This window comes from Rhodovastum atsumiense, from assembly GCF_937425535.1.
GTDB classification, from domain to species: Bacteria; Pseudomonadota; Alphaproteobacteria; order Acetobacterales; family Acetobacteraceae; genus Rhodovastum; species Rhodovastum atsumiense.
The window spans coordinates 115001-172671 of record NZ_OW485601.1 but is presented as its reverse complement, the minus strand read 5'-3'; the positions used below and the strand labels follow the sequence as shown (position 1 = coordinate 172671).

Sequence of the window (57671 nt, the reverse complement as noted above, 5' to 3'; positions counted from 1 at the left end):
GGCGATGCGTCCTTCCAGGTAGTGGAGATCGGCCCGATGCTGATCTCGCAGCCGCGCCTGATCGGCTTCGCCGGATCGGTCCTGGTGGCGCTGGCGCTGTGGCTGCTGCTGGCAGCCACCGATACCGGCCGCGCCATCCGCGCCGTCGCCCGGGAAAAGCTCGGCGCCCGGCTGGTCGGGATCAATGTCGACCACATCTATGCCGTGACCTTCGGGCTCGGCTGCGCCTGTCTCGCGGTGGCGGCCTGCCTGCTGATGCCGACCTTCTATGTCAATCCGCGCGTCGGCAATGCCTTCGTGCTGGTCGCCTTCACCATCGTCGTGCTCGGCGGCATGGGCTCGGTGCCCGGCGCCTTGCTCGGGGGGTTGTTCGTGGGCGTGATCGAAAGCCTGTGCGGGCTGGTGCTGGGCGAAAGCCTCGGCCAGATCGGCATTTTCCTGATCTTCATCCTGGTCCTGCTGCTGCGCCCGGCCGGCCTGTTCGGGGCCCGGGCATGAAGCCACGCGACCTATTGCCGCTGCTGGCGCTGGTGGCGGCGCTGGCGATCGTGCCGGCCTTTGCCTCCAACAGCTTCCTCAATTTCCTGGTCACCGCCCTGATCGTGGCGATCGCCGCCCAGGGCTGGAACCTGCTGGGCGGCTTCGGCGGCCAGTTTTCCTTCGGCCACGCGGCCTTCTTCGGCACCGGCGCCTATGTCACCGCCGTGCTGCAGATCCGCCTGGGGGTGAATGCCTGGCTGGCCGCCGGGCTGGGCGTGCTCGCCGGGGCCGCCATCGGCGGAGTGATCGGCCTGCTGGTGTTCCGGGCCCGCCTGCGGGGCTCCTATTTCGCGCTGGTGACGCTGGCCTTCGCCGAGGTGCTGCGTATCCTCGCCAATGCCGCCGACATCACCGGCGGGGCCGCCGGGCTGCTGGTGCGGCTGGCGCCCGATCCGTGGAACTTCCAGTTCCAGGACCGTGCGTCCTTCGCCTGGATCGCTGTGGCCTGTGTCGGCGCGGCGCTGCTGCTGGGGCGCGTCCTCGAACGCGGCCGTTTCGGCGCGCAGCTGGTAGCGGTGCGCGAGAACGAGGACGCGGCGCGGGCGCTCGGCGTCGATGTGCTGGCGACCAAGCTGAAGGCGATCGTGCTCTCGGCCGGCATGACCGCCTGCGCCGGGTGCCTCTATGTCCAGTATTTCCTCTATCTCGATGCCAATATCGCCTACGGCGCCTGGATCTCCGTCGAGGCGCTGCTGGCCGCGATCGTCGGCGGGGTCGGCACCGTGACCGGGCCGGTGATCGGCGCGCTGGCGTTGCACGCGCTGGCCGAACTGACCAAGGGCATCGCCGTCTCGGTCAACGGCGCCGACCTGGTGCTGTTCGGCCTTCTGCTGGTGCTCACCATCGCCTTCGCGCCCGCCGGCATCGTCGGCTCGGTGCGGCGGCTGCGGTCATGGCGGCGGTCCGCGCAGGGCCGGCCCGCCGGGGAGGCGTGATGCTGGACGTCGTGCAGGTCTCCAAGTGGTATGGCGGATTGCAGGCCATCGCCGATGCCTCGCTGACCGTCGCCGAAGGGGCCATCGTCGGGCTGATCGGGCCGAACGGCGCCGGCAAGACGACGTTGTTCGGGGTGATTTCCGGCTTCGTGCCGCCCAGCGGCGGCGAAGTGCGCTTCGCCGGCACCGCCGTCACCGCCGAGCCGCCGCATCTGCGCGCGCGCCGCGGCATCGCCCGTACCTTCCAGATCGTGCAGCCCTTCGCCGGGCTGTCGGTGCACGAAAACATCGCCGTCGGCGCCTATCTGCGGCATGCCCATCGGGCCGATGCCATGGGCCATGCCGCCCGCGTCGCCGAACGGGTTGGGCTCGGGCCGATGCTGGACCAGCCGGCGGCGGCGCTGACGGTGGCCGGGCGCAAGCGCCTGGAACTGGCGCGGGCGCTGGCCACCGAACCGCGGCTGCTGCTGCTCGACGAGGTGCTGGCCGGGCTCAATCCCTCGGAGATCCGCGACATCCTGCCGGTGCTGCGCTCGATCCGCGAGGGCGGGGTGACCATCCTGATGATCGAGCACGTGATGCAGGCGGTGATGGCGCTGTGCGAGGATGTCTACGTGCTGGCGCAGGGGCGGATGATCGCGCATGGCCCGCCGCGCGAGGTGTGCGAGGACCCGGCGGTGATCGAGGCCTATCTCGGCCATGGCATGGCCGCGCGCATCCAGGCGGCCGCGCATGCTTGAGGTCAGCGGGCTGCGCGCCGGCTATGACGGCGTCGAGGTGCTGCGTGGCCTCGACCTGCGGGTCGAGGCGGGCGAGATCGTCGCCGTGCTGGGGGCCAACGGCGTCGGCAAGACCACGCTCAACAAGGCGCTGTCCGGCGTGCTGCGGCCCTTGGGCGGCGAGATCCGCTTCGATGGTGCCCGCATCGATCGCGCCGGGGCCGCTGCCATCGTCGCCGCCGGGCTGATCCATGTCCCGGAAGGACGCAGGATTTTTCCCGACCTTTCCGTGCGCGACAACCTGCTGCTTGGCAGCTACCGGCGCGGGCGGGCGCGGCGGGACGTCAATCTTGCCCATATCTACGAAATCTTTCCCCGGCTGCACGAGCGCGCCCGGCAGCGCGCGGGCACGCTGTCCGGGGGCGAGCAGCAGATGCTGGCGATTGGCCGCGGCATGATGGCCGAGCCGCGCCTGCTGATCCTCGACGAACCCTCGCTCGGGCTGTCGCCGCTGCTGGTCGAGGAGATGTTCGCGCTGATCCGCCGGCTCAACGCCGAAGGACTCGCGATCCTGCTGGTGGAGCAGAACGTGGTGCAGACGCTGGAGATCGCGGGCCGCGCCTATATCCTGGAGAACGGCAGTTGCGCGCTCTCCGGGCCGGCCGCCGTGCTGCGCAACGATCCCGAACTGAAGCGGACCTATCTCGGCCTGTAGCCGGGGCTTCTCGCGCAAGGAATGGTGAGTGTCGCGATGGGACTGAAGGACAGGCTGCAACAGCAAGCGGTGCTGCTGGCGCCGGGGGTGTACGACGCGCTGACCGCCTCGCTGGCGGCGGCGGCCGGGTTCGAGGCGCTTTATCTCTCCGGCGCGGCGATTGCCTATACGCGGCTCGGGCGCCCGGATATCGGGCTGGTGTCGATGAACGAGGTGGTGGAGACGATCGCGCTGGTGCGCGACCGCGTGCCGACCCCGCTGGTGGTGGACGCCGACAACGGCTACGGCAATGCGCTGAACGTGCAGCGCACGGTGCGGCTGTTCGAGCGGGCCGGCGCCAATGCCATCCAGCTTGAAGACCAGACCCTGCCGAAGCGCTGCGGCCATCTGCAGGACAAGACGCTGATCCCGGCGGCCGAGATGGCCGGCAAGATTCGTGCGGCGGTGGATGCCCGCACCAGTGAGGCGACGCTGATCATCGCGCGCACCGATGCGGTGGCGGTGGAAGGCTTCGGGCCGGCCATCGAACGGGCGCGGCTTTACGCGGACTGCGGTGCCGACGTGCTGTTCGTCGAGGCGCCGCGCAACCGGGCGCAACTGGCCGCCGTCACCGCCGAACTCGGCGGACTGCGCCCCTTGCTGGCCAACATGGTGGAAGGCGGCGACACGCCGCTCGCCTCGGCGAACGAGCTTGGGGAGATCGGCTTCCGGCTGGTGATCTTCCCGGGCGGCATCGTGCGGGCGCTGGCACGCACGGCGCAGGAATACTACGGCTCGCTGGCGCGGCACGGCACCAACGCCCCCTTCGCCGACCGCATGTTCGATTTCGGCGCGCTCAATGCGCTGATCGGCACGCCGGCGATGCTGGCGCTCGGCCAGGCCTACGCCAGTGGCAAGGGAACCGACGCATGAGCAACCCCACCCAGGTCGATCCGGTCACGCTGGCGATCCTCAAGGGCCGGCTGGAGCAGATCGCCGACGAGATGGACGCGACGCTGTACCGCTCGGCATTCAACCCGATCATCGCCGAGGCGCGGGATGCCTGCCACGGCCTTTATCACGCTGAGACCGGCGCGACGTTGGTGCAAGGATCCAACGGCCTGCCGATCTTCGTCGGCGCCATGGCCTTCGCGGTGAAGGCGGTCATCGACAAGGTGGCGCGCGAGGGCGGGCTGCAGCCGGGCGACACCTTCCTCTTCAACGACCCGTACGACGGCGGCACTCACCTGAATGATTTCCGGCTGGTGAGGCCGGTGTTCCGCAACGGGCGGCTGTTCTGCTGGATGGCCTCGGTCGGACACTGGCTCGACATCGGCGGCAACGTCCCGGGCGGCTACAACCCGAAGGCCACCGAGAGCTTCCAGGAAGGCGTGCGCATCCCGCCGGTGAAGCTGATCAGCGCCGGGCGAATGAACACCGACCTGCTCGACATCCTCGCGGCCAATGCGCGGGTGCCGACCAGCAACTGGGGCGACCTGAACGGGCAGCTCAACGCGCTCGATCTCGGCGAGAAGCGCTTCGCCGCGCTGCTCGACGAGTACGGCGACACCACGCTCGCCGCCGCCTTCGTGCAGTTCTCCGACCGTGCCGAGGCGCTGATGCGCGCGGCGATCCGGGCGCTGCCGGAAGGCCGCTATTCCTTCGAGGACACGCTCGACAATGACGGCATCACCGACGACCCGCTGACGGTGGCGCTCGACCTGACTATCCGCGACGGGACGATGACGCTGGATTTCTCGCGCTCCTCGCCGGCGGCGCAGGGGCCGATCAACATCTCCCGTGCCACCACCATCGCCGCCTGCTACGTGGCGCTGAAGCACGTCTTCACCGCGGTGCCGGCCAATGCCGGCTGCCTGCGCCCGATCGAGTTCGTCATCACCGACGGCTCGCTGCTCGGTGCGCGGGCGCCACGGCCGGTGGCGGGCTACACCGAAACCATCCTGCGGCTGATCGGCGTGGTGTTCGGCGCGCTGGCGCAGGCCGATCCGTCGCGGGCGATGGCCGGCCCCTTCGGTACCATCAACGCGCTGTCGCTGGCCGGTTACCGGGCGGATGGCTCGCGCTGGGTGATGTTCTCCTTCTTCGGCGGCGGGCTGGGCGGCAATCCCGAGGGCGACGGGCTCAGCCATGCCAACAACCCGATTTCCACTGCCACCATTCCGCCGGTGGAGATCCTGGAGGCGGCCTATCCGGTGATGTTCACGCAATGGGCGCTGCGCCCGGATTCGGCCGGGGCGGGCACGCATCGCGGCGGGCTCGGGGCGATCTACGAGATCGAGGCGCTGACCGATGCCTCGGTCTCGCTGCTGGGCGAGCGCGGCAAGGCAGCGCCGTTCGGGGTCGCCGGTGGCGGCGCCGCGGCGCTCAACCGTTTCATCTGGCAGGCCGACGACGGCGAGCGGTCGCCGCCCATGGTGTCCAAGGTCACCGATGTGTCGATCCGCGCCGGGCAGCGGGTGCGGCTGGAAACCCCCGGCGGCGGTGGCTGGGGCGATCCGGCGCGGCGCGATCCGCAGGCGGTCGCCCGCGATGTCGCGCTCGGCTATGTCAGCGCCGCGGCGGCCGCGCGGCAGGGAGAGACGGCATGAGCCAGTCCCGCAGCGCGGCGACCATCGTCGGCGTCGATGTCGGCGGTACCTTCACCGACCTGTTCTTCTACGACGAGGCCACCGGGCACTTCCGTACCGCCAAGGTGCCGTCGAACCGCGGCGACGAGGCGGTGGGTTTCCTCGAAGGACTGCGCCAGTTCGGCGCCGTGGCCGCGCTCGGCTCGATCGTGCATGGCACGACGGTCGGCACCAACGCGCTGCTCGAACGCAAAGGTGCGCGCGTCGGCCTGATCACCACGCGCGGCTTCCGCGACGTGCTGGAGATGCGCCGGCGCGACCGCCGCCGCACCTGGGGGCTGACCGGTGATTTCGTGCCGGTGGTGGACCGCGACATGCGCCTGGAGGTGGGCGAGCGTACCCTGGCCGACGGCACCATCCGCGAGGCCGTCGATCCGGCCGAAGTCGCCGCCGCCGCGCGGCACCTGCTGGCGGCGGGGGCCGAGGCGCTGGCCATCGTCTTCGTCAACAGCTACGCCAATCCCGCCAATGAACGCGCGGCGCTCGCCGCCGCCGAGGCGGTTTGGCCGAACGGCAACATCGCCTGCTCGACGCAGATCCTGCCGGAGATCCGCGAATTTGAGCGGACCTCGACGACGGCGCTGAACGCCTATCTGCAGCCGGTGGTGGGCAGCTATCTCGGCAAGCTGGACGCGGCGCTGCGCGAGGACGGGTTCGACGGCCGCTTCCACATCGTGCAGAGCAATGGCGGGGTGATGTCGACGGCGACGGCGCGGCGCCTGCCGGTGCGCACGGCGCTGTCCGGCCCCGCCGCCGGGGTGATCGCCGCCGCCGCCATCGCGCGCGCCGCTGGCTTCCCGGACGTGATCACCGGCGATCTCGGCGGAACTTCCTTCGACGTGTCGCTGGTGGTGGGCGGCGGCACCTCGCTGGCGGCGCAGACCACCATCGATTTCGGCCTGGTGATCCGCACGCCGATGATCGAGATCACCACGATCGGCGCCGGCGGCGGCTCGATCGCGCAGGTCGATGCCGGCGGGCTGCTGCAGGTGGGGCCGGAGAGCGCCGGCTCCCGCCCCGGTCCGGTCTGCTACGGCGGTGGCAACACCAGGCCCACGCTGACCGACGCCAATGTGGTGCTGGGCCGCATCAATGCCGAGCGCCCGATCGGCGGCAAGCTGGCGCGGCTGGATGTCGAGGCGGCGCGCGCGGCGATCGCCGCGACGGTGGCCGGGCCGCTCGGCCTGTCGGTGATGGAGGCGGCCGAGGCGATCGTACGCGTGGCCAATGGCCACATGGCCGGCGCCATCCGCCTCGTCTCGATCGAGCGCGGCCACGATCCGGCGCGCTTCGCCGCGGTGCCGTTCGGGGGAGGGGGCGCGCTGCATGCCGGTGCCCTGCTGCGCGATGTCGGGCTGAAGGCGGCGCTGATCCCGCGCTATCCCGGCGTTACCTCGGCGCTGGGCTGCGTCATTGCCGATATCCGGCATGACCAGGTGCAGACGGTGAACCTTGCCCTCGACGGGCTCGATGCCGGGGCGCTGGACCGGCGCATGGTCGAGGAGGCACGCGCCGCCCGCGCGGTGGTGGACGCCGCCGGCCTCGCCATGGAGCGCGTCGATCTCAGTTTTGCCTTCGACATGCACTATGTCGGCCAGACCCACACCGTGACGGTGCCCTTGCCGCTCACGGTGACGGGCGGGACCACCGGCCTGACCGAAGACGTTGCGCGCGCGGCCTTCGAGGCGGCCTACCAGGAATCGTTCAGCCGGCTGTTGCCCGGCGTGCCGGCACGGATCGTCAACCTGCGCACCACCGCGATCGGCCGGCGCCCGCATTTCGATCTCGCGGCATTGGCGCCGGGACCCGAGGCCTCGCTGGAGCAGGCGCGGCTCGGCACCCGGCCGGTCTGGTTCGACGGGGCTTGGCACGAGGCGGAGATCTTCGCGCGCCTGTTGCTGCCGGTGGGCAGCGTGCTCGCCGGCCCCGCCATCCTGGAGCAGCCCGACGCGACCATCGTCGTCGATCCCGGCCTGACGGCGCGGGTCGATGCGTGGGGCAACGTCATTCTCGAGCCCGCGCCATGACCGAAGCCATTCCCCCGGCCGAGACCGCGCTGCTGCTGGTCGACCTGCAGAACGATTTTCTCGATCCCGCCGGGGCCTATGGCCGGGCCGGGCAGGTCGCGGCGGCGAGCGCGGCCTTGCCGGGCCGTCTGGTACCGCTGACGCAGGCGCTGCGCCGGGCCGGCGGCTGCGTGGTCGCCACGCAGTTCACGCTGGTGCCCGGGCGCGGCGGCGAGCCGATCATCTCGCCGCACCTGAAGGCGCTGCGGCCGTTTCTCGGGCGCGGCGACTTCGCGCCGGGGGCCTGGGGGCACCGGCTGGTGGACGCGCTGCAGCCGGCGGATTTCACAGTGGAGAAGATCGCCTATTCGGCCTTCTACATGACGCGGCTGGAATGGGTGCTGCGCAAGGCCGGGATCCGGCGCCTGCTGGTGGGCGGCATCGTCACCAATGGCGGCGTCGCCTCGACCGTGCGCGACGCGCATGTGCGCGATTTCGACGTGACGGTGCTGGAGGACGGGTGCGCCGCCTTCGATCCGGCGACGCACAAGACGGCGATCGCGGCGCTGCGGCCGGTCTGCCGCATCGCCCGCATCGCCGAGGCCCTCGCCGAAGTGATGCAGGCGGACACGGCACAATGACCATCCTGGCGCCGGATCCGGCCGGGTTTGACCTGAGCTTTCCGGTGGTGGTGGTGGGCGGCGGCGCGGCCGGGCTGGTCGCCGCGCTGGCGGCGCGCGAGGCCGGCGCCGAGGTGCTGCTGCTGGAGCGCGACCCGGTGCCGAGCGGCTCCACCGCGCTCTCGGCCGGGCTGATCCCCGCCGCCGGTACGCGCTGGCAGCGCGCCGCCGGCATCGCCGACAGCCCGGAGCGCTTCGCCGGCGACATCATGGCGAAGGCACAGGACACGCCTGATCCGGCACTGGTGCGGCTGGTCACCCACGCGGCCGGTTCGGCGCTGGAATGGCTGCATACGGGCTACGGGCTGGACTTTTCCGTCATCACCGATTTCCGCTATCCCGGCCATGGCGCCTGCCGGATGCATGGCCTGCCATCCCGCTCCGGGCGGGAACTGGTGGATGCGCTGCGGGCCGCCGTCGAGGGCTCCGGCGCCGAGTTGCTGTGCCATGCGCAGGTGACCGCGGTGGTGGCCGATGCCGGCGGGGTGCGTGGCGTCGTCTATCGCCGTCCCGACGGCGCCGAGGAACGGGTCGGCTGCGATGCCCTGGTCCTGGCCTGCAACGGCTATGGCGGCAGCAAGGCGCTGGTGGCCCGCCACGTGCCGGAGATGGCCGGGGCGCTCTATTTCGGCCACGAGGGCAACCAGGGCGACGCGCTGCTGTGGGGTGAGGCGCTGGGGGCGGCGACGCGGCATCTGTCGGGCTACCAGGGCCACGGCTCGGTCGCCCATCCCGCCGGCATCCTGATCAGTTGGGCCACCATCACCGAGGGTGGTGTCCAGGTGAACGCCGCCGGGACGCGATTTTCCAACGAGGCGCTGGGCTATTCCGAACAGGCCGCCGCGGTGCTGCGCCAGCCCGGTGGCATCGCCTGGACGATCTTCGATGCCCGGATCGCCGGAATCGCGCGCCAGTTCGAGGATTTCCGGCAGGCCGAGGCGATCGGCGCGATCCTGGAGGCCCCGGATGCCACTTCGCTCGCGGCGCGCATGGCGGTGCCCGCGCCGGCGCTGCTGGCGACGCTCGCCGAGGTCGATCGCCTGAAGGCGGGGCAGGGCCGTGACCGGTTCGGGCGTGACTTCGCGCAGGCGCCCGTGCTCGTCCCGCCGTTGCGGGCGGTGCGGGTGACCGGGGCGTTGTTCCATACCCAGGGCGGCCTGGTGGTGGACACGGCGGCCCGTGTGATGCGGCAGGACGGCACGGCGATCCCCGGACTTTATGCCGCGGGCGGCGCTGCCTGTGGCGTGTCCGGCCCGGCGGCCAGTGGCTATCTTTCCGGGAACGGGCTGCTGACGGCGGTCGGGCTCGGCCGGGTTGCCGGCCGCGAGGCGGCCCTGGCTGCGCGGCGGAGCGCGAAACCAAGAGCATAGCGCCTGACCGACCGGTCCGGCATCGCTGCTTTCTCGAAACACTTGTATTTTCGCACGGAGATCGGCGGCCCATAACGGGGCCTCCATCCTGCCGGTGACCTGGCGCCGTGCATGGGGCAAAGAAAATTTATCTTTTAATATCAATTAATTAATCGAATATCTGGCTGGAATTGCGGGGCTTGGCCGCCTCGCCAGGCAGTTCATTGCCGGATTCTGGATGCGGTATGCGAAAATTTTTGCATTGCCTTTCGCATGCAATTCCGCCACCAATTTGGCATCGAAACCAATGGTTTCTGGCGCGTCTGCGGCACAAACATGCCGGATACAAAAGGGGGAGCGCGCTAACGGCCATAGAAGGACTTTTCGCATGCGCGCCTTCCGGAACCTGACCATTCGCGGCAAGATTGCCTCGGCTTTTCTTCTGATGCTGTGCTGCACCCTGGGGATCGGCCTGTTCTCGATCGGCCGGTTGGGCGCGGTCAGGGATGCCGGCGCGGTGGTCGCCGGAAAATGGATGCCGATGGGCCAGGTGCTCGGGCAGCTTTCCACGGAATTCGAGAAGCTGCGCGCGCGTGAATCGCAGACCCTGCTGCGGAGCGGGCCGGAACTGGTCAAGCAGATCGGGGATGTCACCGAGAGCCTGGCCGCCATGGACCGCCTCCAGGCGCGCTTCGCCGCCATGGTCGCGACCGCCGAGGAACGCCGCCTCGCCGAGGCGATCCAGGCGGCATGGCTGACCTACCGGGCGGCATCGGAGCGGTTGGCGATCGCGGTCCGGGCCGGCCAGAAGGACGTCGCCTACGACATCCTGTTCATGCAGATGCAGCAGCCATTGCTGCAGGTGCGCAAAACCGTCAGGACGGGGCTGGACTTCGCCCTGGACCATGGCGGGGCGGCGACCCGGCACAGTGCCGAGATCGGCGCCGCGGCCACCACGATGATCTCTGTCGTGCTGGGCCTGCTGGTCCTGGCCGGTGGCGCGATCGCGGTGGGCACCGCCCGCGGCATCGCCGGCCCGGTCAAGGCAATGACGGAAACCATGCGCCGCCTCGCCGCCCGCGACCTGTCCACGCCGGTGGAGGGGCTTGGCCGGCGTGACGAGATCGGCGCGATGGCGAGTGCGGTCCAGGTCTTCAAGGACAACATCATCGCCGCCGACCGGATGGTGGAGGAACAGGCACGGGCGCAGCAGGCCAGGGTGGAACGGGCGGCCCGGCTGGAGGCGCTGACCAGCGGCTTCGAAAATTCGGTCGGGCAGCTCGTCGGCGTGCTCGCCTCTGCCGCCACCGAGTTGCAGGCCACCGCCCGGACGATGTCGCAGGGCGCCGGGCAGAGCCGCGAGCAGGCCGGCGCCGTGCTGCGCGCGGCGGAGCAGGCCAGCGGCAATGTCCAGACCGTGGCCGCGGCGGCGGAGCAGCTCTCCAGCTCCGTCGCCGAGATTTCCCGTCAGGTGGCGCAGTCCAGCCGGGTGGCGGGCCGCGCCGCGGCGGATGCGAAGCGCACCAACGCCACCGTCCGCGCCCTGTCCGACGGCGCGCAGCGGATCGGCGAGGTGGTGCGGCTGATCAGCGACATCGCCGGCCAGACCAACCTGCTGGCGCTGAACGCGACGATCGAGGCGGCGCGGGCCGGCGAAGCCGGGCGCGGCTTTGCCGTGGTGGCCAGCGAGGTGAAGGCCCTCGCCAGCCAGACTGCCCGCGCGACCGACGAGATCGCCACGCAGATCGGGCAGATCCAGGCGGCGACCCAGGATGCGGTGGTGGCGATCCAGGGCATCGCCACCACGATCGACGAGGTGAACGAGATCGCCGGCACCATTGCCGCCGCCGTGGAGGAACAGGGCGCGGCGACGCAGGAAATCGCCCGCAACGTGCAGCAGGCCGCCGCCGGCACGCAGGAGGTCACGCGCAACATCGCCGGGGTCAGCCGTGCGGTGGCGGAGACCGGGGATGCGGCGGCCGATGTGCTGAAAGCCGCCGAGGACGTGTCGCGCCAGTCGGAGATGCTGGGCGGCGAGGTCGGCGACTTCATCCGCGGCGTCAAGGCCGCCTGAGGCCGGGCGTCGCAGCATGCCGGCCTGCGATGTCCTCGCGCGGGCCGGGTCCAGGCTGAGGCAACCTCTTGCGTCAACAGGAGCCGTGCTGAGAAGCAACGGCTCCTTCGCCCGTTTCAGTTGGCCGACCGCCTAGCTGGTCGGCTCGCTCAGCTTGCGTGACAGGCGTTCGAATTCCTGGCGCAGCATGTCGCTGTCGAGCGGCAGCGTGCCGGGCGGCACCAGGTTGATCACCGCGCCGACATCGCGGTTGGCGGCATTCACCATGTCCAGCACCTCCGCCGTGTTCTCCATGGTGCTGGCGGTGTTGGCGGCGAGGTCGAGCAGGGTCTGGGTGCGCCGGATGGCCTCGTCGAGCTGCGCGCCCTGCTGTGCCAGGTAGCGCCGATAGGTCGGCATGATCTCCGCCGTGCCCTGCAGCGCGCGCAGGTTGCCGGCGTAGCCGTCCCGCTCGGGCCCGCTCGCCTCGCGCAGCTTTTCCTCGGCCTTGCGTTGCAGGGCGAGGTTCTCCTGCTCGATCCCGGCCAGCCGTGGCAGATAGCGGTCCCGGATGCGGTCACGCACGTCGGTCTGCAGCGTTTCCACCATCTCGCAGAGCACGACGTTCAGGCCGTAGTAGCGCCGCAGCAGGTCGGTGTTGCCGCGGTTCTGCTCCACCGTCTCGCGCAGTTGTGTGACGAAGTGGGCGACATTGGCCTGCATGCCCAGCAGCGCCACCATGTCGTCGCCGTTCGGCGCGATCGCGATCATCTCCGCCTGGGCGGGGGTCATCGGCACGCCCAGTTCGGTGAGCCGCCGCGCGAAGTCGTCGGTGGCGCGGGTGAGGTCGACGGCGGCCTTGCCGCGCGCCTGCTGCAATTCCTTCACGTCATGTCCGGCCAGCAGGCCGTCGGCGATGCGGGCGTCGAGGTCACGCAGCCGGCCACGCGCCTCCTGCATGTCGCGCAGCGATCCCATTGCCTCGCTGCCGGCCATCATCGCGGCGGCGCGGCGCAGCAATTCGTGCATGCGCGCACGGGTGGCGTCGGTGGGCTTGAGGCTTTGCCGCTGCTCGGCGACCCGGCTGAGTTCGGAAATGATGGCCGCGCGCTCCGGCGGCGCCCCCTCGGCCTGCTCGGCGATGCGGGCGGGCGGGCTCCAGGGAAGATGCGCGGCAACACCGTGATAGGCCGCCTCCACACCCGTGCCGAGCGGGCGCCGGACGGCGGGGATGGCGAGTGCAGCGACCAGAAGCAGCAGGAAGGCCACGCCAAGAATAAGACGACGCATGCCCGGCTCCCATCTGATGCCGTGGATGGTCAATAGCTTGGTCCTCCTGTGCTGCATTGGCAAGCACGGCCGCCTCATTCTTCGGGGCGTGTGATGCAGGCCAGCAGGGACCGGGTCGGTTTATCGCCCCTGAGTTGTATTGGTGAACCGGCGCCCGGGGGGTGGCCATGCCTGGCAAAAGCGGGCATACGGCACGCCATGACCCCCCGCTACCGTCTCGTCATCTTCGATTCCGACGGCACGCTGACCGATTCCTTCCCCTGGTTCCAGGACGTGATCAACGACGTCGCCGAGCACTTCGGTTTCGCGCGCCTGGACGACGCCCGGTTGGAAGCCCTCCGCTCATTGGGCGCGCGCGAGACGCTGCAGGAACTCGGCGTCCCACGCTGGCAACTGCCGTTCATCGTGCGGCACATGCGCCGGTTGAAGGCCCGCGACCACCATCGCATGCGCCTTTTTCCCGGCGTGCCGGCGACCTTGCGTCGCCTGAAGGAATGCGGCGTGACGCTGGCGGTGGTCAGTTCCGATGTCGAAAGCAACGTGCGCCGGACGCTGGGGCCCACGAATGCCTGGTTGATCGATCACTATGCCTGCGGGGCTTCGGTCTTCGGCAAGTCCGCCCGCATGCGGCACCTGCTGCGGCAGGCCGGTTTCCGCCCCGGCGAGGCGATCGCGATCGGCGACGAAATCCGCGACGTCGAGGCCGCGCATTCCCTCGGCATTGCCTTCGGGGCCGTGTCCTGGGGTTATACGCAGCCAGAGGCATTGGCGGCGCAGGCACCCTCCGTCCTGTTCTCGACTCTCGACGAGATCCTCGTCCACGTCACCGGCACCCACGGGACGGGCGGCCGGCCTTCGATCTGAACGGTATTCCTCTCCGCACGTTGGTGTCCTGGACCGCAACGACGGAGAGACATCATGACCCGGATCCTGGCCAGCACCGCTCTCGCGCTGCTGCTGCTGGCAGGCTGCGCGGAAACGCAGAAGGCCACGGACACCACCGTCGCCGCGGCGAAGGCGCAGGTCAATCCGACCTTGTCCACCAGCGATGCCGCCTTCATCACCGCGGCTGCGCGCGGTGGCATGGCCGAGGTGCAGCTCGGCCAGCTTGCCCAGACGAACGGGCGCTCCACGGCGGTGAAGCGCTTCGGCCAGCGTATGGTCACCGACCACGGGCGCGCCAACCAGGACCTCGCGGCGCTGGCGCAGCAGAAGCAGATCTCGCTGCCGGACGGGATCGGCGCCGAGCACCAGCAGACCTATGACGCCCTGGCGAAGCTGCATGGCCGCGCCTTCGACCGGGCCTATGCCAAGGCCATGGTGCAGGACCACCGATCCGATCTGCAGGCGTACCAGACCGAGGCGCAGAGCGGCACCGATGCCGACGTGAAGGCCTTTGCCGCGCGCAACGTACCGGTGCTGCAGGAGCATCTGCGCCTGGCGCAGCGATTGCCGCAGCATTAGGCGCGGGGCGGGACGGTCACGCCGCCCTGCCGAGCCGTCCGGCATGCCAGCGCAGATGGTCCTCGATGAAGCTGGCGATGAAGAAGTAGGAATGATCGTAGCCTTCCTGCAGGCGCAGGGTCAGGGGGATGCCCGCATCGGCACAGGCCGCCCGCAGCAGGTCCGGCTTCAACTGGCTTTCGAGGAACGTGTCCGCCATGCCCTGGTCGACCAGCAGCTCCGGCAGGCGGGCGCCATCCTCGATCAGGGCGCAACTGTCGTAGCGTCGCCAGGCGGACCGGTCCGGGCCCAGATACCCGCCCAGCGCCTTTTCCCCCCACGGGCAGCGCATCGGCGCGCTGATCGGGGCGAAGGCCGAGACACTGGCGAAGCGGCCCGGGGTCTTCAGCGCCAGGGTGATCGCCCCATGTCCCCCCATCGAGTGACCCATGATCGCCTGCCGGGTCAGGTCGGCCGGAAGCTCGGCCGCGACCTGGGCGGGCAGTTCGTGCAGCAGGTAGCTCTCCATCCGGTAATTCCGCGCCCAGGGCGCCTGCGTGGCATCCAGGTAGAAGCCGGCGCCGAGGCCGAAATCGTAGGCTCCGTCGGGGTCATCCGGCACGCCCTCGCCGCGCGGGCTGGTATCGGGGACCAGCAGCAGCAGGCCCAGCTCCGCCGCCACGCGCTGTGCCCCGGCCTTCATGGTGAAGTTTTCCTCGGTGCAGGTCAGGCCGGAGAGGAACCAGACCACAGGGAGCCTGCCTGCCCCGGCCTGCGGCGGGACGAAGGCGGCGAACCGCATTTCGGTGCCGGTCTCGGCCGAGCGGTGGCGGAAGACGTGCTGGGTGCCGCCGAAACAGCGGGCGCGGGAGACGGACTCCAAGGCCATGCGGGACGTTCCTTCCTGGTGTCACAGTTGCGGATCCGATGGCCGCCACGTTCCACCAGTTTGCGCCCGCCGTCGATGCCGGGCTCTCGCGCAACGGGGCGGAGGTCCCTGGAATCCATGGCGAACGCAAGAATTCTGGCAGGTCCCCGGAACGTCGGGGGGGGCTCGCGGTTTCGTCTGGTCCGAACCAACTCGGGTGGTGCGCCGTGTCGTCATCCTCACGCTCTTCAACCGACAAGAATGCCACTCCCGCCGAATCCTGGCCGTCCGGGCTGGAGGCGGTGGCCGAGGCCGCATTGCCGGATTTCCTGCTGCGGCAACGCTGGTACCCCGCCAAGGACGCCGGCCGGCCGGCGGTGACGCTCGCGACCCTGGTTGCCTTTCCGAGCCCCCGCCAGCCTGCCGCGCTCGCCATCTGGCGAGTGACCCCGCCGGGGCAGGCGCCGTTGCTGCTCTTCGTGCCGCTCGCGCTGGTTCCGGCCGGGGGGGGGACGGATCCGGCCCAGGTGATTGCTCCCGCTCCCGCCTCGGCGCCGGGCGGGGCCGCCCCGGCCGGGGTGCTGGTGGAAGCCTTTTCCACCGATGACTTCGTGCGCGCCTGGATCGGCGCGCTGGTGCGGGGGAAGGGCACGGCGCGGGACCGGCTGCGTACGGGCCACACCGATCGCCTGGCGCAGGCCGGGCTCGAGCCGGGCGGCAATTGGGCGGTGCGCCGCAGCCATGCCGAGCAGTCCAACACCTCGATCCGGATCGGCGAGGGGGCGATCCTGAAGGTGATCCGCAAGCTGGAGCAGGGCATCCATCCCGAGCTGGAGGTTGGTCGCTTCCTCACCGGCGAGGCCGGCTTCACGGCGACGCCGGCTTTGCTCGGCTGGGCCGAACTGGACCTTCCGGGCGCCACCGGGTCCATCACGCTGTCGGTGCTGCAGGCTTTCGTGCCGAACCAGGGCGATGGCTGGAACTGGGTGCTGGGGCGACTGGGGCGCGCCGTCGCGGCCGACGAACCTGCCTCGGAGCAGATGCTGGCGGAAACGACCGCCTGGCTGCGCCGCCTGGGTCAGCGCACCGCCGAGATGCATCGCGCCTTCGGCATCGACAGCCAGGATCCGGCCTTCCGGCCGCATGCGGTCGGGCCGGCGGAACGGCAGGGCTGGACCGAGGCGGCGCAGGCGCTGGCCCGACGCGTCCTCGACGGGCTCGCGGCCGATGCCCGGCAACTGGCGCCGCCGGCGCGGGACCTGGCCGCCGCCCTGCTGGGGCGCCGGGACGAACTGGCCGCGCAACTCGAGACGGTGCTGCGCGATGCCCCTGCCTTCGCCCGCACGCGCCACCATGGCGACTACCATCTGGGTCAGGTGCTGGTCGCCGGGGAGGACGCGATCATCATCGATTTCGAGGGCGAGCCCATGCGCCCGCTTGCCGAGCGCCGCGCCCATCACGCGCCGTTGCGCGACGTGGCGGGGCTGCTGCGCTCTGTCGCCTATGCCGCCGCGGCCGCCGGCCGCGCCTTGCCCGCCGACCTGCCGGAGGCGCAACGCACGGCGGCGCTGCGCCGCCTGGACGCCTGGGAGGCGGAGGCATCGCGCGCCTTCTTCGATGCTTATCTTGCGGCCGCGCAGGGAACGCCGGGCTGCCCGGCTGACCTACCGGCGGCCGCACGGCTGGTGCATTTCTTCATGCTGGAGAGGGCGCTCTACGAGATCGCCTACGAGCGCGCCAACCGACCGGACTGGGTCGCCATCCCGTTGCGCGGCGTGCTGGCGCTGCTGGATGCCGCGCCGGTGACGCGCCGGCATGCCATGCCCTTCGGTGCCGAGCTGCAGGCCGATGGGCGGGTGCGCTTCCGCCTCTGGGCCCCCGCCCACAAACAGATCCGGCTTGCCCTCGACGGCGCGGCGGAGACGTTGGCCTTGCAGGCACAGGACGGTGGCTGGCACGAGCTGGTCACCGACCGGGCGCGTGCCGGCACGCGCTACCGCTACGTGCTGCCGGACGGGCTGCACGTGCCCGACCCGGCCTCGCGCCACCAGCCCAACGATGTGCACGGGCCGAGCGAGGTGATCGATCCGGCCGCCCATGTCTGGGGCGACGCCGCCTGGAAGGGCCGTCCCTGGGAAGAGGCGGTGGTCTACGAGCTGCATGTCGGCGCCTTCACGCCGGGCGGCACCTTCCGCGCCGCCATCGACCGGCTGGATCATCTGGTGGCGCTGGGCGTCACCGCGATCGAGATCATGCCGGTCGGCGATTTCCCCGGCCTGCGCAACTGGGGCTATGACGGCGTGCTGCCCTATGCGCCCGACGGCAGCTATGGCCGCCCCGAGGACCTGAAGGCCCTGGTAGAGGCCGCCCATGCGCGCGGGCTGATGGTGCTGCTCGACGTGGTCTATAACCATTTCGGACCGGAGGGCGCCTATCTCCACGCTATCGCGCCGCAGGCCTTCACCGACCGCCACAAGACGCCCTGGGGTGCCGCCATCAACACCGACGGTGCCGAGGCCAGCCCGGTCCGCGACTTCTTCATCCACAACGCCCTGTACTGGATCGAGGAGTTTCACCTCGACGGCCTGCGGCTGGATGCGGTGCACGCCATCCTCGACGACAGCCCGCTTCATCTGCTGGAGGATCTGGCCAGGCGCGTGCGCGAAGCCGTGCCGGACCGGCCCGTCCATCTCGTGCTGGAGAACGAGGAGAACCAGGCTTCCCGCCTGGTCCGCGACGCGGACGGCAGGCCGCGCTGGTATACCGCGCAGTGGAACGACGATGCCCACCACGTGCTGCACGTGGCGGCGAGCGGCGAGGCCAAGGGCTACTACGCCGACTACAAAGGCCATACCGACAGGCTCGGTCGTGCCCTGGCCGAGGGCTTCGCCTTCCAGGGCGAGGTCATGCCCTATCGCGGCCATGCCCGCGGCGAGCCGAGCGCGGCGCTGCCGCCCGGCGCCTTCATCGCCTTCATCCAGAACCACGACCAGGTCGGCAACCGCGCCTTCGGCGACCGCCTGACCGCCTTCGCCCCGGAAGCTGCGGTGCGGGCGGTGGCATCGGTCTATCTGCTGCTGCCGCAGGTGCCGATGCTGTTCATGGGCGAGGAATGGGCCGCCGCGCAGCCTTTCCCGTTTTTCTGTGATTTCAGCGGCGATCTGGCCGAGGCGGTGCGCCGGGGCCGGCGCGAGGAATTCGCCCGCTTCCCCGAATTCCAGGACCCGGCGACGCGCGAGCGCATCCCCGATCCCACGGCGGAGGCCACCTTCGCCGCGGCGAAGCTGCGCTGGGAGGATCTGGCGCGCGCGCCGCATGCGGGATGGCTCGATTGGTACCGGCGTGTCCTGGCCCTTCGCCATGCCGAGATCGTGCCGCTTCTGACCGGCATCCGCGCCGGTGGGCGTTACGAGATCATCGGCGACGGCGCGGTGGTGGTGCGCTGGAACCTTGGTGAGTCCGGGACGGGGGCAGGCGGCGCGCTGGTGCTGGCGGCCAATCTCTCCCCAACGCCGGTCGAGGGATTTCCCGTCGCTGCCGGAAAGGTGCTGTGGCAGGAAGGCGAGACCGGCGCGGAGGCGGACGGGCGTTTCGGCCCGTGGGCGGTCCGGTGGGCGATCGAGGCGGCGGCGGAATCCGGCAGCGCCACCCTGGACGAGCTGGCCGGGCGGATGGGCATCGAACCCGTCTTCCGTGACGCCCGGGGGAAAACGGTGCGGGCCAGCGCCCAAACCAAGCGCAGCCTGCTCGCCGCGATGGGGGTTGCGGCCGACGACGAGGCACAGGTCCGCGCGACCCTTGAGGCCTTGGAGCGGGCCGACTGGCAGCGCCCGTTGCCCCCCGTGGTGGTTCTGGACGTCACTGCCGGGCCGCTGGTGGTGGAGATCGTCCTGCCCCCCGATACCGGCCAGATCATCTGGCACCTGGCCCTGGAAGACGGCAGCGAGATCGTGGCGCAGGTGGCGTTCGACCGGCTCGACCTGGTGGCGTCCTGCCATGTCGACGGCCAGGCGCTGCAGCGCCGCCGGCTGGTGCTGCCCGACGATCTGCCATGGGGCTATCACCGGTTTTCCTTCCAGCCAGGGCAGGCGGCCACGACACTGGTGGTGACCCCCGGACGTTGCTGGCTGCCGCCGGGGCTGGCCGAGGGGCGCCGGCTCTGGGGCATCGCCGCGCAGCTTTATCTGCTGCGCTCCGCCACCGACTGGGGCATCGGTGATTTCGGCGATCTGCGCAGTTTGGTGGAACTGACCGCCGCGCGCGGGGCCGACGTGATCGGCCTCAACCCGCTGCACGCCCTGTTCCACGACGACCCCGAGCATGCCAGCCCCTATTCGCCGGCCAGCCGCCTGCTGCTGAACGTGCTCAACATCGACGTGCTAGCGGTGCCCGAACTGCTGGACTGCCCGCAGACCCGGGAGCTGATCACCTCGGAGGCGTTCCGCGCCCGCGTGGCGGCGTGCAGCGCGCGGCCCCTCGTGGATTATGCCGAGGTCACTGCCCTCAAGTTCTCGGTGCTGGAGCAGTTGTTCCATGCCTGCAGAACGGCCGCCGACCCCGCCCGCTGGGAGGGCTTCACGGCGTTCCGGCGCGAGCGTGGCACGGTGCTGGAGCGCAACTGCCTGTTCCTGGCCCTGCGCGAGTATTTCGCCGCCCGCGATCCCGCCCTGGCCGACTGGCATTGCTGGCCGGAGGAGTACCGTGACCCGGATTCCCCCACGGTGGCACGCTTTGCCGAAGCGAACCGTGAGCGGCTGGATTTTCTTGCGTGGCTGCAATGGCTGGCCGACACGCAGCTTGCCGCCGCCGCGGCGACGGCGTCCGCGCGCGGCATGGCGGTGGGGCTCTACCGCGACCTCGCGGTGGGGGCCGATCGTGCCGGTGCCGAGACCTGGGTCAATGCCGCGGCCGTGGTCTCCGGCGCCCAGGTCGGCGCGCCGCCCGACATCCTCAACCCGGCCGGCCAGGACTGGGGGGTGCCGCCCTTCAATCCCCGGGCATTGCGGGAAGAAGGCTATCGCAGCTTCATCGAACTGATCCGCGCCAATATGCGCCACGCCGGTGGGTTGCGCATCGATCACGTCATGGGGCTGCAGCACCTCTATTGGGTGCCACGGGGCCGCAAGCCACCGGACGGCGCCTATGTGCAGTATCCGCTGCAGGATCTGGTCGGCATCCTGGCGCTGGAGAGCCATCGCCAGCGTTGCCTCGTCGTCGGCGAGGACCTCGGCACGGTGCCTGAGGGGTTCCGCGAGCACATGGCGGCGGCGAATATCCTTTCCTACCGGGTGCTGTATTTCGAGCAGGACTTCACGACCGGTGCCTTCTTCCCGCCCGCGGCCTATCCGGGGCTGGCCCTGGCGGTGATCGGCAGCCATGACCTGCCGACCCTGCGCGGCTGGTGGACGGAGCGCGACATCGAGATCAGGGAGCAGCTCGGCCTGTTCCCCGATCCGGCGGACGCATCGCGCCAGCGCGAGGCCCGCGCGCGTGACCGGACGCAGTTGCTGCAGGCACTGCGCACCGAGGGCCTGTTGCCGGACGAGGGCGAACCCGACATCCCGAAGCTGGCGCGGGCGGTGCATGCTTTCCTCGCCCGCAGCCCCGCCGTGCTGGCGATGGCGCAGATCGACGACCTGACCGACGAGGCTGATCCGGTGAATGTCCCGACCACCTCGGAGGAACATCCGAACTGGCGGCGCCGCCTGTCGATGACGCTGGAGGAGCTCGCGGTGCGGCCACGCTTCATCGACATCGCCGAGATCTTCCGCGCCGAGCGCGGCACCCCGCAGCCCGAGGACAGCAGCGACCATGAGTGAAACCCGTGTGCCGGTGCCGCGTGCGACCTACCGCCTGCAGTTCCACGCGAAGTTCGGCTTCGCCGAGGCGGCGGCGCTCGCGCCCTACCTGGCACGGCTCGGCGTCAGCCATGTCTATGCCTCGCCCTATCTGAAGGCGCGGCCGGGCAGCAGCCACGGCTACGACATCGTCGATCACGGCCGGTTCAACCCGGAACTGGGCGACGAGGCGGCGTTCCGCGACATGGTCGCGGCGTTCCGGGCGAACGGGCTGGGGCAGGTGCTGGACTTCGTGCCGAACCACATGGGCGTCGGCGGTTCCGACAGCCTGTGGTGGCTCGACGTACTGGAATGGGGACCGGATTCCGACTACGCGGGCTGGTTCGACATCGACTGGGAGCCGGACCGGCGCTATCTGCTGGGCAAGCTGCTGGTGCCTTTCCTGGGTGACCAGTACGGGGCCGTTCTGGAATCCGGCCAGCTCAGCCTGCGCTTCGAGCCGGAGACCGGCAGCTTCGCGGTATGGGCCTATGACACGCACAAGCTGCCGATCTGTCCGCTGCAGTACCAGCACGTGCTCGGTGATGCACACCCGGAGCTGGAACGGTTGGGCGACGCGTTTTCCGGCCTGCCGAACTGGCGGCCGCGCGTGGTGCAGCGTGCCAGGGACCTGCAGGCCGTGCTGGCCGCGCTGGCGCGGGAGCGGGCGGATGTGCGGGAGGCGGTGGGAGCGGCGGTCGCGCGGCTCAACGGCGAGCCCGGCCGGCTGGAGACCTGGCGCGGGCTGGATGCGCTGATCCAGGAGCAGCACTGGCGCGCCGCGCATTTCCGCGTCGCCGCGGATGACATCAACTACCGGCGCTTCTTCAACATCAACGAGCTCGCCGGGCTGCGCATGGAACTGCCGGAGCTGTTCGACCATGCGCATGCCCTGGTTTTCTCGCTGCTGCGCGAGGGCGTGCTGGACGGGCTGCGCATCGACCACGTGGACGGGCTGTTCGATCCCAAGGGCTACCTGCTGCGGCTGCGCGAGCAGGCGCCCCGGCCGTTCTATCTGGTCGTTGAGAAAATCCTGGCCCGGCACGAGGCGCTGCGCGAGGAGTGGCCGGTCGAGGGCACCACCGGCTACGAATTCGCCAACCTCGTGCTCGGGGTGCTGGTGGATCCGGCGGGCGAAGCGGGGCTTTCCAAGGTCTACGCCGGCTTTGCCGAGGATGCGCGTCCCTTTGGCGAGATCGTGCGCGACTGCAAGATCCGCATCATGCTGAACGAGATGGCGAGCGAGCTGAACGTGCTGGCCCGTGACGCGGCGCGCATCGCCCGGCAGAATCCGCGTACCGCCGATTTCACGCGCAACATCCTGCAGCGGGCGCTGAAGGAGATCGTCGCCTGTTTTCCGGTCTACCGCACCTATGTGGACGGCGCCGTGCCGGTCGAGGAGGATCGCCGCTACATCGATTGGGCGGTGGCGCAGGCGCGGCGCAACGAGACGGATGTCGATCCGAGTGTCTTCGATTTCCTGCACCGTTTGTTGACGACGGATCTGGTGGCAGAGCCGCGCAGCGGCTTCAGCCGGCACACGGTGGTGCGCTTCGCCATGCGGGTGCAGCAATACAGCGGCCCGGTGATGGCGAAGGGTCTCGAGGACACGGCCTTCTATCGCTACAACCGGTTCGTGGCGCTGAACGAGGTGGGCGGGCATCCCGACCATTTCGGCGTCTCGCTGGCATCCTTCCACAAGTCGAATGCGCAACGTGCCGCGCGTTGGCCGCACGCGATGCTGAACACGTCGACGCATGACACCAAGCGTGGCGAGGACACCAGGGCGCGGCTGGCGGTGTTGTCGGAGTTGCCGGAGGAATGGGCGCGGCAGGTGCAGGCCTGGAGCCGCATCCTGCGGGCCCGTCGCGGCGACGTGGAGGGCACCGCGCCGCCCGACCGCAACGACGAATACCTGTTCTACCAGTTGCTGCTTGGTGCCTGGCCGGCCGAACTCACCGGCGTCGGTGGCCTGGATGCCGGGCAGGTCGGTGCCTTTGTCGGGCGCATGGAAGGGGCGATCATCAAGTCCCTGCGCGAGGCGAAGCTGCATTCCACCTGGGCGGCGCCGGATGCCGCTTACGAGGAAGCGATGCTCGGTTTCGTGCGCGATGCCCTGGATGTTTCCGCGTCCGATGCGTTCCTGGGGGCTTTCCTGCCGTTCCAGGAGCGGGTGGCGCGGCTTGGCGTGCACAACAGTCTGGTGCAGACCGTCCTGAAGCTGACGGTTCCTGGCATGCCGGACATCTACCAGGGGGCCGAGGTGTGGGATCTCAGCCTGGTGGATCCGGACAACCGGCGTCCGGTGGACTATGAGCGCCGGATGTGGCTGCTCGATGAGGTGACGGTGGCGCTGGAGCGTGACCGGCGGGCGGCGTTGCGGGAGATGCTGGCGGAGTGGCGGGACGGCCGCATCAAGCTGGGGGTGACCAGCCTGTTGCTGGCGTATCGCCGCGCGCATCCGGGCTTGTTCGCCGAAGGGGCGTATGAGCCGCTGGTGGCGGTGGGGGCGAGGGCTGAGCAGGTCTGTGCCTTTGCGCGGCGTCATGGGGAAGATGCGGCGGTGGTGGTGGCGGCGCGTTTCCCGGTGCGGCTGGCAGCCGACCCGGACTGGGCCGGCACGGTGCTTCCCTGGCCCCGGATCGAGGGGCAGCGCTGGTGTGACCTGTTCAGTGGCCGTGAGATCGTGCCCAGCGACAATGGGGTGGGCATCGAGGTGGTTTTGGGCGATTTGCCGGTTGCCGTTCTGGTGCTTGAGGGCACCTGACCCCAAATGGGATCCAAGGGCCTGTGGCCCTTGGTGGAGGTCCAGGAGGCAAAGCCTCCTGGTGGGTTCGGGGCAACGCCCCGGGCTGGCGTGATCCGGGAGATGTATATGACCTGGTCGTTTCCCATCGTCACTTTGAAGGGCACGGTGATTCGCCTGCATGTGACGTTTCTGTTGTTTCTCGCCTGGATTGCTGCCGCGCACTATGCGCAGGGTGGAATGTCCGCCTTGGTGCAGGGCGTCGCCTTTACCTTGCTGCTGTTCCTGAGTGTGGTGCTGCACGAATTCGGTCACGTGCTGGCCGCAAGGCGCTATGGTGTGCAGACCCCTGACATCACGTTGCTGCCGATCGGCGGCGTTGCCCGGTTGGAGCGCATTCCCGAACGCCCGGTTGAGGAACTGGTGGTGGCGCTGGCGGGGCCGGCGGTGAATCTGGTGATCGCTGTTGTCCTGTTCCTGGTGCTGGGCGGGACCTTGCCCGAGCAAAGCCTGCAGATGCATGCGCAGGATGCCGGGTTGCTGGCCCGGCTTGCGGTAGCCAATCTGTTTTTGGTGCTGTTCAATCTGGTTCCGGCGTTCCCGATGGATGGCGGGCGGGTGTTGCGGGCCTTGCTGGCGTGGCGCCTCGGCTATGGGCGGGCGACCCAGATCGCCGCCTCGATCGGCCAGGGGCTTGCCTTCGCGCTGGGGGTGCTTGGGTTGTTCGGCAATCCGATCCTGTTGTTCATCGGCTTGTTCGTCTGGCTCGGGGCAGCGTCGGAGGCGCATGCGGTGCAGATCCGCGAGGCGTCGCGGGGGATCATTGCCGCTGATGCCGCGGTGACGCAGTTCGAGAGTCTTTCGCCGATGAGCCGGGTCGAGGATGCGGTGCAATGTCTGATCCGCACCACGCAGCACGAATTCCCGGTGGTGGACGGGGGCGGGCGGTTGCGTGGGGTGCTGACGCGCGACGCCATGATCCGCGCGTTGCGTGAGGGTGGCCCGGACACGCCGGTGATCGAGGTGATGGTGCGTGACATCCCGATGGTGAATCACCGCACCAGCCTGGCCGATGCGTTGCGGTTGCTGCAGGAGCGGCAATTGCCGGCGGTGGGGGTGGAGGATGGCGGTGGGCGGCTGGTCGGCCTGATCACGCCGGAGAATGTCGGCGAGATGATGATGGTGCAGGCGGCGCGCAATGCCGGTCCGGGGGGTGGGCCGGGGGGCACCCCGCCGGGGCTGCGCAACCCGTGGCGGGCGCCGGATGCCGGGCCGACCTCGCCGGCGTGATCAGCGGCAGATCCGCCAGGGGCCCATGTCGAGATGGAAATGGTCGTGATGGGCGGCGTTGTACTCGGGGCCGAGCACGCCGCGGAACCAGCGGCAGGCGCCGTCGCGCAGGGCGTGCAGGAAGGCTGATTCGGGACCGCTGCCGCCCCAGTTGCCGGCCAGTTTCACCTCCCGCCCGTCGCGCAGCACGAAGCCGGCGATGTCGATCGCGTTCGCGGTGGCGTGCTGGCTGCGGCGTCCGGCCTGGGCGTGGTTGACGTTGCGGCAGGCATAGGTGCCGTAGTGGCGGATGGCGGTAACTTCCGTGCCGAGAAGCTGCCTCGCCTCGGGCTGCAGGGTGTTGCGCTCGAACAGGGTCCAGGCGGCGGCGAGCGGGCAGGTGACGACCGGGTTGGCCGGCATGGCGCGGACCGGGCCTGTCAGCCGCACGGCATGCTCGATCGCGCAGCCGTTATCGGCAGGGCGGTCGGGCACCGGCAGGAACGGAAGCCCTGAGCCGGTAAAGGCGGCGGGGCAGAGATCGGGCTGCAATTGCAGGGCCCGCAGCTTCAGCCCGGTGAGTGCATTGGGGGCGGCGGTGAGGTCGAGCGGCCGCCGCGGATCCCATTCCGGCGGCAGGTGACGCAGCCCCAGGGCAACCAGTCCGAACAGGAGTGCGAGGCCGAGCAGCCATCGCATGATCGGGGCTGCTGACTGGAATGCCATGACGGAGATGAACGCCTGGGGTGAGGTCTCCGTTCGCGTGGGGGCGGGGATGCTCTTTTAGGGGGCCGGGGGTCTGGAACAAAACATGAACAAATCCTATATCGGGGGCATCTCCTTCTGGAAAGGACCCCCATGGCCACCGGATCCGACCCTGCGACCGATGCCCTCTGGAATGCCCGGCGCGCGGAAATCATGCGGCTGCTGCTGCAGGCCGGCGCGAAGCTGGCCGGGCGCGGCGCCGAGGTCAGCCAGTCGAACGGATGGATCTTCCGTGCAGCGCTCGGCGAGTTCTGCGTCGACGCCACGCTGAACGAGCCGCAGTTCCGCTGGCAGGCGCCCGATACGCTGACCGTCATGCCGCGTGCGTTCCGCGGCGGCTTTCATCCGCTCGACCGGCCGGCTGCCCTCAGGCCGGCGGGGGTGGCCTTCGAGCCGGGAACGGCGAGGCTGAGTGAGGCGGGGCGCGCGACCCTGGGCCGGGTGGCCGCCTGGCTGATCGATGCCATGCTCGAGGGGCCACCGGCCGCTTCCGCCGGCACGAGAGATGGGGCGTCGCGGCCGCCGCGCAAGCCGCGCGGGCCGAACCGGACGGCGTGGGCTGCCCGCGCGGCGTTCCGGCAGGGCGATGCCCGCCGGGGTCCGGATCGCCGCCCAGGCTGAAAGGGCGTTGATGCGGCTGGTCAGGTGCGACATGAGGGGCGCATGGCCAGTCCTCGCCCCGATGCCGAGCAGGCACGCCGCCCGAGCCGGGGGGTACCGGAGGTCCAGGCGCGACCCAGGCGTTCCTGGCGTCCGCGCTTGCGCCGGCTGGTCGGCCGGGCCCTGCTGCTGGCGTTGCTGGGGCCGCTGCTGCTGATCGTGCTGTTCCGCTTCGTGCCGCCGGTGCTGACCCCGTTGATGGTGATCCGCCTGATCCAGGGGTATGGCCTGCACCGGGAATGGATTGCCTACGAGGATATCGCCCCGGCGCTCGCCCAGGCGGTGATTTCCGCCGAGGACAACCTGTTCTGCGAGGAAACCCTGGGCTTCGATTTCGCCGCCATGCGCGGGCAGATCGAGACCTGGTCGAACGGCGAGCGCCCCCGCGGGGCGAGCACCATCACCATGCAGACCGCCAAGAACCTGCTGCTCTGGCCGGGGCGCGACCCGGTCCGCAAGGTCGTGGAGGCGTGGCTGACGCCCCAGATCGCGGTATTGTGGCCCAAGCGCAGGGTGCTTGAAGTCTACCTGAACATCGTGGAATTCGGCCCGGGCGTCTATGGCGCGGGGACGGCGGCGCGGCGTTTCTTCGGCAAGGTGCCGTCGCAGCTCTCGCCGCGGGAAGCGGCGCTGCTGGCGGCGGTGTTGCCGCGCCCGCTGGAATGGTCGGCGGCATCCCCGGCCCCGCATGTGCGGCAGCGGGCGGCCATCATCGAGCGCCGCGTCGGGCAGATCCGGCCGCTGCTGGCCTGTGCGCGGTGAGCGGGCTTGCCATGCCTTGCATGAAAAGTTTCCGTTCCGCCTGATCATCGCGCTGGCGATTCGACCGCTAGTTCTATGAGCATGCGACGAGATCGACGCAGCATGAGATCGATCGGCCTCTCATGGCATGACCATGTGGCGGGTCGCGTCCCGCAGAAGCGCGCCGATGAGCCGATCCGGCTTTTGCCGACGGCGCACGGTGCGGGACATGTCGAGGGGGCCCGGGCGCTCTTGGACAGAGGAGCAACATGACGGCGAATCCCGCTCTGACAGGCCCCGCACCGGATCCCGTCCACACGCTTGAGCCGATCGGCGTGCCGCTGCGGCGGCTTGGCACCATTTTGCGCCGGCGCTTCCTGCTCGTGCTGCTGGTCATGACGCTCGGCCTGGGCGGCATGGGGCTCTATCTTGCCAAGGCGCCGCGGACCTACCGGGCGGAAGCCGCCGTGCTGGTCGAGCCGCGGCAGACCCAGGTGAGCGACCTGCAGGCGATCGCCGCCGATCCCGGCAATGCCAACCTGATCCGGACACAGATCGACCTGCTGCGCTCGCCCGCCCTGGCCCGGCGCGTGGTCGAGCGGCTTGCCCTGGTCGACCACCCGGCCTTCGCGCCGCATGACGGTGTCGTCACCAGGGTGCTGCACATGGCCGGCACCCTGCTGGGCGTTCCCTTGCTGGACTCGCGCCCGCTGACGCCGCAGGAGCGCATCGACAACGCGACCACCGCGCTGCTCGCCATGGTGGGGCAGCAGAACGAGCCACGCTCCAACGTCATCACCATCTGGGCGGAGACCGTCTCGCCGGACCTGAGTGCTGACATCGCCAACCAGTTCGCCCAGCAATACCTCGAATTCAAGCGCTACCAGAAATTCGCCGCGGTGGAACGGGCGCATACCTGGTTCAGCGAACGTCTCGGCGAACTCGGGGCCAAGACACGCGCGGCCGAGCAGGCGGTGGAGAATTACCGGCTGCAGAACGGGCTGGCCGAGGTGCTGAACACCCGCAATGCGCCGACCTCGCCCACCATCAACCGCCAGCAGCTCGACGAGGCAGCACGCCAGCTCGTGATCGTCTCGGGCGAAAAGGCGCGCAAGGAAGCCCAGCTATCGCAGGCCAGGTCCGCCCTGCGCGCGCAACGCGGCTATGACGCCCTGCCGGAAGTGCTGAACTCCCCCCTCGTACAGAGATTGCGCGAGCAGGAAGCCAATCTGGCGCGGCGTGACGCGGAGCTGTCGGTCTCGCTTGGCGAGCGCGCGCCCGAGCTGATGGCGTTGCGCTCGCAGCGCCGCGGCCTGCAGCAGAAGTTGCAGGAAGAGATGACCAATGCCACCAGTGGCCTCGCCAACGAGGTTGCCGCGGCAGCCGTGCAGGAATCCGCCTTGCGGGCCCGGCTCGAAAGCCTGCGCTCGGCCGTCACCACCGAGAACAAGGCCGAGGTGCGCCTGCAGAGCCTGATCTCGGAGGCCAATACCAACCGCGCCATCTACGAGAGTTTCCTCACCCGCGCGACGCAACTCGCCAATGTGGCCGGGATCCAGGAACCGGACGCGGAACTCGTCTCGGCGGCGACGATTCCCTCGGAGCCGTATTCCCCGCGCGCCGGCAGGTTGCTTGCGGTCAGCTTCGGCTTTTCCCTGGTCCTGGGGATTGGCCTGGCCTGTATGTTCGATCGCATGGGAGAGGGTGTGTCCACGCCCGAGGCCCTGGAGGCGGAGCTTGGCCTGGCCTCGCTCGGGCTGGTGCCGTCGGTGGGCGCGAAGGCGCGCGGCGATGCCCCGTACGGCCGGGGGGCCGCGGATTTCGCGGCGGCGCTCAGCCGCCTGCGCGGCACGTTGCAGGTGATCGACGCGCAGGCCCGGCCGCGTGTCGTCATGATCACCTCCGCCTTGCCGCAGGAAGGCAAGACGGTCCTGGCCACCAGCCTCGCGCGCAATGCCGCGCAGGCCGGCTGGCGTGTCTGCGTGATCGACTGCGACCTGCGCAATCCCAGCGTGGCCGCCGCGTTCGGCATCGACCCGGAGCCGGGGCTGGCGCAGGTGCTCGGCACCAACAGCCTGAGCGACGGCAACCCTGTCGTGCGTCGCATGACCAAGGGCCTGGATGTCATCCCGACCGGTGTTCCCGAGCATGATCCCCAGGAATTGCTGACCTCCCGTCGCCTGGCCGGCATCCTGGATATGGCACGCACGCGCTATGATCTGGTCATCGTCGATGCCCCGCCGGTGCTGGCGGCCGCCGACGCGCAACTTCTCGCGCGCATCGTCGATGCCACCCTTTTCGTCGTGCGCTGGGAGCGGACACCGCGGGCGGCGGCGCGGGATGCGCTGCGGCTGCTGCGGGGGGCGGATATACGCCTGCTCGGCACGGTGCTGACGCAGGTGCATCTCTCCCGCTTCACCCGGCTCAGCACCGGTGGCCTGGCCCACATGTACCGGTATTATCCCGGCTACTATCGCCCGGCACGGATGCCGAGAGCCTGACAAGCCCTGCGTGATCATCGAAACGGGAGTTGCAGCCTTGCAACTCCCGTTTCGCATTGGGCCGGGGGAAAGACGATCTCCGAATGCAACCGGTCGATCCGTGGGCGGAGTTGCGGATATCTTCCGGCGCAAGGCAGGTCTTCGGGAACAAATCCGGGAACGGGACGCTGATGAACCCATGAGCCCCTTGCTTCGGGGCAGAGTGAATTCCATCACGATCCAGGAAGCCGCATGCTGATCCGTATCGGATACGAGCTAGAGTACCATCATACCGCCCCGACCCCCATGGTCCTCATGCTGACGGTGCATCCCTCGCGCGGCGCGGATCTGGTCGTTCCGCCTCTCCTTGTGAGTGATCCGGTGGTGCCGGTGGAAACCTACCGCGACCAGTTCGGCAATCTTTGCAGTCGCCTGCTGGCGCCGTCCGGATCCATCCGGTTTCATGCCGATGGTCTTGTCGCGGACAGCGGCCTGCCTGATCCGGTCGTTGCCGACGCGATCCAGCATCCCGTGCAGGACCTGCCGCCGGAAACCCTGGTCTTCCTGCTCGGCAGCCGCTACTGCGAGACCGACCTGCTGTCCGAATTCGCCTGGAAGACCTTCGGCAACACCCGGCCTGGATGGTCGCGCGTGCAGGCGATCTGCGATTTCGTGCACGGCCACCTGACCTTCGGATACCCCTTCGCGAATCCACGGCGCACGGCCTGGAGTTCCCTGAAGGAGCGACGCGGCGTCTGCCGGGACTTCGCCCATCTGGCGATCGCGCTGTGCCGCTGCATGAACATCCCGGCGCGCTACTGCACGGGGTACCTGGGCGATATCGGTGTGCCGGCCGTGCCGGAACCGATGGATTTCTCCGGATGGTTCGAAGCCTTCCTCGGCGGCCGGTGGCACAGCTTCGATGCACGCCACAATGTCCCGCGCATTGGCAGGATCCCGATCGCCTACGGGCGGGACGCGGCCGACGTCGCCATCAGCACCACCTTCGGCCCGGGCACGCTGAAAACTTTCAAGGTCTGGACGGATGAGATCGTCGATACGCGGCAGCTTCCGGCCTATCTGCAACGCCGCCGCACCGCCTGATCATCGTTGCCTTTCCTCCCGGACGCAGACTGACACATCCATGCCGAGAAAGGCCGAGCCGAAGCCGAAATAGCTTCCCCACAAAGGCAGGGCCTGCGCTGGATCCCAGGCAACCGCCACGCGAATCAGGTTGCGGTTGCCGACGATGCTGTTGGTGGGGTCGAAATCCACCCAGCCGGCGCCAGGCAGGTAGACCTGCAGCCAGGCATGCGTGGCGCCCCCCCCCAGGATGGGGTCAGGCTCGAAGCCGGGGACGAAGATGTAGCCGCTGACGAATCTCGCCGCGAGGCCGATGGTGCGCACGGCTTCCATCATCAGCAGCGCGAAATCGCGGCAGGTGCCGCTTCTGCGGGACAATGTTTCCGTGGGGGCCTGTACGCCGCGCTCCAGCCGCCGCGAATAGCGGAACGTCTCGCGAATCTCCGCCGTGATGGTCCGCAACAGGGCCATGGTGCCGGTCCTGCCGGAACGGGGCAGGAAAGCTTTCACCCAGAGGTCGAGGTCGGGCTCCGGATGGCGCCTGTGGAGGGCACGTAACAGGTCCGGCATGTCATCGCACGGGTAGGTGAAGGGGAAGTGCTGCGCCGCGGCGTCCAGGGTGTATTCGGGAAGCGGCACCTCGGTGTGTTCCAGCCTCACCTCGCTGTCGAACGCCAGCTCGGTGGCTTGGTCATTGAAGGTGGCGACCGCCACGGAGTTGTCGAAGACATCGTGCACCCAGCGCAACTGCGCCGGCTGCGGCGATATGGTCAGCCGCGCCCGGATCAACCTCAGGTCATGGCTCTCGCGGGGGCGGAGCATCATCCTGTGCTCGCCGGGCCTGACCGGGCTGGCATAGCGGTAGGTCGTGACGTGACGCACCGTCAGCACGGAGGGCAAGGCATCTGCCTGGGAAGGGACCGGGAGCATGCGAGAACCTGAACCGGCGATCATTGCTGCGCCTTGAAGGGGCAAGCGACAGAATGCCGGTGCAGGGAAGGAGTTTACCCTGGGGGCCGAATCATCTGCTCAGGAGCCGTTCAAGGGAGTCAGGCGGTCCAGGTATCGGGACGTTCCCCGGAGACGACCACCCGCCCTTTGTGGTCGATCGCCTCGAACCAGGGCGGGGTGCCGCTGCTGATGCTGCCACGCAACTGGGTGACGCGGTCCTCGCCGAGCCGCCGGGCCAGTTCCGCCCGCAGATCCCGCAGCAAATGCGCCACGGCCGGAATCTGCCGGGTGAGCGCGCAGGAGCGCACCGCCATGGACAGGGACATGCCCACGGTTTCCTGCGTCACCAGCAGCATCGCCCGGCCCGGCCTGTCCTCGAAGAAGCCAGCGGGGGCCAATCCGGCGAGCGCCGCGCGCGCCGCTTCAGCCTTGACGGCGATTGGATCCGCCTCTGCCTCGTTTTGCGTCATCTCTCCAGCTGCCAGTGGCAATCGGTGGGCAAAATGCCAAAATCGGAGACACCCGATTCGCCTTTTGCGCGGTTCCGTAGCAGCTATGGCGGGGGAGGCAAACCCAGGTGACAGGGTTGTGAAGGTAGGATGACCAAAGGCAAGGCCAGGGCTTCGCCCTGGACCGACCAAGGGCCACAAGGCCCTTGGATCCCATTCGCGCTGCGCGGCACAGATTTTACGTCGGGTGGTCGGCCAGGATCGGGGGTTCGGTTCCGGCGAGCAGGGCCGAACGGGCCGCGGCCAGGATCGCGCCGCCACCCCGCTCCGGGCGCAGCACGAACAGCAGCAGGGAACGGCCGGTCACCATGTAGGGATGGCCGAACTCGAACGGTTCGGGTTCGTCGATATCCGGCCGGTTGGTGTCCACCAGCAGCAGCCAGCGCTGCCCGGCCGGCGGCTCCGGCAGGGAGAACGCGACCACGTCGTGATGCGCGTTCAGCACCTGCAGCAGCGTCGCGTCCGCGGCCGGGCGGCGGATCCCCGTGGCCTGGGCCCGCCCATCCAGCACCATGCCGAAGCAGCGCGCATTCGGGTCGGTCCAGTGGTCCGCCTGCATTTCGGTTCCCGCGGGCGTCAGCCAGGTGATGTCCTTGACGCCGACCGCGTCGTTGTAGGTGCCGGTCAGGAAACGGCCGCGGCGCAGGGTCGGGAAAGCCTGGCGCAGGGCGATCAGCTTGCGCACGAAGGCGGCGAGGTCGCGGTCCTTCGCGTCGATGCCGGTCCAATTTACCCAGTTCAGCTCGTTGTCCTGGCAATAGGTGTTGTTGTTACCCTGCTGGGTGCGGCCGAACTCATCGCCGGCGAGCAGCATCGGCGTTCCCTGGGCAAGCAGCAGCGTTGCCAGCATGTTGCGCTTCTGCCGCTCCCGCAGCGCCTGGATCTCCGGATCCTCGGTCGGCCCTTCCGCGCCGTGGTTCCAGGACAGGTTGTCGGAATGGCCGTCGCGGTTGTCCTCGCCGTTCGCCTCGTTGTGCTTGTCGTTGTAGGAGACGAGGTCGGTGAGGGTGAAGCCGTCATGGGCGGTGACGAAGTTCACGCTCGCCCAGGGCTTGCGGCCGCGCCGGTTGAACTTGTCCCCCGATGCGGTCAGGCGGGATGCGAGTTCCGCCGCCTGGCCGGCGTCGCCCTTCCAGAAGGCGCGCACGGTGTCGCGGAAGCGGTCGTTCCATTCCGCCCAGCCCGGGGGGAAGCCACCCACCTGGTACCCGCCCGGGCCGATGTCCCAGGGCTCGGCGATCAGCTTGACCGAGGACAGCACCGGATCCTGCCGGCAGGAATCGAGGAATCCGCCGCCCTCGTCGAAACCATAGGGCTCGCGGCCGAGAATGGTGGCGAGGTCGAAGCGGAACCCGTCCACGTGCATCTCGGTGGCCCAGTAGCGCAGGCTGTCGGTCACCAGCTGCAGCACGCGCGGGTGCGAGAGATTGAAGGTGTTCCCGGTGCCGGTTTCGTTGATGTAGTAGCGCTTCTGGTCGGGCAGCAGCCGGTAGTAGCTGGCGTTGTCGATCCCCTTGAAGCTCAGCGTCGGGCCGCGCTCGTTGCCTTCGGCGGTGTGGTTGTAGACGACGTCCAGGATCACCTCGAGCCCGGCGTCGTGCAGCCGCGCCACCATTTCCTTGAACTCGGCGGCCACCGTGACCGGGCTGCGCGCATAGCGTCGGACCGGGGCGAAGAAGCCGATCGTGTTGTAACCCCAGTAATTCGTCAGGCCCTTGTCGATCAGCAGCGCGTCGTTGACGAAGGTATGGATGGGCAGCAACTCGACAGATGTGACGCCAAGCTCGCGCAGATAGGCCAGCACCTCCGGCGCGGCCAGGCCGGCATAGGTGCCGTGCATGTCCTCGGGCAGCGCGGGATGCAACTGGGTGAAGCCCTTGACGTGCGTTTCGTAGATGATGGTCCGTTCCCACGGCACGGTGGGGCGGCGTTCACGGCCCCAGGTGAAGGCCGGGTCGACAACCTGGCATTTCGGCATCAGCGGCGCGCTGTCGCGTTCGTCGAAGGTCAGGTCATCGCCGGTTTCAAGCTGATAGCCGAAGACTTCCGGCCCCCAGCTCAGGTCGCCGACGATGGCGCGGGCATAAGGATCGAGCAGGAGCTTGTTGGGATTGAACCGATGCCCCTGGTCCGGTTCGTACGGGCCATGCACGCGGTAGCCGTAGACCGTGCCCGGACGGGCATCGGGCAGGTAGCCGTGCCAGACCTCGTCGGTGAACTCCGGCAGCTCGATGCGCTCGATTTCCGTCTCGCCGGCATCATCGAACAGGCAGAGCTCGACCTTGGTGGCATGGGCCGAGAACAGGGCGAAGTTCACCCCGAGCCCGTCCCAGGTGACGCCACGCGGGTTCGGCAGCCCCTCGCGGATCCGCGAGCGCCGCATCACCTGGGGCGCCTCTGGCAGTTTCACGCTGTCCACCCGGTTCATTCCCCCGCTCCGTCACGCATGCTTTGGCCCCGTTTCGATCAGCGGTGAGACAACGGATGCATCGCATCTTCGTTGCGTCGCAACTCGGGAGGGGGGTGTACGGTGCCCTGCTTCAGCGCCCATCCCCGGGGGGGGCCGGATAGAGGGGCGGGGAAAGCGGGTTCGATGCCCCGTCCGGTCCCCGCAGCCCGAACCGCCCGAGGCCTGGAAGCTTGAGGGCGGGACGGCGGATATCGACCCCCGCGACCGCGCCGAGGATGTTCACCTCGATCCCTTCCACCCAGCCCAGGGTCAGGCCGGCATAACCGCCGAGGGTCAGGCGGAGACCCGTGCCCGATGGCGTCAGGCGCAGCCAGCGCCCGTCATAGGGGTAGTCCTTGCCGATGGCCGTTGGCGGCAAGGTGATCGGGATCTCCGCCACGGCATCCATCACCGCGGCGACGAAGGTGTTGGAGTTCGGGCCCGGCCAGGCCCGGTAATCCCCCTGGTTGCGCCAGGCATAGCCCGCGATGGCGGCCTGCATCCGCGGAATCAGGGCGGACGCCGCCGGGCCGTCGGCGGCGAAGACGGTTTCGGGGACGCGCCCGAACCAGCGCCCATCCGGGGCGAAGCCGTTCACCCGGATCGGATCGCCCCAGGCGGTGTAGTCGTAGCGCGTATAGGCGCTTGCCCCCTCGGGCTTGAGAACGATCCAGCAATGCACCGCGAAGATGCCGCGCCAGCGCACCGTGGGGGCGGCGAAGATCCGTACCACGGCGTCCCGATGCTGCGCGGCCGGCGGCAACAGGCCGGCGCTGGATCGGTCGGCGGTCCACCAATCCGCGCCGACACCCCTGAAGCGATGCAGTGCCGCCGAGATGCCGAGCGGCAGGACGAAGAACAGGGCGAAGAGCAGGAGGCCGGCTTTGAGAATGGACATCGGTGGACGTCATATCTGGTGTCGCATCCGGCTGTGCAACCGCATTGCGTTGTTTCCCCTCCCGGGTTCGCCCGTGTGGCGCCGCCACGAGGCGCTGCGCCAATGAAATTGTGCCTTATAACAAATGGCTAAACCGCACTGCCCGTTGTCGGTCGGCCTGGAACCGCTCTAGCCTGCCGGCTGACGCCATGGGGGCCCTCGGAATGGGCAAGGAACGACAGGAGGCGCGGACCGATCCGGCGTGGCTGGTGGAAGACACGGCGCGGACCTTGCTTTACTGGATGGATGTCGAGGCGCTGACGCCGCCACAGGCCGAGGAGGACGGCGAGACGGATACCGCTGCCAGCTTCGTCGCGCGGCATGTGCCGGATCGGGATTTTCCCTGGCGCGACGAGGCGTTCGGCCATCCGGACCGGCGCTACCGGCACTTCGTCCGCTTCGGCGTGTTCGGCAAGGAGCTCTATCAGGCCGAGATCGTGCGCGCCCTGGCGACCGATCCCGAGGAGGACCACGACACCCGGCCGGTGATCAAGGGCAAGCGGTTCGGTTTCGCCGGCCTGTTCGAAGTGGGCCATGACGGCATGGCGATCGCCGGCAGCCTGCGCCTGCCTGCCTTCGGGCTGGCCTTCGAGCGGCTCTGGGAAGGATCCCCGCTGGATTTCGATGACGAACTGGAGACCTTCCGCCGCGGCGCCCGGGCGATCTTCGACGAGATCGTGGATGCCTATGCCGGCGCCGATCGCCAGGTCGACGAACGTTTCGTCAGGGCCGTGCACGACGTGACCGCCGAAACCCTGACCTGGCTGCGCGACCTCTCGCCCGGCCTGCCGCAGGCGATCGTGCGCTCGGTGGTCTCGAGCGTGTTCGTCGAGGTGGAATCGCGCGGTGGCACGGATGCGGAAGGCGGGCTGGCGCGGCTGCGCCGGGAGAAGCCCCGCAAGGCGGAGATCCCGCCTGTCGACAGCTTCTATTTCGATGACCTGCGGCTGGTGCTGCGGGCCGTGCGCAACGGCAATGGCGGCCTGGTCGCGCGCTACCTGGCCGGCACGCCCGAGCGCAGCGACTGCACCGGGCGCGGCTTCGTCGCCACTGCCTGCACTGCCCGGACGCATCCCCGCGCGCGCTGGCCCGCCGCGCACAGCATGGCGTTGATGCAGCAGCTCGCCGTCGATCTCGCGGTGGCCGACCTTGCCGATGGGGGATTGCTCGCCGTCAACGGGCCGCCCGGCACCGGCAAGACGACGCTGCTGATGGATCTGGTCGCCGCGGTGGTGGCGCGCCGGGCCGTGTTGCTCTGTGGCTTCGCCGATCCGGCCGACGCCTTCGCGCGTGACATGTGGAACACGCCGCTGGGCTGGGTGCATGGACTGCACGAGAGCCTGCTCGATCATCTCATCGTGGTGGCGAGCAGCAACAATGGTGCGGTCGAGAACATCACGCGCGAACTGCCAAGTGCGGCGAAGGTGGAGGAACGCCTGCTGGACGGCTTCCGTTTCCTCGGCGAGACCGCCGACGCGCTGTTGCAGCTTCGGCCCGGCGAGGGCGGAGATGCCGAGGAGGAGGACTCGGAGGAGGCGGCGCCGGTGGAGCGCCGGGCCTGGGGATTGATGTCGGCGCCGCTCGGCCGTGTCGCCAACAAGGCCCGCTTCGTGCGCATCATGGACGCGCATGAACAGAAAGGGCCGCGCAAGGGGCAGCGCGCCGCCTGCAATGTTTTCCGGCAACTGGAGGAGGCGCGGCGCCAGGGGGTGGACTGGCGCGCGGCCCGGGAAGACTTCCTGCGCTGTCTGGCGGCGGTGGAGGCGCTGCGCGCCGAGGTGGCCGCCGCGGAAGGGCCGGTCGATCCGGACCTGCCCGCCCGCCTTGTCGCCGTCGAGGCGGTGGCGGCGCAGGCGGCGGCGACATTGCGGCGGGCCGTGGCCGACGATGACGCCGCGGAGGTGGCCTGGGCTGATGCGAAGGCGGCGTTCGACCGCGCCGACAGAAGTGTCGACCTGGCGCGCGAGGCCAGGCCCACCGGCCTCGGCTCGTTGCTGGGGTGGCGCACCGCACGCTGGAAGGACCTGCTCGCCGAGGCGGTCACGCTGCGGGCGGGTGCCGAGCGCGGCCTGAGCGACGCCGAGCAGGCACGGCGCGTGGCGCGAACGGCGCATGAGCGGGCCCGGCAGGGCGCCGAAGCAGCCGAAACGGCGCTCGCGGAGCTGCGGCTGCAGGCGGATGCGGCGCAGGAAGCCGCGGCGCGGCTGGCGGAGCGCCATCCGGAACTGGTGACCGTCGCGGCGGTGGCGGGCGAACCGGACGAGGCGGTCCGGCAGGCGATGCTGCCCGGATCCAGCCGGACGCTGGCGGAGGCGCGGGCCCGGCTGTTCGTCTCGGCGATGCGCGTGCATTTCGCCTTCGTCTGCGCCGCCGGGCCGGAGCTGTTCGATCGCAACCTGCGGGTGGCGCTGGACATGCTGATGGGCCGTCCGGAGGTGCAGCCGGTCGTGCAGAAGGCGGCGGCGCATCTGTGGGCCACGCTGGCGCTGGTCACGCCGGTGGTCTCCACCACCTTCGCTTCCTTGTCGCGGACCTTCCCGCACATGGGGGCGGGGAGCATTCCCTGGCTGTTGCTGGACGAGGCCGGCCAGGCGGTGCCGCACCAGGCCGTGGGTGCGGTATGGCGGGCGCGCCGGGCCGTGGTGGTCGGCGACCCGTTCCAGGTGGAGCCGGTGGTGGCGATGGACCGCAACGCCGATGCAAAGCTGGCGCAGCGGCGCGGGGTGCCGGATCGCCATCGCGCGACCCTGGCCTCGGCGCAGACCCTGGCCGATACGGCCAGCCGGTACGGGGCCTGGGTGCGCTCGCATCGCGGGGCCCCGGTCTGGGTTGGCTGTCCGCTCCGGGTACACCGGCGCTGCGTGGAGCCGATGTTCGGGATCTCCAACCGGCTCGCCTATGCCGGCGGCATGGTGCTGGCCCGCGACAAGGCGGCGGCCGAGGCGGCGCTGACGGTGTCCCGGCCCTTGCTCGGCCCGAGCCGTTGGATCGATGTCGGGACCAAAAGTGGTGGCCCGAAGCATTTCATTCCCGAACAGGGCGCGGTGGTGCGGGATCTGGTCGCGGCCTGCCTCGCCGCCGGGCTGGTGGACACTGACGGGCTGCCGCCGCTGTTCGTGATCTCGCCGTTCCGCTCCGTCGCCGAGGAGTTGCGGCGGCTGCTCTGCCAGGACCTCGCGGCGCAGGCCCCGAAAGAGCGCGTGCTTGCCTGGGGACGGAAGGCGGTGGGAACGGTGCATGCCTTCCAGGGCCGGGAGAGGGAGACCGTCATCCTGGCGCTGGGCGGCACTTCGGACGGTGCCATCCGCTGGGCCAGCTTCACTCCCAACATCCTCAACGTCGCCGTGACCCGGGCGCAGCGGCGCCTTTATGTGGTAGGCGACCGCGCCCGCTGGACGGCCGCCAGCGAGCTCGTGGCCGAACTGGCGATGCTGCCGGTGGAGGTGGTGCCGGTCACGGCCATCCGACAAACGGAACCGTGTCGCTCCGCCCGTGTTGAGCAGTCCGCCGGGCCGTGACCTTGTCGGCCGACCGGGGCCAGCGCGACCGGGAAATCCGCATGTCCGATGACAGCGCCTCGCGATTTCGTGCCCCCGCCCGGGTACCGCCGGCCGAGACGCCGGGGCTTGGCCGCCTGCTCGCGCTGGCGGTGGGCGTGGTGGTGGTGGCGGCGCTCTATCTGGGCCGCGAGGTGCTGATCCCGGTCACCCTGGCCATCCTGCTGTCCTTCGTGCTGGCGCCCCTGGTCGGGCTGCTCCGCCGCCTGCGGCTGGGCCGCGTGCCTGCCGTGCTGCTCGCGGTGGTGGTCGCGCTGTGCGTGATCCTTTCGCTCGGCACGCTGATCGGGATGCAGGTCGCCGACCTGGCGCGGGAGATGCCGCGGTACCAGGTGACGATCGAGCAGAAGGTCGGCGCGGTGCGCGATGTCACCATCGGCCGCCTGACGGAGATCATCCGCGGCGTGGGACGGCAGGTGGAACGCGCCAGCGGCGGGCCGACGGAAACCACGCCCGCGTCCCCCTCGGCGCGGACACCGTTCCAGCAGGGCCGCGCCCCACTGCCCGTGGAAGTGCACGAACCCGCCTCTTCGCCGCTGCAGGTGGCCGAGCGGGTCCTTTCGCCGGTGCTGGGGCCGTTGTCGACCACGGCCATCGTCTTCATCTTCGCCGTGTTCATCCTGCTGCAGCGCGAGGATCTGCGCGACCGCCTGATCCGGCTGTTCGGATCACGGGATCTGCATCGCACCACGGCGGCGATGGACGAGGCGGCCGGGCGCCTCAGCCGCTACTTCCTGTTCCAGCTTGCCATCAATGCCAGCTTCGGCGTCATCGTCGGCTTCGGGCTGTTCCTGATCGGCGTGCCGTCGCCGGCGCTGTGGGGCATTCTCGGCGCGCTGCTGCGCTTCGTTCCCTATGTCGGCTCGCTGCTGTCCGCCGCGCTGCCGCTGGCCATCGCGGCGGCGGTCGATCCGGGATGGTCGATGATGCTGTGGACGGCGGCGCTCTACCTGGTGGTCGAGCCGCTGATCGGCCATGTGATCGAACCCGTCGTCTATGGCCGTTCCACCGGCCTCTCGCCCTTCGCGGTGGTGGTCGCCGCCACCTTCTGGACCTGGCTCTGGGGGCCGATCGGCCTGCTGCTGGCCACGCCATTGACCCTGCTGCTGGTCGTGCTGGGCCGCTATGTGGAGCACATGGAATTCCTCGACGTGCTGCTCGGCGACCGCCCGGCGCTGACACCGGTCGAGAATTTCTACCAACGCATGCTGGCGGACGATCCCGACGAGGCGTTGGACCAGGCGGAGCTGCTGCTGCGGGAACGTTCCCTGGCCTCCTATTATGACGAGGTGGCGCTGAAGGGGCTGCATCTGGCCGTGGGCGACGCGCAGCGCGGCGTGCTGGGCCCGGCGCAGATGGATCGCGTCCGCGAGGCGGTGCGGTCGCTGGTCGATGACCTCGAAGGACATGACGACAGTGATCCGCGCCCTGAAGCTCCCATCGCCGATCCCATGCCTCCCTCGGCCGCGGAACGTGCCCTGCCATCCAGCCCGGCCCTGGATGTGTCCTTGCCGGAGCGCGAGGCGCTGCCCTCCGCCTGGCAAGGGGAGGGCGCGGTGCTGTGCATCGCCGGGCGCGGGCCTCTCGACGAGGCGGCCGCCGCCATGCTGGCGCAGTTGCTGCGCAAGCACGGGCTGGGGGCGCGGGTGCTGCCGCACGACGCCGTTTCACGCGCGCGGGTCGGCAGCCTCGACATCTCCGACGCCGCCATGATCTGCTTTACCTATCTCGACATCGCCGGCACGCCGTCGCATCTGCGCTACCTGCTGCGGCGCCTGCAGGCGCGCCTGCCCGGCGCGCCGACCCTGGTCGGGTTCTGGCCGGCCGAGGCGGCCGTGCTCCGCGACGAGCAGTTGCGGGCCGCGCTCGGGGCCAGCACCTACACGACGACGCTGCGCGACACCGTGCAGGCCTGCCTGGAGGCGGCGCGCAAGGCCACGAAGGCGGAACAGCCGGCGCCCGCGGAGGCAGGGCACATGGACACGCCGCAGGCGGTGCCGGCGCCGGGCTGAGCGTGCGCGCGGCTCAGCTCGAACGCGGCGTCGGGGCCGGTTCCTCGGTTTCCGCCTTGTCGAAGAGTCCCGCAGCCGGTTCGGGCAGGATCGCCCCCCCGGGTTCGGCGGTGCGGTCGCCTTCCCACTTGCCGACCACGGCGGCGGCGAGCGAGTTGCCGATGACGTTGGTGGCGGAACGGCCCATGTCGAGGAACTGGTCGACGCCGATGATCAGCAGCAGGCCGGCCTCGGGGATGTTGAAGGTGGCGAGCGTCGCCGCGATCACCACCAGCGAGGCGCGGGGCACGCCGGCCATGCCCTTGCTGGTCAGCATCAGCAACAGCAGCATGGTGGCCTGCTGGCCGAGGCTGAGGTCGATGTTGTAGGCCTGGGCGATGAACACCACCGCGAAGGTGCAGTACATCATCGAGCCGTCGAGGTTGAAGGAATAGCCCAGCGGCAGCACGAAGGAGATCACCTTGGGGCTGACGCCGAACCGGGCGAGCTGTTCCATCAGCCGCGGATAGGCGGCCTCGCTGCTGGCGGTGCTGAAGGCGAGCAGGAAGGGCTGGCGCAGCAGCGAGACCAGCTCGATCACGCGCCGGCCGAAGAACAGGAAGCCGATCCCGGTCAGCAGGCTCCAGAGCAAAGCGAGGCCGAGGTAGAACTCGACCACGAACTTGCCGTAGGTCACCAGCACGCCCAGGCCCTGCGTCGTGATGATCGCCGCCATGGAGGCGAACACGGCGAGCGGGGCGAGCTGCATGATGTAGCCGGTGACGCGCAGGATGATGTGCGACAGCTCCTCGGTCCATTGCACGACCGTGCGGGCGCGTTCGCCCAGCGCGGCGGCGGCGGTACCGAACATCAGCGAGAACACCACGATCTGCAGGATCTCGTTGCGTGCCATCGCGTCGAAGATCGAGACGGGCACGAGATGCGCGACGAAATCCTTGAGCGAGAGCGCGGAGGCGCGGATGGTGGTGGTGGCGCTGGCATCGGGCAGCGGCAGGTTCAGGTGCTGGCCGGGCTGCAGCAGGTTCACCAGGACCAGGCCGAGCAGCAACGAAACCAGCGAGGCCGAGACGAACCACAGCATCGCCTTGCCGCCGATCCGCCCGACCGCCCTGATGTCGCCCATATGGGCGACGCCGACCACCAGGGTCGAGAACACCAGCGGCGCGATGATCATCTTGATCAGGCGCAGGAAGATGTCGGTGAACAGGGAGATGTAGCCGGCGATCGCCTGCGCGGCCCGCGGATCGGGCCATAATTCGTGGCAGGCATAACCAACGCCGATGCCGAGCAGCATGGCCAGGACGATATAGGTGGTCAGCTTCTGCATGCGAGGGCGCTTCCCGGTTGGCGTTGCCGCGACAGGAATACGGCAATACCCCACGATGGGTGAGCGCGGCGCGGTTCGGCACGGCAGGAAACCGGGCGCCTGCCATGCGCGGTTCACCATTGCGTTTACTGCCTGGTGCCGTCAGCGCCAATGGCGCGGGGGTGGGACTGCGTTGCCCCCCGGCAATGTCCTGTGCGAACATGCGGCCCCTTCGGCTGCCATCGTCATCTGTCGTTCCAGGGCGGTCCCATGTCTGCTTCCCCCAAGACCTTCCGTTCGCTCTACGCCCACGGCTTCGCCCGGGTCGCCGCCTGCACCATCGCCACGTCCCTGGCCGTTCCCGCGCGGAACGCCGAGGCCGTGCTGGCGATGGCGCGCGACTGCGACCGGCAGGGCGTGGCGCTGGCGATCTTTCCCGAACTCACCTTATCGGGCTACTCGATCGAGGATCTGCTGCTGCAGGACGCCGTGCTCGATGCGGTTGAGCAGGCGATCGCGACCGTGCTGGCGCAATCCGCCGACCTGACCCCGGTGCTCGTCATCGGCGCGCCGCTGCGCCATGCCGGGCGCGTCTACAACACCGCCCTGGTCATCCACCGGGGCCGGCTGCTGGGCGTCGTGCCGAAATCCTACCTGCCGACCTATCGCGAGTTCTACGAACGCCGCCAGGTCGCGGCCGGAGACATGCTGCGTGGCGAGATCCTGCTCGCCGGCCAGCGCGCCCCGATCGGCAACGACCTGCTCTTCGCCGCCGGGGACGTGCCGGGCTTCGTGCTGCATGTCGAGATCTGCGAGGATTTCTGGGTCCCGGTGCCGCCGAGCGCCATGGCGGCGCTGGCCGGGGCGAGCGTGCTCGCCAATCTCTCCGGCAGCCCGATCACCATCGGCCGCGCCGACAGCCGGCGCCTGCTGGCGCAATCCGCCTCGGCGCGCTGCCTCGCCGCCTATCTCTATGCCGCGGCCGGCACCGGCGAGAGCACCACCGACGTGGCCTGGGACGGCCAGGCGATGATCTTCGAGAACGGTGTGCGCCTCGCCGAGGCCGAGCGCTTCCTGCCGGACGGGCAGGTGCTGGTTGCCGACATCGATCTCGATCTGCTGCGCCAGGAGCGCATGCGGATGGGCACCTTCGACGACAACCGCCGCAGCCATGCCGCCGTCACCGATGCGTTCCGCACCGTTTCCTTCCGCCTCGACCCGCCCGACCTCGATCTCGGTCTGCAACGGCCGCTGGAACGTTTTCCCTTCGTGCCGGCTGATCCGGGGCGGCTCGCGCAGGATTGTTACGAGGCCTACAACATTCAGGTCGCCGGGCTGGTGCAGCGGCTGCGCGCCACCGGCCTGCAACGCGTGGTCCTGGGCATCTCCGGCGGCCTCGATTCCACGCATGCGCTGATCGTCGCGGCCCGGGCGATGGACCGGCTCGGCCTGCCCCGGACCAATATCCTGACTTTCACCATGCCCGGCTTCGCCACCGGCACGGCCACCAAGGCCAATGCCTGGCGGCTGATGCGCAGCCTCGGCACCACCGCGCAGGAGCTCGACATCCGCCCCGCGGCGCGACAGATGCTGGCCGATATCGGTCATCCCTTCGCCGGCGGCGAGCCGGTCTATGACATTACCTTCGAAAACGTGCAGGCGGGGCTGCGCACCGACTACCTGTTCCGCCTCGCCAATCAGAACGGCGCCATCGTTCTCGGCACCGGCGATCTCTCCGAACTGGCGCTCGGCTGGTGCACCTATGGCGTCGGCGACCAGATGTCGCACTACAACGTCAATGGCGGCGTGCCGAAGACGCTGATCCAGCACCTCATCCGCTGGGTGGTCGAATCCGGGCAGTTCGCCGCGGAGGTTGGCGAGACGTTGCAGGCGATCCTGAATACCGAGATCTCACCCGAGCTGGTGCCGGCCGAGGAAGGTGCCGCGCCGCAGAGCACGGAATCCTATATCGGCCCCTACGCACTGCAGGATTTCCATCTCTATTACACGTTGCGCCACGGGTTCCGCCCGTCCAAGGTCGCCTTCCTGGCCTGGCATGCCTGGGCGGACGCGGCGCGCGGCACCTGGCCGCCGCATTTTCCGCCGGACCGGCGGCGGGAATTCACCCTCGCCGAGATCCGTCACTGGCTGGAACTGTTCCTGCGCCGCTTCTTCGCCTTCAGCCAGTTCAAGCGCTCGGCCATGCCGAACGGGCCGAAGGTTTCGGCCGGCGGCGCGCTGTCGCCGCGCGGCGACTGGCGGGCGCCCTCCGACGGCAATGCCGCGGTCTGGCTGGAGGAACTGGAGCGCAACGTTCCACCGGCCTGAGAGCCTGTTTGACCATCGGATTCCAATAAGGAGCGCTGCCACACACGGTGTTCATTCCCGGCTCCGGGAAGATCCGGAGCCGGAAAACGCCCGTTTGGTGATGGCCCAATGTTCGCCTGCGCGGAGAACATATGGGCCACGCGCGGTTGTGTTGGGCCAGGCAGGCGGCATACCGGTACCAGGGGAATGGTACCTTTTGGCTCAATGGACGCGCATCGAAACTGGGGAGTAGTTTTGCGCCGGGTTTGTGGGAAAAATTCCCACATAGCTCGAGCCGGCTAAGTAAACTTTATGGTTTGTGGCCGGTAAAACTGACTTTCTTCTCACTTGTATTAAGGACATGGCCAATGGATAACGAAAATTCCAAGCTGATCGAGCTGACAGACGCCGAAGTTGACATGGTCTGTGGCGGCAGTTGCGACGTCCCGCCGCCGCCGCGGAAAGATCCTCGATCCCATCGCCGCCATATTCACGATCCGCATCAACACGGCAGGTACAACGACTAGCGACTAAAGAGCAAAGCGGTTGCCCTGAGTCCTGTCACTCAGAGCAACCGCGCGCAGGATCTGGGAAATCAGCCGATCACTGACGAGCTGACGCGCGATCAGTGATACCAACCGCCCTAAATTTTGACCGATGCCCAGGCACGCTGAGTGATGGACTTGATGGTGTCTGGGGTAGCCATCAGAAAGTTCCAGGCATCCAGGCAAGCGACCAGGATGGCGTTGTAGCTGTTCCATACGCGCAGACTGAGCTTGTTGGCCCGCAGATATTCCCAGACGTTCTCCATCGGGTTCAATTCCGGCGCGTAGGCTGGCAGGCGCAGCAGGCTGATGTTGTCGGGCACAGGCAGGCGTTGGCTGGGCTGGTGCCATCCGGCCCCGTCACAGACCAACACAGCGTGCGCGCCGGGTGCCACCTGCCGGCTGATCTCGATCAGATGCTCGGCCATGGCTTCGCTGTTGACCGCCGGCATGATGATCGCGGCACCAACAGCCCGTTCGGGGCAGATGGCACCGAACAGGTAGGCAGAATCATGACGATTATCGCGTACCGCCCCCGGACGCGAACCACGCGGCGCCCAAACGTAGGTCAGCGTACCTTGCTGTCCGACCCTGGCTTCATCCTGAAACCAGATCTCGATCGGCTTGTCGGTAGCACCCGGTGGCAGCGCCGCGGTTACCAGGTCGGCAAAGTTTTTTTGAAAGCCTCCTGGGCATCAGCATCCTTCTTGGGATGGCAAGGCCGTGGCTTCAGGGGCACCAGATCCAGCCGATGCAACAACTTGCTGACCGTACGCTCATGGATGTCCACGTCGTAGCGCGTGGCGATCTGCTGGCGGAGGTCAACGCAGCGCCAACGAACTACGCCGTCGCGCTCCGGGTCTGGACCCGCCACCACCAACGCTTTCAGCTCCTGCATCTGTTCGGCCGTCAGCACAGGTGGCCGGCCTTCGCGCGGTTGGTCTGCCAGTCCGGCAATCCCCTCCGCATTATAGCGGTGTACCCAATCCCGCAGCGTCTGCCGGTCCATCCCGCCGGCCGCCGCCGCCTCGGCCCGCGAAGCGCCTTCCAGAACCATCGCAAGGGCCAGCAAGCGACACGACACACGCCCATCCCGCGTGCGCGATGCCTCGCGCCGCAGGTCAGCCGCATCAAACTCCCGCCGCGTGATCGTCACCGCCCGGCCCATGTCCCCTCCCGTCATTTGACCCGACAACCAGAGTGAACCGAACCAGCGCCAGTCCGAAACTCACATAAGAGTCAACACTTTGGGCGGCTGGTATGAGTTGCCAAAAACGCCCGACGACCATGACGGCTTGCTCGCCCGATTCCGCGTCAACGAAGCGCTGAATGGTATGCTGCGCGTCAGCGGGGCGGGGTCAGCCGCATTTCGACCAGCCGCAATGCAGGCAGCTCAGGCAGCCTTCTTCCTTGATCAGTCCCGGCTGGCTGCATTTCGGGCAGAACGTTCCCGGGGCGGCGCCGGCCACCGGTGCCGCCGCGGCGGCGCGTCCCGGGCCGGTCGGCGTCAGGAAGCCGATATCGACCATGTGACGTTCAAGGATGTCACCGATCGCGGCCACCAGCGAGGGCACATAGCGGCCATTGGCCCATTGCCCGCCGCGGGGGTCGAAGACCTGCTTGAGTTCCTCGGCGACGAAGGACACTTCTCCGCCGCGGCGGAACACCGCGCTGATCATCCGCGTCAGCGCCACCACCCAGGCGTAGTGCTCCAGCGCCTTGGAATTGATGAAGACTTCCAGCGGACGACGGATACCTTCGTGCTCGATGTCGTTCACGGTCACGTAGAAGGCGTGATCGGTGTCCGGCCAGCGCAGCTTGTAGGTGGCGCCGCTCAGCTTGTCGGCGCGCACCAGCAGGTCGGCGGTGGAATCGCTCACGGCGGGGGCAGGAGAGGGTTCCGCCGGCTTCACTTCCAGAACCGATCCGGTCACCTCGTTCGGCCGGTAGGTGGTGCAGCCCTTGCAGCCGGACCGGTAGGCATCCCGATAGACTTCCTTGAAGTCCTCGAAGCTGATGTCCTTCGGCACGTTCACGGTCTTGGAGATGGCGCTGTCCACGTGGCGCTGCACCGCGGCCTGCATGCGGACATGCTCGGACGGCGCCAGATCCTGGGCGGTGACGAAATGTGCCGGCAGCGCGGCCTTGGCGCCGAAGGCGTGGCGGTAGCGGCGGACGGCGAAGTCCGACACTTCCTCCTCGCGGGTGCTGCCGTCCTTTTCGCGCACGCGGCGCACATAGCTGTGCGCGAACACCGGCTCGATGCCGCTGGAGACATTGTCGGCAAGCAGGGAAATCGTGCCGGTCGGCGCGATCGAGGTGAGCAGGGCGTTGCGGATCCCCGCCTCGGCGATCCGCTCGCGGATATCGGCCGGCAGGGCCTGGATGGTTTCGCCGGCGAGATAGGCGTCGCGGTCGAACAGGGGGAACGGCCCCTTCTCGGCGGCCAGGCGGCAGGAGGCACGGTAGGCGGCGTGGCTGATCGCCTCGGCCCAGTGCCCGGCCTGTGCCGCGGCTTCCGGCGAGCCGTAGCGCAGCCCCACCATCATCAGCGCGTTGGCCAGGCCGGTGATGCCAAGCCCGATCCGGCGCTTGACCAGGGCTTCCTGGCGCTGCTCCTCCAGCGGGAAACCGGAGACGTCGATGGTGTTGTCGAGCATGCGCACGGCCGTGCCGACCAGGTCGGCCAGTTCGTCGCCGTCGATCCGCGCGTCCGGGGTGAAGGGGCTGCGCACCAGCCGGGCGAGGTTGATCGAGCCAAGCAGGCAGGCGCCATAGGGCGGCAGCGGCTGCTCGCCACACGGATTGGTAGCCTGGATGGTCTCGCAATAGGCCAGGTTGTTGCGGGCGTTGATGCGGTCGATGAAGATCACGCCCGGCTCGGCGTAGTCATAGGTCGCGCGGGCGATGGCGTCCCAGAGCTCGCGCGCCCGGACGGTGCGGTAGGTGGTGCCGCCGAAGACCAGCGGCCAGTCCGCGTCGCGGTCCACTGCCGCCATGAAGGCGTCGGTGACCAGCACCGAGAGATTGAAGTTGCGCAACCGCCCCGGTTCGCGCTTGGCGGCGATGAAGGCCTCGATGTCGGGGTGGTCGCAGCGCAGCGTCGCCATCATCGCGCCGCGCCGGGCCCCGGCGGACATGATGGTCCGGCACATCGCGTCCCAGACATCCATGAAACTGAGCGGACCGGAGGCATCCGCGCCCACGCCCCGGACCGGCGCGCCGCGCGGGCGCAGGGTCGAGAAATCGTAGCCGATGCCGCCCCCCTGCTGCATGGTCAGCGCGGCTTCGCGCAGATGGGTGAAGATGCTGGCGAGGTCGTCCTCGATGCTGCCCATCACGAAGCAGTTGAACAGCGTCACGCGCCGGTCGCTGCCGGCCCCGGAGAGGATCCGCCCGGCGGGGAGGAAGCGGAAATCGGTCAGCGCCCCGTGGAAGCGCTCTTCCCAGAGCTGCGGCTCTTGCTCCGCCGCGGCCAGGGCATGTGCCACGCGCCGCCAGGAATCCTCGACAGTGGCGTCGAGGGGCGTGCCATCGGGTGTCTTGAGCCGGTACTTGGCATCCCAGATCTGCCGTGAGATCGGGGCGAGACTGTCTGCGACCCTGGTCAGGGCAGAAGCGGGGATGTCCATACGCGTGTCTCCTGTGATCTGCGTCACCCGTCCGATTCGGTGAAACCGCGTCCCGCCCTTCCTTTGCGGCGAGCGTCGCCACAACGCAAGCCGACGATGCGGCAGGAGCGAGGGGGAGGGCGTGGGCCGTGGGGATGCACGAAGATTCGTGTCAAATAAGCAATGATCTACGGATGTCACCAAATCTGAGCGGGATTTTCCGCTTTCATCGGCAACGATGTTTTGTCAGTGCAAAGGTCTTATTTTGCTCGCATGGATAGAATATTGGGTGTATTAGAACTTCTAAGGGTTGTATTTTGAAGAGGCGCTTCATCCGGGGCGCGCTTTATGGCAATCCAAAACACCATACGAACCACCATGGGTTGTCCGGGGTCGTGAACGCCGTTGCTTCGGATTGCTTCCTTCCGCGGCATGCCGTGCCGGTCTCGGGTGGCTCCGTTCCACGGCTTTGCCCTTCGCTACCGTAACAGCACTCAGCACGGACGCCTCGCCATGCTTTCATTGCGCTCGTCGCCGGCAGAATTGCCGGGTCCCGATGACCATGGTGCGGAGCCCCTGCAGGCGCGCCTGCGTCGTGCCACGGCGCCGGTGCACGCCGAGCTGGAACGGCTGCTGGGCCTTCCGGCCTCGGTGCGTGACATCGACGATTACGCCTGCTGCCTGCGTGCTCATCTCGGCCTGCACGAGCCGCTGGAGGCGGCGCTGGCCCGTTTCGGTGACTGGGATGCCGCCGGCATCGACCTGCCCGCCCGCCGCCGCGCGGCGGCGCTGACGGTCGATCTGCGGGCGCTCGGCCATGATCCTGCTCAGGTGACCCGCGCCCCGGTGGAGGCGCTGCCTGTCCTGCCCACTTTCCACGAAGCCCTGGGCGCGCTGTATGTGCTCGAAGGCTCCACGCTCGGCGGCCGCGTCATTGCCCGTGATCTCAGGCAGCGCCTGGGTCCGGACATCGCCGCGGCGCTGGCTTTCTTCGATGGGCGTGGCGATGCGGCGGGCAGCGCCTGGCGCGGTTTCTGCGCCGCGCTGAATGCGCATGGCGCCGCCCATCCCGATGCCGCCAGGCGCGTCGTGACCGGCGCCCAGCGCAGCTTCGCCGCCTATGTGTCCTGGTTTTCCGCTGCTTTCCAGGGGACCGGAAGCGGCTCATGAGCGACCTCGTCGAGGCCCTGACAAGCTGCGACCGCGAGCCGATCCACGTTCCGGAGGCCATCCAGCCGCACGGGGCCCTGCTTGCCGCGGAAGGGCCTGATCTCGTGGTCACCCATGCCAGCGCCAACCTGGCCGCCTTTCTCGGCGTCGCGCCGCAGGATGCCCTCGGGCGCCGGCTCGCCGATCTGATCGGGGCGGAGGCCACCCGGGCGGCGCTCGCGTCCCTCGGTGGCGATGTCCGCGCACCGGGGGCGGCGATCCTGCCCGGCCTGCCGGCGCGGCCCGGCGATACGCCGCCATCCCTCGGGTTGTCCATCCACCGTGCCGACGACCACCGCATCTGCGTCGAGATCGAGCCGGTCGCGGAGACGGCCGGGCATGGCCCGGACCGTGACCGCGCCGGAGAGGTGATGCGTTCGCTGTGGCAGGCGCGCTCGCCCGACGACCTGTTCGCGATGACGACGCGTGCCTTGCGGTACCTGACCGGCTTCGATCGTTGCATGGTCTACCGCTTCGACGCGGACGGGCATGGCGCGGTGGTTGCCGAGGATCGCGCGGCCGGGCTGGAATCGTTCCTGGACCTGCACTATCCGGCCAGCGACATTCCCCGGCAGGCGCGGCGCCTCTATCTGCTGCAGCGTGTCCGCGCCATTCCCGACGCCGTGTACGACCCCGTGCCGCTGCTGGCGGACCTGGCACAGCCGCCCTCGCGGCTCGACCTGTCGTTCTGCTCCCTGCGCAGCGTTTCGCCGGTGCATCGGGAGTATCTGCGGAACATGGGCGTGCGGGCGACGATCGCCGTGTCGCTGGTGCACGACCATGCGCTCTGGGGGCTGCTGGTCTGTCACAACATGACCCCCCGCCGCATTCCGGCCGACATGCGGGCGCTGTGCGAGCTGCTGGGCCAGCGCCTGTCGATCCTGCTCGCCGGGCTGGAGGCCAGGGCGGCCAACGCCGAGCGGGCTGTCCGGCAGGCGGCGTTGCGCGACATCATCGCCGTGCTGGAGCAGGACCAACCCTGTCTCACCGGGATGCTCGCGCAGGCGGGGGAGGCGCTGCTGCGGCTGGTGAACGCCGGTGGCTGCGTGGCCCGCTTCGGCGGGCGGGTCATGACGCTCGGCCACACCCCGCCCGAGCCGGTGGCCCTGCAGGTGATGGCGCAGCTCCGCCTGCGCTCGGCCGGCGACGTGGTCGCCGAGCCGGCGCTGGCGACCAGCGTGCCCGGGGTGGCGCCTTTCATGGCCTGTGCCGGGGGCGCCATGCTGCTGCCCTTGCTGCACGGCATGGATGACGGCGTGCTGTGGTTCCGCCCGGAGGTCACCACCGTCGTGACCTGGGGTGGCGACCCGGCGAAGGCGACCATCCCGGACCGGTTGACCGGGCAGCTCTCTCCCCGCAAGTCCTTCGCCATCTGGCGCGAAGAGGTGCGCGGGCGGTCGGTGCCCTGGCGTGACCTCGACCTGGTCATGGCGCGGACGCTGCGGCGGGAGATCGGCACCGTGCTGCTCCGGCGCTCGGAGGTCGAGCTGCTGCGCTCGCGCGCGCTCGATCCGCTCACCGGCCTGCGGAACCGGCTCGCCGTCCAGGACCGGCTCGACAGCCTCGCTGCGGCGACGCCGGCGCTGCCTGCGGCGATGCTGGTGGTCGATCTCGACCGCTTCAAGGCCATCAACGAAGGCCACGGCCACGAGATCGGCGACCGGCTGCTCGGCAGCGTCGCCGACCGGCTCGTCACCGTGGTCGGGCCGGAGCCGCTGCTGGCCCGGGTCGGCAGCGACGAGTTCGCGGTGCTTTGCACCGACATCCCGCCCGGGCAGGCGGAAGCGCTGGCCCGGCAGATCCGGCTGGCTTTCGAGCTGCCCTTCGAGCTGGATGGCCGCCCGGTCCAGACCTGTATCAGCATCGGCATCGCCCACACCGCCACTTCCGGCGGTCCCCGCGACCTGCTGTCCGCGGCCGATGCCGCCATGCACGCGGCCAAGCGCCGCGGCGGCAATTGCGCCGTCGTCTTCACCGAGGGCCTGCGCCAGGCGGCGGCGGAGCGGCTGGAACTGGAGCAGGACCTGCACGCCGCGCTGCGGGAGGGGGGGCGGCAGTTCGAGCTGCATTACCAGCCGGTGGTCAGGCTCGACGCGGCCGACAGCCTGCGCTCCTTCGAGGCGCTGCTGCGCTGGAACCATCCGACCCGTGGCCGCATCCCGCCCGATGCCTTCATCCCGCTCGCCGAGGAAACCGGCCTGATCGAGCTGCTCGGTGACTGGGTCCTCGAAGCCGCCCTGGCGCAGCTCGCCGACTGGTGGGCCGGGGCCGGGCCGGGCGGGGGGCCGCAGGTCGCGGTGAACATCTCCCCGCTGCAGGCGCGGCGCCGGGGCTTCGCCGCGCATATCGGCCAGCGCCTGCGCGCCCATGGCCTGCCCGCCGAGGCGCTCTGGCTCGAGGTCACCGAACGGATCCTGGCCGACGAGGCGGCCGCCGCGGTGCTCGCCGGGATCCGCGCGCTTGGCGTGCGGGTCGCGGTGGATGATTTCGGCATCGGCTATTCCTCGCTGTCCTACCTGCACCGGCTGCCGGCAGATGTGATCAAGCTTGACCGTAGTTTCCTGCCCGAAGATGGCGGCGCCGATGACGGGGGGGCGGAGGCGTTCGTGGCTGCGGTGATCCGCCTGGTTCACACGGTCGGGCTGAGCCTCATTGCCGAGGGGGTCGAAACCGAGGCGCAACTGGCCTTGCTGCGGCGGGCGGGATGCGATGCCGTGCAGGGATATCTGCTCGCGCGTCCGATGCCGGCGCAACCGGCCGGGGCGCTGCTGCGGGCCGGCCCGGCGGAGATGCCCTGGCACGGTGTCCTGGCACGGACGGCCACTGCGGCCCTGGGTCCCGCCGGGCCGCGACCGGGACCGGCCGGTGAGCGGGCCATCGGCTGCGACGAGGCCACCGGTGTCCTCGACCGGCGCGGCTTTGCCCGGCGTGCCGCCGGCATCCTGGCCGGGAAAGAGGGCTGCACGCTTGTCCTGATCGAGGTCAGGGGCACGCCGGCCGCCGTGGCACCCGGGGACGGAGCCGCCCCCGCGCTGCTGCTGGGCGTGGCCGACCTGCTGATGACGTACACGCGCCGGGCCGACCTGGTCGGCCGCCTGGGGGGGCGCCGCTTCGCCATTCTGATGCCCGGCCTGGCGACCACCACCGAAGCCAACCTCATCGCCGCACGGCTGCGCCGGACCCTCGCCGTGGCGACCGTCCCGACCCCGTCCGGGCCGGTGCGCGCAAGCTGTGGCGTCGGCGTTGCCTGCGTGCCGGCCCGTTCGCCGTTTCCTGGTCTGGACCGCCTGATCGCGCGCGCCGAGGCCGTGTTGCCCCGCATCGGACGCGTTCGCCGCACCGTGGCCCATCCTGGCGGGAAGATCTGAATGAATGCCGTGCTTCCGCCCGCCGCCTCTCCCGTATCCCGTTTCCAGCAGGCGCCGCCGTCGTGAACAGTCTCGCTTCGTCCAGGCTTTCCGGCGATCTCGACGTCACGGCCTGCGATCTCGAGCCGATCCATATTCCCGGGGAGATCCAGCCGCATGGCGCGCTGCTGGTGGCCGATGCCGCATCCGACGAGGTTACCCACGCCAGTGCCAACCTGGCCGCGTTGCTCGGCTGCGCGCCCGAAGCCGCGTTCGGGCGTCCCCTGAAGGCGCTGCTGGGCCAGGCCGCGCCGCAGGCAGGCCTGCCCGAGGAGTTCGTCCTTGCCGATGCCTGCTTGCCGGCCGGTCCGCTCACGGTCAGCCTGCGGCGGTACGAGGCGCGGATCTTTGCCGAGTTCGAGCCGGTCGCGGGACCTGACGAAGCGGCCCCGAACCTGCCGGAGATGGGGGCGGTGCTGCGGGATCTGCGCCGCGCGCGCAACAGTGACGAACTCTGCGACAGTGCGGTGCGCTGGTTGCGCCGGATCAGCGGCTATGACCGCACCATGGTCTATCGCTTCGACCGCGACGGCCATGGCGAGGTGGTGGCCGAATCGCGGGCTGAGGGTCTCGATCCCTATCTTGGCCTGCGCTACCCGGCGAGCGACATCCCCCGCCAGGCCCGGCGCCTCTATGTCCGCCAGCCGGTGCGCACGATTGCCGATGTCGCGGCGGTGCCGGTGCCACTGCTCGCCGGGCCCGGGATCGGGGGGGAACCGGTCGACATGACCTGCTGCCAGTTGCGCGGCGTGTCGCCGATCCACCTCCACTATCTCCGGAACATGGGGGTCGGTGCGTCCTTCGCGGTCTCGCTGCTGCGCGATGACCAGCTCTGGGGCCTGCTGATGGGGCATCACCGCACCCCGCGCCGGGCCACGTCCGGGTTGCGTGGGCTGGGGGACGTGATCGGCCAGTTGCTGTCCCTGACCCTGCATGTCTTCGAGGAAAGGGAGCGTTTCGACGACCGGCTGAGCCGTCAGGTCGGCCTGCGCAACCTGGCCGAGGCGGTCGCCCGCAGCGAGGCGCCGGTTGCCGAGGCCCTTGCCGTTGCCGGGCCGCTGCTCGGGATCGTCCGGGCGAGCGGGGCGACGATCACCATCGGCGGGCATACCGTCTCCGCCGGCCAGGTGCCGCCGCCGGATCTCGCGGTGGCGGTGCAGGCGCAGTTGCTGCGCATGGCGCTGGGTGATGTTGCCGCCAGCAACGAAGTCTCCGCCCTCCTGCCCGAAGCCAGGGCCCATGTCGATCTGGCCGCCGGGGCGATGGTGCTGCCGATCCTGCATGCGCCCGGCGATGCCGTCGTCTGGTACCGGCCGGAAGTGGCGCAAACGGTGCGCTGGGGCGGTGATCCGCGCAAGGCGGTGACGACCGATCCGGCGACCGGGCAGCTCAATCCCCGTGCTTCCTTCGCGGCCTGGCGCGAGGAGGTGCGCGACCGGTCAGTCCCCTGGAACGATGTCGACAAGGACATCGCCCGCGATCTGCGTGCCATCGTGGGCGAGGCGCTGCTGCGCCGGGCCGAGGCGGAATTGCGCCGCCTGCGCGACACCGACCCGCTGACCGGCCTGCCGAACCGCCGGAGCGTGCAGGAGCGCCTCGACGCGATCGCCGCCGGGCTGATGCCGCAGCGGGTCACGCTGGTGTTTCTCGACCTCGACCGCTTCAAGCAGGTCAACGACACGCTCGGCCATGCCGCGGGTGACGCCCTGCTGGTGCAGGTCGCCGGGCGGCTGCGTGAGGTGGTGCCGCCCGAGCAACTGGTGGCGCGGCTCGGCGGCGACGAGTTCGTCGTGCTCTGCACCGGGCTGGAGGCCGGCGGGACCGAGGCGCTGGCCGAGCGCATCCGGGCGAAGTTCGCCGTTCCGTTCGATCTCGCCGGGCGGCCCTACCAGGCCCATGCCAGCATTGGCGTGGCCGACAGTGACCGCGCCGGTCGGGGCGGTTCGGCGTTGCTGACGGCTGCGGACACCGCGATGTATGCGGCCAAGCGGCTGGGCGGCAACCGGGCCGAGACTTTCTCCGTGCCGGTGCCGGCCGATGCCATGCCCAGGAACACGCTTGAGCAGGATCTGCGTGCCGCCATGCTGGCGGATTGCGAGCAGTTCTTCCTTGACTTCCAGCCTATCGTCGCGCTTCCCCAGGGCACGCTGCGCGGCCTGGAGGCGTTGCTGCGCTGGCAGCATCCCGACCGCGGTGTCATCGGCCCGGCCGAATTCTTCCCTCTCGTCGAGAAAGCCGATCTGGGGGGGGCGGTCGGCGTGCGGGTGCTGGATGCGACGCTGCGCCAGGTGCGGCGCTGGGCGGCGCGGCTGCCGGCGGGGCGGACGATGCCGTTCGTCTCGGTCAACATGACCGCGCGGCAGTTGATGCATCCGGATTTCGTCGTCACGGCGCAGCGGCTGCTGGCCAGTTACGGCGTTGCGGTGGGGGCGCTGTGCATCGAGGTGAAGGAAGATGCCTTCACCCATGCGGCCGCTGCCGCCACCCTGGCGGAACTGCGCCGTCGCGGCATCCGGGTGTCGGTGGACGATTTCGGCGCCGGCTACTCCTCGCTGTCGCAACTGCGCCTGTTGCCGGCCGATGAAGTGAAGCTGGACAGTGCGTTGCTGCCGCGGGCCGGCGCGGTCCTGGCCGCGAGCCATGCGGGGTTCCTGCAGGCGGTGTTGCATCTGGCCCGCAGTGCCGGGCTGGAGGTCATGGCCAAGGGGATCGAGACGCCGTCCGGCCTCGCCGTGGCCGTTCGCAGCGGGATCGACGCGGCCCAGGGATTCGCGCTGGCGCGGCCGATCGCCGCGGCCGATGTCGCCGCCATTCTCGCCGCGGGACGGGCGCGATCATGGCGCGCGGTCATCCTGGAGGCGACGGAAGCGCAGGCGGTGGCGGCCGGGCCGCAGGATGTCGCCGGTGAGCCCGCCGCGCTGGTGCCTCCCGACATGCTGATGGCGGCGGGATGGCGTCTGGCCGCCGGCGGTGGCGATCTCTGCCTGGCCCGGTTCTCGCCGCTCGGCCTGGAGGCGATCGCGCGTGAGCGCGGTCGCGCGGAGGCCGAAGCCGTCATGATGGATGCCTTGCGCGCCCTGCGCCGCGCGGCCCGGGGGACGGACACGCTGGCACAACTTGGTGATGCCCAGATCGCGGTGCTGATGCCCGGGCTGGATCGGGTGCGGGCCCTGCGCATCGTCCGCCGCCTGCGCGAGGCCGCGCGCACCGCCCGGGGGGGCGCGGGCATGCCCGACTTCGCCGTGGGTTTCGCCGTGACCGATGGCGATTGGCCGGAACGCATCCTGCAACTGATGCTGCGATCCGGGCAGGCGCTCGATCAGGCCGCTGCCGCCACCGGCAGGACAGGCGAGCCGATCGCGGAAAACTGATGCGGCCTCTTCGCCGGGGCCGGCGACGCGGTGTTGAACGGATCGCTTGCCGCCGCTGCGCCACAAGATGAAGCTCATGGCAGCCAGGGAGGAACCGGCCATGACCAGGGAATGGCAGTACCAGGTGCGGCTCGATCTCGGCGAGGCGCTGGCCGAGGCGGCCCGGCGCGATCCCGCCAATCCGGCGCTCCGGCCGCTCATGGAGGTGCTGGCGCGGCACAAGGCGCGCCTGGTCTGCCAGTACGATGCCTTCGCCGAATACGTTGCCGAGGCCGAAAAGAACGGTCCGGAGAATTTCCCGCTGTACCGGTGGACGAAGCTGACCATCGACGATCCGGACAAGATGAAGAAGTATCTTGGATCCTTTGTGATCCACGTGGCCGGGCACGAGGTGTATGGCCGTGCGGCGGCGGACGCGCTCGAGGCGGAGCTGCTTCCCCTCGTGGATGACCATGCGGTGACGCGCGTCTACAAGCAGGACACCAATCCCGCGAACACCGTCCCGGTGCCGGCGCATCTGCGCTGAGCGGCCGGCGCGCCCGGGGGCGGGGAGGAGCGCAGCAGCGGCAGCAAGGTGCGCAGCCGGGCTGAATGCGCGATGTCCCCGCGCGCGGCCATCCGGGCGATGCGCCGGTCCAGCCTGCCGTTGGTGCCTTCCCAGGTCACGATGGCCAGGAAGGCGGCGATCAGCAGT

General features: G+C 69.5%; 37 protein-coding genes (2 of these 37 running past the window's edge). 26 read left to right on the top strand and 11 right to left on the bottom strand.

Annotated features, from left to right (window positions below; all coding sequences use genetic code 11):
* From NBY65_RS00705 to NBY65_RS00660, 10 genes are all read left to right on the top strand, one after another.
* On the top strand, positions 1 to 498 hold the 3' portion of the coding sequence (locus NBY65_RS00705) for a branched-chain amino acid ABC transporter permease (RefSeq protein ID WP_150040957.1). Its footprint begins 375 nt before the window's first position; only the last 498 of its 873 coding nucleotides appear in the window; the start codon falls outside the window, past its left edge; the stop codon is at positions 496 to 498.
* Positions 495 to 1475: a branched-chain amino acid ABC transporter permease gene (locus NBY65_RS00700; RefSeq protein ID WP_150040956.1), complete on the top strand. Its 981-nt coding sequence runs from the start codon at positions 495 to 497 to the stop codon at positions 1473 to 1475. The genes NBY65_RS00705 and NBY65_RS00700 overlap by 4 nt, the downstream gene beginning before the upstream one ends.
* On the top strand, positions 1475 to 2215 hold the full coding sequence (locus NBY65_RS00695) for an ABC transporter ATP-binding protein (protein ID WP_150040955.1): 741 nt from the start codon (positions 1475 to 1477) through the stop codon (positions 2213 to 2215). The genes NBY65_RS00700 and NBY65_RS00695 overlap by 1 nt, the downstream gene beginning before the upstream one ends.
* Positions 2208 to 2909, top strand: a complete 702-nt coding sequence (locus NBY65_RS00690) for an ABC transporter ATP-binding protein (RefSeq protein WP_150040954.1) — start codon at positions 2208 to 2210, stop codon at positions 2907 to 2909. The genes NBY65_RS00695 and NBY65_RS00690 overlap by 8 nt, the downstream gene beginning before the upstream one ends.
* 36 nt (positions 2910 to 2945) lie before the next feature.
* Positions 2946 to 3821 (top strand): isocitrate lyase/PEP mutase family protein, encoded by an 876-nt coding sequence (locus NBY65_RS00685; RefSeq protein ID WP_150040953.1) that lies wholly within the window; start codon positions 2946 to 2948, stop codon positions 3819 to 3821.
* Complete coding sequence (locus NBY65_RS00680; RefSeq protein ID WP_150040952.1) at positions 3818 to 5497, top strand: hydantoinase B/oxoprolinase family protein; 1680 nt, start codon at positions 3818 to 3820, stop codon at positions 5495 to 5497. The genes NBY65_RS00685 and NBY65_RS00680 overlap by 4 nt, the downstream gene beginning before the upstream one ends.
* Complete coding sequence (locus tag NBY65_RS00675; protein WP_150040951.1) at positions 5494 to 7563, top strand: hydantoinase/oxoprolinase family protein; 2070 nt, start codon at positions 5494 to 5496, stop codon at positions 7561 to 7563. The genes NBY65_RS00680 and NBY65_RS00675 overlap by 4 nt, the downstream gene beginning before the upstream one ends.
* A complete protein-coding gene (locus NBY65_RS00670; RefSeq protein WP_150040950.1) occupies positions 7560 to 8183 on the top strand; it encodes a cysteine hydrolase family protein in 624 nt (207 codons plus the stop codon). Before NBY65_RS00675 ends, NBY65_RS00670 begins: the two co-directional genes overlap by 4 nt.
* On the top strand, positions 8180 to 9592 hold the full coding sequence (locus NBY65_RS00665; protein WP_150040949.1) for an FAD-dependent oxidoreductase: 1413 nt from the start codon (positions 8180 to 8182) through the stop codon (positions 9590 to 9592). The genes NBY65_RS00670 and NBY65_RS00665 overlap by 4 nt, the downstream gene beginning before the upstream one ends.
* Before the next feature lie 367 nt (positions 9593 to 9959).
* On the top strand, positions 9960 to 11645 hold the full coding sequence (locus NBY65_RS00660) for a methyl-accepting chemotaxis protein (RefSeq protein WP_162530557.1): 1686 nt from the start codon (positions 9960 to 9962) through the stop codon (positions 11643 to 11645).
* 132 nt (positions 11646 to 11777) lie between these two features.
* Here NBY65_RS00660 and NBY65_RS00655 read toward each other — a convergent pair whose 3' ends face one another.
* On the bottom strand, positions 11778 to 12914 hold the full coding sequence (locus tag NBY65_RS00655; protein WP_150040947.1) for a hypothetical protein: 1137 nt from the start codon (positions 12912 to 12914) through the stop codon (positions 11778 to 11780).
* A 198-nt stretch (positions 12915 to 13112) separates the two neighbouring features.
* Here NBY65_RS00655 and NBY65_RS00650 point away from each other — a divergent pair, with 198 nt between their 5' ends.
* Positions 13113 to 13778 (top strand): HAD hydrolase-like protein, encoded by a 666-nt coding sequence (locus NBY65_RS00650; protein WP_150040946.1) that lies wholly within the window; start codon positions 13113 to 13115, stop codon positions 13776 to 13778.
* A 54-nt stretch (positions 13779 to 13832) separates the two neighbouring features.
* Positions 13833 to 14378, top strand: a complete 546-nt coding sequence (locus NBY65_RS00645; protein WP_150040945.1) for a DUF4142 domain-containing protein — start codon at positions 13833 to 13835, stop codon at positions 14376 to 14378.
* Between the two features lie 16 nt (positions 14379 to 14394).
* Here NBY65_RS00645 and fghA read toward each other — a convergent pair whose 3' ends face one another.
* A complete protein-coding gene (fghA, locus tag NBY65_RS00640) occupies positions 14395 to 15246 on the bottom strand; it encodes an S-formylglutathione hydrolase (protein ID WP_203330486.1) in 852 nt (283 codons plus the stop codon).
* Between the two features lie 206 nt (positions 15247 to 15452).
* On the opposite strand from fghA, the gene treZ reads away from it, so the two are divergent.
* The 3 genes from treZ to NBY65_RS00625 all read left to right on the top strand — a co-directional run bounded on the left by treZ (position 15453) and on the right by NBY65_RS00625 (position 25098).
* Positions 15453 to 21044, top strand: a complete 5592-nt coding sequence (treZ, locus tag NBY65_RS00635) for a malto-oligosyltrehalose trehalohydrolase (protein ID WP_239002790.1) — start codon at positions 15453 to 15455, stop codon at positions 21042 to 21044.
* Entirely contained in the window at positions 21037 to 23829 is a 2793-nt protein-coding gene (gene treY / locus NBY65_RS00630) for a malto-oligosyltrehalose synthase (RefSeq protein ID WP_150040943.1), read from the top strand. Before treZ ends, treY begins: the two co-directional genes overlap by 8 nt.
* Positions 23830 to 23937: 108 nt before the next feature.
* Entirely contained in the window at positions 23938 to 25098 is a 1161-nt protein-coding gene (locus NBY65_RS00625; protein WP_150040942.1) for a site-2 protease family protein, read from the top strand.
* Here NBY65_RS00625 and NBY65_RS00620 read toward each other — a convergent pair whose 3' ends face one another.
* The gene (locus NBY65_RS00620; RefSeq protein ID WP_162530556.1) at positions 25099 to 25776 is read right to left on the bottom strand and encodes an extensin-like domain-containing protein; all 678 of its coding nucleotides are present in this window, start codon (positions 25774 to 25776) and stop codon (positions 25099 to 25101) included.
* A 159-nt stretch (positions 25777 to 25935) separates the two neighbouring features.
* Here NBY65_RS00620 and NBY65_RS00615 point away from each other — a divergent pair, with 159 nt between their 5' ends.
* From NBY65_RS00615 to NBY65_RS00600, 4 genes are all read left to right on the top strand, one after another.
* Positions 25936 to 26463, top strand: a complete 528-nt coding sequence (locus NBY65_RS00615; protein WP_150040940.1) for a hypothetical protein — start codon at positions 25936 to 25938, stop codon at positions 26461 to 26463.
* Positions 26464 to 26505: 42 nt separating this feature from the next.
* On the top strand, positions 26506 to 27264 hold the full coding sequence (mtgA, locus tag NBY65_RS00610) for a monofunctional biosynthetic peptidoglycan transglycosylase (protein ID WP_150040939.1): 759 nt from the start codon (positions 26506 to 26508) through the stop codon (positions 27262 to 27264).
* A 248-nt stretch (positions 27265 to 27512) separates the two neighbouring features.
* Positions 27513 to 29744, top strand: a complete 2232-nt coding sequence (locus NBY65_RS00605) for a GumC family protein (RefSeq protein ID WP_150040938.1) — start codon at positions 27513 to 27515, stop codon at positions 29742 to 29744.
* Positions 29745 to 29975: 231 nt separating this feature from the next.
* Positions 29976 to 30827, top strand: coding sequence for a transglutaminase-like domain-containing protein (locus NBY65_RS00600; protein WP_150040937.1), 852 nt, complete (start codon positions 29976 to 29978; stop codon positions 30825 to 30827).
* Here NBY65_RS00600 and NBY65_RS00595 read toward each other — a convergent pair whose 3' ends face one another.
* From NBY65_RS00595 to NBY65_RS00580, 4 genes are all read right to left on the bottom strand, one after another.
* On the bottom strand, positions 30828 to 31736 hold the full coding sequence (locus NBY65_RS00595; RefSeq protein WP_150040936.1) for a transglutaminase family protein: 909 nt from the start codon (positions 31734 to 31736) through the stop codon (positions 30828 to 30830).
* A 119-nt stretch (positions 31737 to 31855) separates the two neighbouring features.
* Complete coding sequence (locus NBY65_RS00590; protein WP_150040935.1) at positions 31856 to 32227, bottom strand: hypothetical protein; 372 nt, start codon at positions 32225 to 32227, stop codon at positions 31856 to 31858.
* A 217-nt stretch (positions 32228 to 32444) separates the two neighbouring features.
* Positions 32445 to 34694, bottom strand: coding sequence for a glycogen debranching protein GlgX (glgX, locus tag NBY65_RS00585; RefSeq protein WP_150040934.1), 2250 nt, complete (start codon positions 34692 to 34694; stop codon positions 32445 to 32447).
* Positions 34695 to 34806: 112 nt separating this feature from the next.
* Positions 34807 to 35613 carry a DUF3750 domain-containing protein gene (locus NBY65_RS00580; protein WP_203330485.1) on the bottom strand — a complete coding sequence of 269 codons (807 nt, stop codon included), beginning with the start codon at positions 35611 to 35613 and terminating at the stop codon, positions 34807 to 34809.
* A gap of 188 nt (positions 35614 to 35801) precedes the next feature.
* Between NBY65_RS00580 and NBY65_RS00575 the strand changes: the two genes are divergently transcribed.
* Together NBY65_RS00575 and NBY65_RS00570 are read left to right on the top strand one after the other, a co-directional pair.
* Complete coding sequence (locus NBY65_RS00575) at positions 35802 to 39170, top strand: DEAD/DEAH box helicase (RefSeq protein ID WP_150040933.1); 3369 nt, start codon at positions 35802 to 35804, stop codon at positions 39168 to 39170.
* Between the two features lie 41 nt (positions 39171 to 39211).
* A complete protein-coding gene (locus NBY65_RS00570) occupies positions 39212 to 41221 on the top strand; it encodes an AI-2E family transporter (RefSeq protein WP_150040932.1) in 2010 nt (669 codons plus the stop codon).
* 13 nt (positions 41222 to 41234) lie between these two features.
* Here NBY65_RS00570 and NBY65_RS00565 read toward each other — a convergent pair whose 3' ends face one another.
* Entirely contained in the window at positions 41235 to 42548 is a 1314-nt protein-coding gene (locus tag NBY65_RS00565) for a dicarboxylate/amino acid:cation symporter (RefSeq protein ID WP_150040931.1), read from the bottom strand.
* 249 nt (positions 42549 to 42797) lie between these two features.
* On the opposite strand from NBY65_RS00565, the gene NBY65_RS00560 reads away from it, so the two are divergent.
* A complete protein-coding gene (locus tag NBY65_RS00560) occupies positions 42798 to 44855 on the top strand; it encodes an NAD(+) synthase (protein WP_150040930.1) in 2058 nt (685 codons plus the stop codon).
* Positions 44856 to 45477: 622 nt separating this feature from the next.
* Here NBY65_RS00560 and NBY65_RS00555 read toward each other — a convergent pair.
* A protein-coding gene (locus tag NBY65_RS00555; RefSeq protein WP_150045318.1) for an IS630 family transposase occupies positions 45478 to 46547 on the bottom strand; the annotation gives its coding sequence in 2 pieces (ribosomal slippage) (positions 45478 to 46061 and positions 46061 to 46547; 1071 coding nt in all).
* Between the two features lie 190 nt (positions 46548 to 46737).
* Positions 46738 to 49011, bottom strand: a complete 2274-nt coding sequence (locus tag NBY65_RS00550; RefSeq protein ID WP_150045629.1) for an adenosylcobalamin-dependent ribonucleoside-diphosphate reductase — start codon at positions 49009 to 49011, stop codon at positions 46738 to 46740.
* Between the two features lie 492 nt (positions 49012 to 49503).
* Here NBY65_RS00550 and NBY65_RS00545 point away from each other — a divergent pair, with 492 nt between their 5' ends.
* From NBY65_RS00545 to NBY65_RS00530, 4 genes are all read left to right on the top strand, one after another.
* The gene (locus NBY65_RS00545) at positions 49504 to 50160 is read left to right on the top strand and encodes a biliverdin-producing heme oxygenase (protein ID WP_162530909.1); all 657 of its coding nucleotides are present in this window, start codon (positions 49504 to 49506) and stop codon (positions 50158 to 50160) included.
* Positions 50157 to 53567 carry an EAL domain-containing protein gene (locus NBY65_RS00540; RefSeq protein ID WP_150045627.1) on the top strand — a complete coding sequence of 1137 codons (3411 nt, stop codon included), beginning with the start codon at positions 50157 to 50159 and terminating at the stop codon, positions 53565 to 53567. The genes NBY65_RS00545 and NBY65_RS00540 overlap by 4 nt, the downstream gene beginning before the upstream one ends.
* A 62-nt stretch (positions 53568 to 53629) precedes the next feature.
* Positions 53630 to 56977, top strand: coding sequence for a bifunctional diguanylate cyclase/phosphodiesterase (locus NBY65_RS00535; protein WP_150045626.1), 3348 nt, complete (start codon positions 53630 to 53632; stop codon positions 56975 to 56977).
* 100 nt (positions 56978 to 57077) lie between these two features.
* Positions 57078 to 57503 (top strand): hypothetical protein, encoded by a 426-nt coding sequence (locus NBY65_RS00530; protein ID WP_150045625.1) that lies wholly within the window; start codon positions 57078 to 57080, stop codon positions 57501 to 57503.
* On the opposite strand, the gene NBY65_RS00525 is transcribed toward NBY65_RS00530, so the two are convergent.
* Positions 57446 to 57671, bottom strand: the 3' portion of a protein-coding gene (locus NBY65_RS00525; RefSeq protein ID WP_150045624.1) for a hypothetical protein. The gene runs 83 nt beyond the window's last position; the window shows 226 of its 309 coding nt (coding positions 84-309); the start codon falls outside the window, past its right edge; the stop codon is at positions 57446 to 57448. The two genes, NBY65_RS00530 and NBY65_RS00525, sit on opposite strands and share 58 nt — an antisense overlap.

Coding starts and splice junctions, on each gene's coding strand:
- NBY65_RS00665 (WP_150040949.1), top strand. CDS start 8,180: ATGACCATCCTGGCGCCGGATCCGGCCGGGTTTGACCTGAGCTTTCCG.
- NBY65_RS00660 (WP_162530557.1), top strand. CDS start 9,960: ATGCGCGCCTTCCGGAACCTGACCATTCGCGGCAAGATTGCCTCGGCT.
- NBY65_RS00625 (WP_150040942.1), top strand. CDS start 23,938: ATGACCTGGTCGTTTCCCATCGTCACTTTGAAGGGCACGGTGATTCGC.
- NBY65_RS00580 (WP_203330485.1), bottom strand. CDS start 35,613: ATGTCCATTCTCAAAGCCGGCCTCCTGCTCTTCGCCCTGTTCTTCGTC.
- NBY65_RS00655 (WP_150040947.1), bottom strand. CDS start 12,914: ATGCGTCGTCTTATTCTTGGCGTGGCCTTCCTGCTGCTTCTGGTCGCT.
- NBY65_RS00690 (WP_150040954.1), top strand. CDS start 2,208: ATGCTTGAGGTCAGCGGGCTGCGCGCCGGCTATGACGGCGTCGAGGTG.
- glgX (WP_150040934.1), bottom strand. CDS start 34,694: ATGAACCGGGTGGACAGCGTGAAACTGCCAGAGGCGCCCCAGGTGATG.
- NBY65_RS00670 (WP_150040950.1), top strand. CDS start 7,560: ATGACCGAAGCCATTCCCCCGGCCGAGACCGCGCTGCTGCTGGTCGAC.
- NBY65_RS00550 (WP_150045629.1), bottom strand. CDS start 49,011: ATGGACATCCCCGCTTCTGCCCTGACCAGGGTCGCAGACAGTCTCGCC.
- NBY65_RS00545 (WP_162530909.1), top strand. CDS start 49,504: ATGCTTTCATTGCGCTCGTCGCCGGCAGAATTGCCGGGTCCCGATGAC.
- NBY65_RS00575 (WP_150040933.1), top strand. CDS start 35,802: ATGGGGGCCCTCGGAATGGGCAAGGAACGACAGGAGGCGCGGACCGAT.
- treY (WP_150040943.1), top strand. CDS start 21,037: ATGAGTGAAACCCGTGTGCCGGTGCCGCGTGCGACCTACCGCCTGCAG.
- NBY65_RS00530 (WP_150045625.1), top strand. CDS start 57,078: ATGACCAGGGAATGGCAGTACCAGGTGCGGCTCGATCTCGGCGAGGCG.
- NBY65_RS00650 (WP_150040946.1), top strand. CDS start 13,113: ATGACCCCCCGCTACCGTCTCGTCATCTTCGATTCCGACGGCACGCTG.
- NBY65_RS00675 (WP_150040951.1), top strand. CDS start 5,494: ATGAGCCAGTCCCGCAGCGCGGCGACCATCGTCGGCGTCGATGTCGGC.
- NBY65_RS00700 (WP_150040956.1), top strand. CDS start 495: ATGAAGCCACGCGACCTATTGCCGCTGCTGGCGCTGGTGGCGGCGCTG.
- NBY65_RS00685 (WP_150040953.1), top strand. CDS start 2,946: ATGGGACTGAAGGACAGGCTGCAACAGCAAGCGGTGCTGCTGGCGCCG.
- NBY65_RS00645 (WP_150040945.1), top strand. CDS start 13,833: ATGACCCGGATCCTGGCCAGCACCGCTCTCGCGCTGCTGCTGCTGGCA.
- fghA (WP_203330486.1), bottom strand. CDS start 15,246: ATGGCCTTGGAGTCCGTCTCCCGCGCCCGCTGTTTCGGCGGCACCCAG.
- NBY65_RS00695 (WP_150040955.1), top strand. CDS start 1,475: ATGCTGGACGTCGTGCAGGTCTCCAAGTGGTATGGCGGATTGCAGGCC.
- NBY65_RS00560 (WP_150040930.1), top strand. CDS start 42,798: ATGTCTGCTTCCCCCAAGACCTTCCGTTCGCTCTACGCCCACGGCTTC.
- NBY65_RS00565 (WP_150040931.1), bottom strand. CDS start 42,548: ATGCAGAAGCTGACCACCTATATCGTCCTGGCCATGCTGCTCGGCATC.
- NBY65_RS00680 (WP_150040952.1), top strand. CDS start 3,818: ATGAGCAACCCCACCCAGGTCGATCCGGTCACGCTGGCGATCCTCAAG.
- mtgA (WP_150040939.1), top strand. CDS start 26,506: ATGGCCAGTCCTCGCCCCGATGCCGAGCAGGCACGCCGCCCGAGCCGG.
- NBY65_RS00595 (WP_150040936.1), bottom strand. CDS start 31,736: ATGCTCCCGGTCCCTTCCCAGGCAGATGCCTTGCCCTCCGTGCTGACG.
- NBY65_RS00605 (WP_150040938.1), top strand. CDS start 27,513: ATGACGGCGAATCCCGCTCTGACAGGCCCCGCACCGGATCCCGTCCAC.
- NBY65_RS00615 (WP_150040940.1), top strand. CDS start 25,936: ATGGCCACCGGATCCGACCCTGCGACCGATGCCCTCTGGAATGCCCGG.
- NBY65_RS00540 (WP_150045627.1), top strand. CDS start 50,157: ATGAGCGACCTCGTCGAGGCCCTGACAAGCTGCGACCGCGAGCCGATC.
- NBY65_RS00600 (WP_150040937.1), top strand. CDS start 29,976: ATGCTGATCCGTATCGGATACGAGCTAGAGTACCATCATACCGCCCCG.
- NBY65_RS00570 (WP_150040932.1), top strand. CDS start 39,212: ATGTCCGATGACAGCGCCTCGCGATTTCGTGCCCCCGCCCGGGTACCG.
- NBY65_RS00620 (WP_162530556.1), bottom strand. CDS start 25,776: ATGCGATGGCTGCTCGGCCTCGCACTCCTGTTCGGACTGGTTGCCCTG.
- NBY65_RS00590 (WP_150040935.1), bottom strand. CDS start 32,227: ATGACGCAAAACGAGGCAGAGGCGGATCCAATCGCCGTCAAGGCTGAA.